This is a genomic window from Chryseobacterium sp. JJR-5R (assembly GCF_034047335.1).
Classification (GTDB): Bacteria; Bacteroidota; Bacteroidia; order Flavobacteriales; family Weeksellaceae; genus Chryseobacterium.
Window position 1 is genome coordinate 634,384 of the sequence record NZ_CP139137.1, and the last position, 57,671, is coordinate 692,054.

55 protein-coding genes (2 of these 55 only partly in view) are annotated in these 57,671 nt (G+C 40.8%); 27 read left to right on the plus strand and 28 right to left on the minus strand.

Features of this window, described 5'->3' with window-relative positions; genetic code table 11:
- Positions 1-70, plus strand: partial view of a PorV/PorQ family protein gene (locus tag SD427_RS02990; RefSeq protein WP_414017701.1) — the end only. The gene continues 1,013 nt to the left of window position 1, outside the view; the window shows 70 of its 1,083 coding nt (coding positions 1,014-1,083); its start codon lies off the left edge, out of view; the stop codon is at positions 68-70.
- Between the two features lie 14 nt (positions 71-84).
- Positions 85-837, plus strand: coding sequence for a hypothetical protein (locus SD427_RS02995; RefSeq protein ID WP_320559822.1), 753 nt, complete (start codon positions 85-87; stop codon positions 835-837).
- 54 nt (positions 838-891) lie between these two features.
- On the opposite strand, the gene uvrC is transcribed toward SD427_RS02995, so the two are convergent.
- The gene (gene uvrC, locus SD427_RS03000; RefSeq protein ID WP_320559823.1) at positions 892-2,685 is read right to left on the minus strand and encodes an excinuclease ABC subunit UvrC; all 1,794 of its coding nucleotides are present in this window, start codon (positions 2,683-2,685) and stop codon (positions 892-894) included.
- 265 nt (positions 2,686-2,950) lie between these two features.
- On the opposite strand from uvrC, the gene hutH reads away from it, so the two are divergent.
- On the plus strand, positions 2,951-4,438 hold the full coding sequence (hutH, locus tag SD427_RS03005) for a histidine ammonia-lyase (RefSeq protein ID WP_320559824.1): 1,488 nt from the start codon (positions 2,951-2,953) through the stop codon (positions 4,436-4,438).
- Between the two features lie 216 nt (positions 4,439-4,654).
- A complete protein-coding gene (locus SD427_RS03010; RefSeq protein WP_320559825.1) occupies positions 4,655-6,151 on the plus strand; it encodes a S8/S53 family peptidase in 1,497 nt (498 codons plus the stop codon).
- A gap of 26 nt (positions 6,152-6,177) precedes the next feature.
- Here SD427_RS03010 and SD427_RS03015 read toward each other — a convergent pair whose 3' ends face one another.
- A complete protein-coding gene (locus SD427_RS03015; RefSeq protein ID WP_320559826.1) occupies positions 6,178-7,347 on the minus strand; it encodes a carboxypeptidase-like regulatory domain-containing protein in 1,170 nt (389 codons plus the stop codon).
- 372 nt (positions 7,348-7,719) lie between these two features.
- Here SD427_RS03015 and SD427_RS03020 point away from each other — a divergent pair, with 372 nt between their 5' ends.
- The gene (locus SD427_RS03020) at positions 7,720-7,989 is read left to right on the plus strand and encodes a hypothetical protein (RefSeq protein ID WP_320559827.1); all 270 of its coding nucleotides are present in this window, start codon (positions 7,720-7,722) and stop codon (positions 7,987-7,989) included.
- Positions 7,990-8,069: 80 nt separating this feature from the next.
- On the opposite strand, the gene ygiD is transcribed toward SD427_RS03020, so the two are convergent.
- A complete protein-coding gene (gene ygiD / locus SD427_RS03025; RefSeq protein ID WP_320559828.1) occupies positions 8,070-8,897 on the minus strand; it encodes a 4,5-DOPA dioxygenase extradiol in 828 nt (275 codons plus the stop codon).
- Between the two features lie 80 nt (positions 8,898-8,977).
- Positions 8,978-9,490, minus strand: a complete 513-nt coding sequence (locus tag SD427_RS03030; protein ID WP_320559829.1) for a YceI family protein — start codon at positions 9,488-9,490, stop codon at positions 8,978-8,980.
- 442 nt (positions 9,491-9,932) lie between these two features.
- Here SD427_RS03030 and SD427_RS03035 point away from each other — a divergent pair, with 442 nt between their 5' ends.
- A complete protein-coding gene (locus tag SD427_RS03035) occupies positions 9,933-12,074 on the plus strand; it encodes a S9 family peptidase (RefSeq protein ID WP_320559830.1) in 2,142 nt (713 codons plus the stop codon).
- Positions 12,075-12,187: 113 nt separating this feature from the next.
- On the plus strand, positions 12,188-13,213 hold the full coding sequence (locus SD427_RS03040; RefSeq protein WP_320559831.1) for an LLM class flavin-dependent oxidoreductase: 1,026 nt from the start codon (positions 12,188-12,190) through the stop codon (positions 13,211-13,213).
- 168 nt (positions 13,214-13,381) lie between these two features.
- Here SD427_RS03040 and SD427_RS03045 read toward each other — a convergent pair whose 3' ends face one another.
- The 6 genes from SD427_RS03045 to SD427_RS03070 all read right to left on the minus strand — a co-directional run bounded on the left by SD427_RS03045 (position 13,382) and on the right by SD427_RS03070 (position 17,923).
- A complete protein-coding gene (locus tag SD427_RS03045; protein ID WP_320559833.1) occupies positions 13,382-13,882 on the minus strand; it encodes a hypothetical protein in 501 nt (166 codons plus the stop codon).
- A gap of 81 nt (positions 13,883-13,963) precedes the next feature.
- On the minus strand, positions 13,964-14,227 hold the full coding sequence (locus SD427_RS03050; RefSeq protein WP_320559834.1) for a hypothetical protein: 264 nt from the start codon (positions 14,225-14,227) through the stop codon (positions 13,964-13,966).
- Between the two features lie 8 nt (positions 14,228-14,235).
- On the minus strand, positions 14,236-14,877 hold the full coding sequence (locus tag SD427_RS03055; protein WP_320559835.1) for a hypothetical protein: 642 nt from the start codon (positions 14,875-14,877) through the stop codon (positions 14,236-14,238).
- 120 nt (positions 14,878-14,997) lie between these two features.
- Complete coding sequence (locus tag SD427_RS03060; protein WP_320559836.1) at positions 14,998-15,759, minus strand: intradiol ring-cleavage dioxygenase; 762 nt, start codon at positions 15,757-15,759, stop codon at positions 14,998-15,000.
- A 371-nt stretch (positions 15,760-16,130) separates the two neighbouring features.
- A complete protein-coding gene (locus tag SD427_RS03065; protein ID WP_320559837.1) occupies positions 16,131-16,805 on the minus strand; it encodes a LytTR family DNA-binding domain-containing protein in 675 nt (224 codons plus the stop codon).
- Positions 16,802-17,923: a histidine kinase gene (locus SD427_RS03070; protein ID WP_320559838.1), complete on the minus strand. Its 1,122-nt coding sequence runs from the start codon at positions 17,921-17,923 to the stop codon at positions 16,802-16,804. The genes SD427_RS03065 and SD427_RS03070 overlap by 4 nt, the downstream gene beginning before the upstream one ends.
- A gap of 158 nt (positions 17,924-18,081) precedes the next feature.
- On the opposite strand from SD427_RS03070, the gene SD427_RS03075 reads away from it, so the two are divergent.
- Entirely contained in the window at positions 18,082-18,333 is a 252-nt protein-coding gene (locus SD427_RS03075; RefSeq protein ID WP_320561007.1) for a VF530 family protein, read from the plus strand.
- Positions 18,334-18,447: 114 nt separating this feature from the next.
- A complete protein-coding gene (locus SD427_RS03080; RefSeq protein WP_320559839.1) occupies positions 18,448-18,948 on the plus strand; it encodes a peptidylprolyl isomerase in 501 nt (166 codons plus the stop codon).
- A 68-nt stretch (positions 18,949-19,016) separates the two neighbouring features.
- Here the strand turns inward: SD427_RS03080 and SD427_RS03085 are convergent, their stop codons facing one another.
- From SD427_RS03085 to SD427_RS03105, 5 genes are all read right to left on the minus strand, one after another.
- Positions 19,017-19,394, minus strand: coding sequence for a YchJ family protein (locus SD427_RS03085; protein WP_320559840.1), 378 nt, complete (start codon positions 19,392-19,394; stop codon positions 19,017-19,019).
- 209 nt (positions 19,395-19,603) lie between these two features.
- Positions 19,604-20,041 carry a hypothetical protein gene (locus tag SD427_RS03090; protein ID WP_320559841.1) on the minus strand — a complete coding sequence of 146 codons (438 nt, stop codon included), beginning with the start codon at positions 20,039-20,041 and terminating at the stop codon, positions 19,604-19,606.
- Between the two features lie 5 nt (positions 20,042-20,046).
- A complete protein-coding gene (locus tag SD427_RS03095; RefSeq protein WP_320559842.1) occupies positions 20,047-20,901 on the minus strand; it encodes a hypothetical protein in 855 nt (284 codons plus the stop codon).
- 4 nt (positions 20,902-20,905) lie between these two features.
- Positions 20,906-23,047: a M3 family metallopeptidase gene (locus tag SD427_RS03100; RefSeq protein WP_320559843.1), complete on the minus strand. Its 2,142-nt coding sequence runs from the start codon at positions 23,045-23,047 to the stop codon at positions 20,906-20,908.
- Positions 23,048-23,189: 142 nt separating this feature from the next.
- Positions 23,190-23,555, minus strand: a complete 366-nt coding sequence (locus tag SD427_RS03105; RefSeq protein WP_320559844.1) for an SPW repeat protein — start codon at positions 23,553-23,555, stop codon at positions 23,190-23,192.
- A gap of 228 nt (positions 23,556-23,783) precedes the next feature.
- Between SD427_RS03105 and SD427_RS03110 the strand changes: the two genes are divergently transcribed.
- Positions 23,784-24,605, plus strand: a complete 822-nt coding sequence (locus SD427_RS03110; RefSeq protein ID WP_320559845.1) for a head GIN domain-containing protein — start codon at positions 23,784-23,786, stop codon at positions 24,603-24,605.
- 6 nt (positions 24,606-24,611) lie between these two features.
- On the opposite strand, the gene SD427_RS03115 is transcribed toward SD427_RS03110, so the two are convergent.
- On the minus strand, positions 24,612-26,501 hold the full coding sequence (locus SD427_RS03115; RefSeq protein WP_320559846.1) for a monovalent cation:proton antiporter-2 (CPA2) family protein: 1,890 nt from the start codon (positions 26,499-26,501) through the stop codon (positions 24,612-24,614).
- A 3-nt stretch (positions 26,502-26,504) separates the two neighbouring features.
- A complete protein-coding gene (locus SD427_RS03120) occupies positions 26,505-27,026 on the minus strand; it encodes an NAD(P)H-dependent oxidoreductase (RefSeq protein WP_320559847.1) in 522 nt (173 codons plus the stop codon).
- 471 nt (positions 27,027-27,497) lie between these two features.
- Between SD427_RS03120 and SD427_RS03125 the strand changes: the two genes are divergently transcribed.
- From SD427_RS03125 to SD427_RS03150, 6 genes are all read left to right on the plus strand, one after another.
- Positions 27,498-29,057: a T9SS type A sorting domain-containing protein gene (locus SD427_RS03125; protein WP_320559848.1), complete on the plus strand. Its 1,560-nt coding sequence runs from the start codon at positions 27,498-27,500 to the stop codon at positions 29,055-29,057.
- 4 nt (positions 29,058-29,061) lie between these two features.
- Complete coding sequence (locus SD427_RS03130; protein ID WP_320559849.1) at positions 29,062-32,964, plus strand: DUF5977 domain-containing protein; 3,903 nt, start codon at positions 29,062-29,064, stop codon at positions 32,962-32,964.
- A gap of 5 nt (positions 32,965-32,969) precedes the next feature.
- Complete coding sequence (locus SD427_RS03135) at positions 32,970-36,509, plus strand: DUF6443 domain-containing protein (protein ID WP_320559850.1); 3,540 nt, start codon at positions 32,970-32,972, stop codon at positions 36,507-36,509.
- A gap of 10 nt (positions 36,510-36,519) precedes the next feature.
- On the plus strand, positions 36,520-36,810 hold the full coding sequence (locus tag SD427_RS03140) for a hypothetical protein (protein WP_320559851.1): 291 nt from the start codon (positions 36,520-36,522) through the stop codon (positions 36,808-36,810).
- A 196-nt stretch (positions 36,811-37,006) separates the two neighbouring features.
- Positions 37,007-38,515, plus strand: a complete 1,509-nt coding sequence (locus tag SD427_RS03145) for an RHS repeat-associated core domain-containing protein (protein WP_320559852.1) — start codon at positions 37,007-37,009, stop codon at positions 38,513-38,515.
- A gap of 3 nt (positions 38,516-38,518) precedes the next feature.
- Positions 38,519-39,004 (plus strand): hypothetical protein, encoded by a 486-nt coding sequence (locus tag SD427_RS03150; protein ID WP_320559853.1) that lies wholly within the window; start codon positions 38,519-38,521, stop codon positions 39,002-39,004.
- 1,127 nt (positions 39,005-40,131) lie between these two features.
- Here the strand turns inward: SD427_RS03150 and SD427_RS03155 are convergent.
- From SD427_RS03155 to SD427_RS03165, 3 genes are read right to left on the minus strand one after another with little or no spacing between them, the layout of a single operon-like run.
- Positions 40,132-40,944 (minus strand): TPM domain-containing protein, encoded by an 813-nt coding sequence (locus SD427_RS03155; RefSeq protein ID WP_320559854.1) that lies wholly within the window; start codon positions 40,942-40,944, stop codon positions 40,132-40,134.
- On the minus strand, positions 40,925-41,356 hold the full coding sequence (locus tag SD427_RS03160) for a TPM domain-containing protein (RefSeq protein ID WP_320559855.1): 432 nt from the start codon (positions 41,354-41,356) through the stop codon (positions 40,925-40,927). Before SD427_RS03160 ends, SD427_RS03155 begins: the two co-directional genes overlap by 20 nt.
- Positions 41,357-41,361: 5 nt before the next feature.
- Positions 41,362-41,970 (minus strand): LemA family protein, encoded by a 609-nt coding sequence (locus SD427_RS03165; protein ID WP_320559856.1) that lies wholly within the window; start codon positions 41,968-41,970, stop codon positions 41,362-41,364.
- Between the two features lie 73 nt (positions 41,971-42,043).
- On the opposite strand from SD427_RS03165, the gene SD427_RS03170 reads away from it, so the two are divergent.
- Positions 42,044-42,574 carry a dihydrofolate reductase gene (locus tag SD427_RS03170; protein ID WP_320559857.1) on the plus strand — a complete coding sequence of 177 codons (531 nt, stop codon included), beginning with the start codon at positions 42,044-42,046 and terminating at the stop codon, positions 42,572-42,574.
- 60 nt (positions 42,575-42,634) lie between these two features.
- On the plus strand, positions 42,635-43,204 hold the full coding sequence (locus SD427_RS03175; protein ID WP_320559858.1) for a DUF2892 domain-containing protein: 570 nt from the start codon (positions 42,635-42,637) through the stop codon (positions 43,202-43,204).
- A gap of 180 nt (positions 43,205-43,384) precedes the next feature.
- Here the strand turns inward: SD427_RS03175 and SD427_RS03180 are convergent, their stop codons facing one another.
- The 3 genes from SD427_RS03180 to SD427_RS03190 all read right to left on the minus strand — a co-directional run bounded on the left by SD427_RS03180 (position 43,385) and on the right by SD427_RS03190 (position 45,671).
- Complete coding sequence (locus SD427_RS03180; protein ID WP_320559859.1) at positions 43,385-44,017, minus strand: trimeric intracellular cation channel family protein; 633 nt, start codon at positions 44,015-44,017, stop codon at positions 43,385-43,387.
- Positions 44,018-44,085: 68 nt separating this feature from the next.
- Positions 44,086-44,553: a pantetheine-phosphate adenylyltransferase gene (coaD, locus tag SD427_RS03185; protein ID WP_320559860.1), complete on the minus strand. Its 468-nt coding sequence runs from the start codon at positions 44,551-44,553 to the stop codon at positions 44,086-44,088.
- A 125-nt stretch (positions 44,554-44,678) separates the two neighbouring features.
- The gene (locus SD427_RS03190) at positions 44,679-45,671 is read right to left on the minus strand and encodes a D-alanine--D-alanine ligase (protein WP_320559861.1); all 993 of its coding nucleotides are present in this window, start codon (positions 45,669-45,671) and stop codon (positions 44,679-44,681) included.
- A gap of 153 nt (positions 45,672-45,824) precedes the next feature.
- Between SD427_RS03190 and SD427_RS03195 the strand changes: the two genes are divergently transcribed.
- The 5 genes from SD427_RS03195 (at position 45,825) to murI (ending at position 51,173) form a co-directional block, all read left to right on the plus strand.
- A complete protein-coding gene (locus SD427_RS03195; protein ID WP_320559862.1) occupies positions 45,825-46,952 on the plus strand; it encodes a PASTA domain-containing protein in 1,128 nt (375 codons plus the stop codon).
- Positions 46,953-47,024: 72 nt separating this feature from the next.
- Positions 47,025-48,098 carry an RluA family pseudouridine synthase gene (locus SD427_RS03200; protein ID WP_320559863.1) on the plus strand — a complete coding sequence of 358 codons (1,074 nt, stop codon included), beginning with the start codon at positions 47,025-47,027 and terminating at the stop codon, positions 48,096-48,098.
- 51 nt (positions 48,099-48,149) lie between these two features.
- Positions 48,150-49,100 (plus strand): type IX secretion system membrane protein PorP/SprF, encoded by a 951-nt coding sequence (locus SD427_RS03205; RefSeq protein WP_320559864.1) that lies wholly within the window; start codon positions 48,150-48,152, stop codon positions 49,098-49,100.
- Between the two features lie 49 nt (positions 49,101-49,149).
- Entirely contained in the window at positions 49,150-50,274 is a 1,125-nt protein-coding gene (hemW, locus tag SD427_RS03210) for a radical SAM family heme chaperone HemW (protein WP_320559865.1), read from the plus strand.
- Positions 50,275-50,342: 68 nt separating this feature from the next.
- Positions 50,343-51,173: a glutamate racemase gene (murI, locus tag SD427_RS03215; RefSeq protein ID WP_320559866.1), complete on the plus strand. Its 831-nt coding sequence runs from the start codon at positions 50,343-50,345 to the stop codon at positions 51,171-51,173.
- A gap of 96 nt (positions 51,174-51,269) precedes the next feature.
- Here murI and SD427_RS03220 read toward each other — a convergent pair whose 3' ends face one another.
- From SD427_RS03220 to SD427_RS03235, 4 genes are all read right to left on the minus strand, one after another.
- Positions 51,270-51,854: an RsmD family RNA methyltransferase gene (locus SD427_RS03220; protein WP_320559867.1), complete on the minus strand. Its 585-nt coding sequence runs from the start codon at positions 51,852-51,854 to the stop codon at positions 51,270-51,272.
- Positions 51,855-51,927: 73 nt separating this feature from the next.
- Positions 51,928-52,644 carry a DUF3822 family protein gene (locus tag SD427_RS03225; RefSeq protein ID WP_320561008.1) on the minus strand — a complete coding sequence of 239 codons (717 nt, stop codon included), beginning with the start codon at positions 52,642-52,644 and terminating at the stop codon, positions 51,928-51,930.
- An 18-nt stretch (positions 52,645-52,662) separates the two neighbouring features.
- Entirely contained in the window at positions 52,663-53,157 is a 495-nt protein-coding gene (locus SD427_RS03230) for a Smr/MutS family protein (RefSeq protein WP_320561009.1), read from the minus strand.
- Between the two features lie 225 nt (positions 53,158-53,382).
- Positions 53,383-53,877, minus strand: coding sequence for a metallophosphoesterase family protein (locus SD427_RS03235; protein ID WP_320559868.1), 495 nt, complete (start codon positions 53,875-53,877; stop codon positions 53,383-53,385).
- A gap of 79 nt (positions 53,878-53,956) precedes the next feature.
- Here SD427_RS03235 and SD427_RS03240 point away from each other — a divergent pair, with 79 nt between their 5' ends.
- A complete protein-coding gene (locus SD427_RS03240) occupies positions 53,957-55,501 on the plus strand; it encodes a serine hydrolase (RefSeq protein ID WP_320559869.1) in 1,545 nt (514 codons plus the stop codon).
- 234 nt (positions 55,502-55,735) lie between these two features.
- On the opposite strand, the gene SD427_RS03245 is transcribed toward SD427_RS03240, so the two are convergent.
- Positions 55,736-56,215 (minus strand): phosphoglycerate mutase family protein, encoded by a 480-nt coding sequence (locus SD427_RS03245; protein ID WP_320559870.1) that lies wholly within the window; start codon positions 56,213-56,215, stop codon positions 55,736-55,738.
- A 112-nt stretch (positions 56,216-56,327) separates the two neighbouring features.
- Here SD427_RS03245 and ruvX point away from each other — a divergent pair, with 112 nt between their 5' ends.
- The 3 genes from ruvX to SD427_RS03260 form a co-directional block, all read left to right on the plus strand.
- The gene (ruvX, locus tag SD427_RS03250) at positions 56,328-56,744 is read left to right on the plus strand and encodes a Holliday junction resolvase RuvX (RefSeq protein WP_320559871.1); all 417 of its coding nucleotides are present in this window, start codon (positions 56,328-56,330) and stop codon (positions 56,742-56,744) included.
- On the plus strand, positions 56,741-57,313 hold the full coding sequence (gene def, locus SD427_RS03255; protein WP_320559872.1) for a peptide deformylase: 573 nt from the start codon (positions 56,741-56,743) through the stop codon (positions 57,311-57,313). Before ruvX ends, def begins: the two co-directional genes overlap by 4 nt.
- 86 nt (positions 57,314-57,399) lie before the next feature.
- Positions 57,400-57,671, plus strand: partial view of a DUF5606 domain-containing protein gene (locus tag SD427_RS03260; protein ID WP_320559873.1) — the beginning only. The gene runs 289 nt beyond the window's last position; 272 of the gene's 561 nt are visible here — the first part of the coding sequence; its start codon is at positions 57,400-57,402; its stop codon lies beyond the right edge, outside the window.

Sequence of the window (57,671 nt, forward strand, 5' to 3'; positions counted from 1 at the left end):
CGGTGGATCAAACTTCTATTCCAATTTCTTTTCCCTGAAACTGGATATGGGACAATTCAGAAACGATTAAATTAATTTCATTCAATGAAAAAGATTTCACTTATTATAGCAACGGCCTGTTCAATGGCTGCTTTCGGGCAAAAGGTTTCAGATTATAAATATATTTCACTTCCTTCTAAATTTACAACATTTAAAGAAGATTTCGGTTTAGCAGAGCTGCTGACCAAAACATTAAGAGGAAAGAATTACACCGTTATTCCGGCAGATAAGCTGCAGTGGCCTTCAGAGGCAAAAGATAACCCATGCAGTGTTGCAGAAGCGGATATTATCAATGACAGCGGTTTTCTGCGCAATAAAGTATTGGTTCAGTTTAAAGACTGTAATGACAAGGTGATTACATCGGTTAAAGGCGCATCAAATATCAAGGATTATAAAGAAGGCTATCAGGATGCCCTGAAACAGACCTATGTTTCTATTTCACCTGCCAGTCCGGTAGCGCAGGCACAGCAGCCAGTCCGTGTACAGGAACCCGTAGCAACAGTATCAGAGATACCTTCCGGAACCAATACAGTCACAGCGGATACCGGAGCTGTGAAATTCAGCAACGGGAAAACCGATTTCCAGAAAATACAGATCGATAACAGCCAGTTTATTTTGGTGGGTGCTGACAGTTCATCTCCTTTTGCCACATTTAAGGCGACCACAAAGAATGATACTTTCAGGGTAAAGCTGCAAAACGGCAGTGCTACCATGGGATATTATGAAAACGGGAATATTGTGATAGAAATGCCGCAGGCCAACGGGGAATATACCCGGGAAATATTTTTGAAGAAATAATTTATCTATAAGTTAAATAAAATGAAAAAGGTTGGAAATTTTCCAACCTTTTTTCTATGCATTATTAAAAAAATCATAAACGACCTTCGCTTTGTTTTTCCCGAGAATTTCTTCCAGGGTTTCAAGACTGGATTCTTTAACTCTTTTTACCGATTTTAACCTGGACAAAAGCATTTCAATGGTTTTGTCGCCTACACCGGGAATGCCTTCCAGTTCAGATTTTATCGTTGAATTGGATCTACGCGTCCTGTGATGCTTTACCCCGAAGCGGTGGGCTTCATCCCTTACCCGCTGTAAAATTTTCAGCGTTTCGGATTTTTTATCCAGATACAGGGGAATCGGATCTTCCGGAAAGAAGATTTCTTCCAGCCTTTTGGCAATCCCCACAATCGTAATCTTTCCATACAGTCCCAGTAAGCGTAAACTTTTCACGGCAGAAGACAACTGTCCCTTTCCTCCGTCAATCAGGATCAGCTGCGGCAGGCTGTCCCCTTCTTCCAGTAATCTTTTGTACCGGCGGTAAATAACTTCCTCCATGGTGGCAAAGTCATTCGGGCCTTCCACCGTTTTGGGATGAAAGATCCTGTAGTCGGCTTTGCTTGGTTTTCCGTCTTTAAAAACCACACAGGCGGAAACCGGGTTGGTTCCCTGGATATTCGAGTTATCGAAGCCTTCAATATGCCTGGGTTCAACGGGCATCCTGAGCAGTTTCTGCATTTCTGCCATGATCCGGGTGGTATGCCTCTCAGGATCAATGATCTGAACCTGCTTCAATTTTTCCAGGCGGTATTCCCTGGCATTTTTTTCAGAAAGCTCCACAATCCGTTTTTTGTCGCCTACTTTAGGAACAATCAGTTTCACATTCGGGATTTCGATCGGCAGATGGAAGGGAAGCAGGACTTCTTTTGAATCCGAATCAAATTTCTGCCGGATTTCAATCAGGGCTTCCTCCATAATATCCTCATCACTTTCTTCAAGGATCTTCTTGATTTCAGTGGTAAAGCTCTGTATGATATTTCCGTTTCTGATTTTAAAGAAATTCACATAGGCGGCCGTTTCATCACTTGTCATCCCGAAAACATCCACATCATCGATATTCGGGTTCACTACGGTATTCCTGGATTGGTAATCATCAAGGATATCAAGCCGTTCTTTGATGATCTGGGCATCTTCAAACCGGAGGCCGGAAGCATAGGCCGTCATTCGATCAATCAGGTACTCTTTTGCTTTCCGGAAGTCTCCTTTGATAATACCGCGGATCGCGTCAATCTTTTCATCATACTCCGCTTTGCTTTCCAGGGCTTCGCAGGGCCCGTTGCAGTTTTTGATATGGTATTCCAGGCAGACTTTATATTTTCCTTCCTCTATTTTGGCAGGTGCCAGATTAAGATTGCAGGTCCTGAGTTTATAAATATGTTTGATGGTATCCAGTAAAATTTTTGCCGGGCGTACTTTCGCATATGGCCCGTAATATTCAGAGCCGTCCCGGATTTTGGTTCTGGTCAGGAAAATCCTGGGGAATTCTTCATTCTTAATGCAGATCCACGGGTATGTTTTGTCATCTTTCAGCATGACATTGTAGAAAGGCTGATGCTCTTTGATCAGGTTGTTTTCCAGTAAAAGGGCATCATACTCGCTGTTAACGATGGTTGTTTCCAGCCGCTGGATTTTTCCTACCATAATTCTTGTCCGGTATCCGGGAAGGTTTTTATTGAAATAGGAAAGCACCCTTTTCTTCAGATTTTTTGCCTTTCCCACATACAGAAGCTGATCATTTTTATCATAATAACGATAAACGCCGGGTTCAGAGGGTAAAGTTTTAAGCTGTAATTCTAAAGAAGGATTCATATAACAAAATTACATAATTTAAAAGCAAGAAAAAAGCCACAGAATCCCTGTGCACTTACAATTTATGTTAAATTAAAATTTATCTCCGGCCCATATCAGTATATTGAGATACCAAGAAGCTGAAATAATCCCATTCCACAGAGTTTTTAGGATATTTCGGCAGGAAAATATAAATTAATCAGTTTATTTAGGGAAAAAATAAGTACTGAAAATTAGTTTTTCCCAGTTATCACTAAATGCTTAATTTTAAGACAAAATTTAGAGCATGATATACGGTGTAGATGTTTTCAGTTTCCATGATGTATTGGAGATCTGTAAAGACCCAAACAAAGCGAAGCTGAACAAAACGGCAAAAGAGCAGATCTTAAACTCCCAGAAAAATGTGCAGCAGATTGTGGAGTCAGACCGTTGTGTGTATGGGATCAATACAGGTTTCGGGCCGCTTTGCGATACTAAGATTTCGGCAGATGAAACGGAGCTTTTGCAGTACAATTTAATTATTTCCCATGCCGTAGGCGTAGGGAAGCCCATTGATAAGGAACTTTCAAAGGTCATGATGATTGCCAAGGTACATGCCCTGTCCAAGGGGTTTTCAGGGGTATCGCTGGAAGTAATCGAACGGCTGATCGTGATGCTGGAAAAAGATATTATTCCTGCAGTTCCGGAACAGGGTTCCGTGGGGGCTTCGGGAGATCTGGCTCCACTGGCTCACCTGGTTTTACCGCTCTTGGGATTGGGAAAAGTATGGGTAGGAAATGAGATTTTCAAAACGGAGGAAATTTTAGAGAAAAACGGTCTTGAACCTTTGGTTTTAGGTCCGAAAGAAGGGTTGGGATTAATTAACGGCACCCAGTTTATCCTTGCCCATGCCATTAAAGGCCTGGAAAAGTTTGAATATCTGCTGGACCTTGCAGATATGACGGCGGCAATGAGCATTGAAGCGTACAGAGGCTCAGCCAGCCCGTTCAGAAAAGAGCTCCATGAGATCAGGCCTTTTGAAGGAAGCCGGAAAGTGGCGGCAAGAATGCTGAAGTTCTTAAAAAATTCTGAAAACTTAAAATCCCATGAATACTGCGACAGGGTTCAGGACCCTTATTCCATGCGTTGCGTTCCGCAGGTGCACGGTGCCAGCAGGAATGCCTTTGAACATTTAAAAATCATGGCCGAAACGGAGCTGAATTCCGTAACGGATAACCCAATTGTATTAAGTGCCGAGGAATCAATTTCAGGAGGGAACTTCCACGGGCAGCTGATGGCCATGCCACTGGATTATGCGACATTGGCAGCGGCTGAACTGGGAAACATTTCAGACCGCAGGAGTTATCTGTTACTGGAAGGAAAATACGGTTTACCAAGACTGTTAACGGAAAGTTCAGGACTGAACTCCGGGTTTATGATTCCGCAGTATACGTCTGCAGCATTGGTAACGGAAAATAAAACCCTGTGCTTTCCGGCTTCCGCAGATTCGATCCCGACAAGTTTAGGACAGGAAGACCACGTATCCATGGGCAGCATTTCCGGAAGGAAATTCAATCAGGTCCTTGGGAATCTGGTAAATATCCTGGCTGTTGAACTGATGTTTGCGGCTCAGGGCCTTGAATTCAGGAGACCTGCCACCTGTTCAAAACTCATTGAGGAAAACTTTGCCGTTATCCGTTCCCGGGTTGCCAAGCTTGAAGATGACCGCCTGATCGGCGAAGACATGCTGGCCATTGCAGAATTGATTAATGAGAGACAGTTTATCGTAAACTAAATTAATAATTTATTGTACTGGATATATTTATAAAACGGACTTCTGTCCGTTTTTTTATTTTATAACTGATTGAGCAGATTCAGCCGAAAATTTTTATGCAATATTTGATTTTCTACTGTTTGGTATTTCTGGCATAACAAATTAAAGATAATTTGCATTTCATGTATCAGTAGTTCAGGGTAAAGTGATATATTAGAGTGATCCAAATTAAAGTATATGAAAAGAAATGTGTTTTACCTACTCATGCTGTTTTCAGTTTTTACGGCATGTAACAGAGACGATCTTCAAAGCATTGCAGACTCCCTTGAAGTTGTACAGAAAGATCCTTTGACGGCAAAAGAGATCAATGAAAAAATCAATGAAACCATCAGAACCAAAGGAAGGTTCTCATGGAATGCCTCTTCCGACCATTTTGTATGGAGTGCCGTTTTCCAGGGAAATAAAGTAGCTTCCATCGGATTCGGATCTTCTTTTGACAGAAGCCTGAGCCCTGATCATGATGCCGTTGAACAGGAAATTTTAGACCTGATTAAAAAATATGAAGTAAAAACCGACCGCATTCTGCTGTCTTCAGATCCGTATCTGAATCAGATGGATGTAGCCATTGAAAAACAGGAAACCGTTATTGCCCTCCGTAAAATGAAGAATATCCGGTATGTTGAACCTGCAGATTACCGTTATTTTGAAAATGAAAGGAAATTCGGAGGAACGGCAAAATCCGGCAGTTCATCATCGGGATGTGGTTTGGAATCAACGGCTTTAAATGCGGCAGATTATACAACTGTAGCCCCGAATGCGAAAGCACCGTGGTCTTTCTCAAAACATAATATCATAAGCGCTTGGAGCTATAGTAGCGGTGCAGGAATCACCATCGGGGTTATCGACAGCGGAATCTCCCCGGAACAGACTTTACTGGGAAGCAGTTTCAATAACGGGCTTTCATCCGGAAGGACCGTTACCAAAAACGGTGTTTATGTAGATTCGGTATGGCCCTGGAGCAGCGGGTACGACGGTCCGAATGACCAGTGCGGGCACGGAACAAGCATGGCTTCTGCTGCCACTGCGCCAAGAAATAATATGGGGCAGCCGGTGGGCGTGGCTTACAACGCAAGCCTTGTAACCTATAGGGCAGCTTCAAATGTAGTATTGGATGGATATCACGAACAAAACGGAGTGAAAACCGCTTTCACGGAATTGGGGAATAACACCAAAGTTAAAATTATCTCAATGTCCATGGGGCACATTTTCTCAGTCGGCAAAATTGAAGACGGTGTAAAATATGCCTATTCCAAAGGCAAGCTGATTTTCTGCGCAGGCGGTACTTCCACAAGCTTCACTAATTTTGCCGGCGTGATTTTTCCGGCGTGGATGCCTGAAGCCCAGGCTGTAACCGGAGTAAAAGAAAATACCTCCAACCAGAAATGCGACGTCTGTCATTCGGGATCTGAAATTGATTTCACGTATCAGATGGAAAGGGCGTCAGGAAGCAGCATCCCGGTACTGAGCTATTATAACGGGCAGACAGATTACGTTGGCGGCTCCTCTGTGGCTACGGCTTCTACTGCAGGAATTGCAGCCCTGGTCTGGTCTAAAAACCCGTCATGGACACGCGATCAGGTATTGAATAAAATGAGGCAGGCTTCAACGTATTATCCCAATCCGAATTCAGATTACGGTTACGGAAATATCAATGTCCTGCAGGCCGTTCAGTAAATATGGCATAAAGTCGGAAGATTTCTTTAATCTCCCAGCTGATAATCCAAGGGAAGCATATTCTCAATTTTATTTTTTGTGAAATCCCCTTCAGTCAGCAGCAGGTCCGTATGGGAAATACTTCCGTCTTTTGATACTTCGAAAGTTTCACCATCAGGATGAAGGAATGAAGATAAAACGACCGGGTTTTTACTTTTTATGAATTCTTTCCCTTTAAGTTCATAATTATATTTCTTATAATTTACCTGAAGTATATCTTTAAAACTGAAAAGAACGCTGCTTCCTTCTCTTTTAACATAATCAGAATCCGGAATCATGGTCTTTATAATGGCCAGCGCATATGGGTTCTGGTTATTTTTTCTCCGGGAAATATCAAGCAGGTCTGCAGGAAGGTCAAATTTTCCCATCAGCTTTGCAGCATCCATGAAATCTTTTAACGTTTCCAATTCTTTTTCAGTCGGGTATTTCGGGTTGGGAACCCTTATGACATGGTTGACAATAAACTGGTCGGCAGAAACCGTATTGCCATGTATGCTTCTGAAGAAATGGAGCAGGCTCCCTTCATAGGCATTCATGCGGTTCAGTTTTATTTTAGGGTTGCTTTTTACTTCTTTAAAAAGGCTGGTCCCGGGACTGCTGACTATTTTAGAATTAAAATCAGCATAAAAATTCATCAGGTTGTATTCTATTTCATAGCCGAGGTTCTTGTTTTCAATCAGTAAGGTTTTGGGAGCCTTTACCTTCAGTGTGTTGTTCTTTTTATCATAGGCGAACTTTAATGTCCTTTGATTTTTAATTCTTACATGCTCACGGTCCTGCCCGATAAACTGGTCCAGAAAATAACTGATAAAATTTCTGTAGGCTTCTTCCGTATAGGGAACAATCGTGACTTCTTCAATGTCATTGCTTTTCAGCAGTACCACTTTTAATACCCTGCCTGCAACTTCAGAAACAGGCTTGGTAAAACTTTCATAATTTTCTTTCTGGAAGACAACATTGCCGGAATTTTTTGCAGCCAGTGGTAATGTGAAACTCCCGTCTTCCTTCGAAACGGTTCCGGTTCCGGTGCCGTCGATATAGATATTTACATCGCTGATTTTCTGTCCGGCATCATTGATTACGGTTCCCATGACAGCCTGAGCCAATGAAACATACAGCGGAAATAAAAATAAGAAAAGGAATACTGTTTTTTTCATGATCAGCAATATTACTAAATTTTTAGTGATAAAAATAATCGGTTTCAAATGAAAGCCATGTATTATATTACTGTTTGGTAATGAGTAGGATATGGAGTGCAATATGATGGTATTATATTTAAATCACCGGTTAGGTACTTATACTGATTGTAAAAAATAAGTAGATGTACGCTAAAATATATACGGGGGCCGCAGTAAATTTGTCATGTGATCACAACAATACATTTTGAAAGTAACCTCATTAATAATCAGTAACTGATTTTAAAACGGTCATTGTCATATGTAAAAAACTTTAACTGTGGAGGCCAGAAACCATTAAACGGGGCGTAATCCGAAAAGCCAGAAGAGTAGGAAACCCAAAAAATATTAATCATGTCAGAACAAGAACAATTACCTGGAGGATGGACAAATTATCACCCTCTTACTGCAGAAGATCAGAAAGTATTCGATGAAGCAATGCATGGCTTCGTAGGCGTAAAATATACCCCTACAGAAGTATCTACACAAGTGGTAAACGGAACCAATTACCGTTTCAGGTGCAACGCATCAATGCCGCCTTCAGAGGTGGTATGGCAAGCGATTGTAGAAATCTACAGCCCGATCGACGGCCAGCCGCATGTAATGTCCATTACAAGAATATAGTACATATTTTTGCTTATCATAAGCCGGAGGAGCAGTCTTCCGGTTTTTTAGTTTCCAGGATCTTTTACAGCACGGTTTTATCAACCGATTCTTACGCTGGTCATGCTCAGCGAGCCGCCGATTAATTCATCATTGAATAAAACAAGGCTTTCAGGCTTGTCTTTCAGTCCTAATGAGTAAACCAAAGGTAAATAATGGTCAGGGCTCGGGACAGCATATTGCAGGTAAGTTCCCTGTTTATGGTAGTCGATTATGTTCTGGAAGTTGCCGTCCAGAAGCCAGCCGTTGGTCTTTTCCCGGGCTTCAACGGCCCAGTCCCATCCGGCGCCTATAGTATTGATATTTCTCCAGTCGATCAGCCGGAGGTTATGGATAATATTGCCGCTCCCGATAATTAAAATTCCCTTTTCCCGGAGCTTATGCAGTTTTTTTGCCAGGTCAAAATGATACTGTGGAGACTTCGTGTAATCAATACTCATCTGAATGACAGGAATATCAGCTCCAGGATACATATGCCTGATCACCGACCATGCACCGTGATCCAGTCCCCAGTGATGATCTTTCTCAACCGGAACGGGCGATAAAAGACCTGCTATATCTTGCGCCAGCTCAGGGCTTCCGGGCGCAGGATATTCAATATCATGCAAAGCCTGCGGGAAACCTCCGAAGTCATGAATGGTTTTGGGCATATCCATGGCAGTGACTTTGGTCCCGTCCGTAAACCAGTGCGCAGAAATACACAAAATAGCATTGGGCTTCGGTATTTCATCCGCTGCCTTCCGGAATCCCTGGACAAACTGGTTTTCTTCAATAGCATTCATCGGGGAACCGTGTCCCAGAAATAAGACGGGCATTTTTCCGGTATTCGGAAAACAGGCACTGATATTTTGTAAATAGTTGAGATTCACGACAGATTGGGCTTTGATGAATAAAAAAACTCAGTAATTTAGCGGGTAAATTACTGAGTCCTGGAAATTATAATAATTTACTATGCCTGTTTTACAAACTGAAGCTCGCCGGCAATTTTTACCTCTTCGCTTACCATGACACCGCCTGCTTCCAGGGCGGCATTCCAGTTCAGTCCGAAATCTTTTCTGTTGATTTTTCCTTCAAAAGAAAAACCTGCTTTTGTATTTCCCCAGGGATCTACGTTGATACCGCCGAATTCCACATCCAGAACCACAGGTTTTGTGACGCCGTTAAGCGTAAGGTTTCCGGTTACTTCATTATTTAATGCAGAAGATTCAAAAGTGATGACAGGGTTTGCCTCAGCATTGAAAAATTCTGCAGATTTCAGGTGGTTATCCCGGTCTGTGTTGTTTGTAGAAATAGAATCAGTCTGAATCGTAGCGGTTGTTTTCGCGTTGGCAAAAGTATCGTCTTCAGCATCGATTTCTGCCGTGAAATCGGTGAAGTTTCCTTTGATGTTGGAAATCATCATGTGTTTTACTTTGAACGTAATTTCACTGTGCGCCGGGTCTAAAGTCCATTTTGTAGCCATTGTATTGTATTTTTATTGTTATGTATAATGCAAATGTAGATCAAAACAGAGGTGCAACTCATTGACGTAGGATAAGAAAAAGGTTTTAACTCCAAATTAGCCTTAAGTTAATATTTGAAAGGAGAATCTATCGTCCATTATCAATTACTCATTATTTATTCTCAGGAGCTTTTTCCAGCTATCCACTCATACTCCTCACGCCCGGCCTTTCCCGACGTTTGCTGCGGGGTAACCGTTACTATCTGGGCTAGAGCCGCTGCCGTTATTTTAAATATTCGGTATTTAATTCAAACATAAAACAACATTCATCAGCTAAAATATCATCATGAATTTAAGAAATAAATCACACAGTTCATGACCCTGGATTTTACAAATCTTTTATTTTAACACTTATTAACGGTTGGCTTTTATTTCTTATTTTTGGTGCATTCAATTTTATACAATGAAATTACATACGTTTTCTTTGATGATGCTGGTTTTGGGCAGTTCAGCGATGGCACAGACCCAAAAATTTACGATGGCGGAAGCTGTTAACGGGTTGAGAAGCAACCTTGCCGTGAAAAATATTTCGCAGTTTTCATGGTCTGATGACGGGAAATCATACATTCAGGCAGTAAAAGGAGGCTACCTGATCACCAATTTGAAAACGAATAAGCAGGATACTCTGGTATCTTTGTCCCAGTTGAATAAAAACCTGGGAGACCATAAACTCAAGGCAGTCCCGCAGATTAAATTTACCGGAAATTCCAGAGGGTACTTCAGTGCCGATGGCCGGATGATGTGGGTGGAAAAATCAGGAAACGACTGGAAGGTGAAAAATTCCGTTGATGTGGATAAAGAAGCTTCCGATATGAAAGTTTTCGGTGACGGCCAGACGTTTGCCTTTACGGTAAAAAATAATCTGTTTATCAGTAAAAACGGAAAAAAAATCGCAGTAACCAATGATTCTGATGAAAATATACTGAACGGTACTTCCAATGTCCACAGAAATGAATTCGGAATCGATACGGGAATTTTTCCTGCGCCCAATGCTGAAAGTGTAGCCTTTTACAGGATGGACCAGACGATGGTAGCCGATTATCCGATCATCGACTGGTCCGTAACCCCGGCCGTGAATCATAATATTAAATATCCGATGGCAGGCAAGGCCTCTCATCAGGTTACATTAGGTGTTTTCAACATTAAGACACAGTCAACAAAGTTTTTAAACATCGAAGGGGAAAAAGACCAGTATTTAACGGCGGTGACCTGGAGCCCGGATTCAAAATATATTTTTGTAGGCGTACTGAACAGAGGGCAGAACCATTTGAAAATGAACCAGTATGATGCCGCGACGGGAAATCTGGTAAAAACATTATTTGAAGAAACCAGTGAGAAATATGTTGAGCCCCAGCATCCGCTGACGTTCTTCCCGAATTCAAATACGGATTTCATCTGGCAGAGCCAGAGAACCGGTTATAATCACCTGTTCCATTACAGCCTGGAAAAAGGCCTTGTGGCACAGATTACAAAAGGGGATTGGCTGGTATCCGATATTTTAGGCTTTAACGAAAAGAAAAAGGAAATTTATTTCACTTCCACCAAAGAAACCCCGTTAGAAAAACACCTGTACAGGATCAATTGGGCAAACTTTAAAATGCAGCGTCTGGATAATGCGGCAGGAATGCATACCGGCATTTTAAGCAGTGACGGAAATTATCTCTATGATGTCTACAGCAATGAGAATATGCCAAGGGTAGTCGATATTATCAATACCAATACCCTGAAGACCGGCAACCTTCTTACCGCTGAAAATCCGCTGAAAAATTATCAGAGGCCTGAAATTAAAAATGTTAACCTGAAAGCAGACGACGGTACGCTTTTATACGGAAAAATCATTCTTCCGACAAACTTTGACCCGAATAAAAAGTATCCTGTCATTGTTTATTTATACAACGGACCTCATCTGCAGTTGGTTACCAACACGTTTCCGGCTTCAGGAAATCTATGGTATGAATATATGGCCCAAAACGGATACATCATTTTCACGATGGACGGAAGAGGTTCTTCCAACCGCGGACTGAAGTTCGAGCAGGCAGTATTCAGAAACCTGGGAACTGTAGAGATGAGCGACCAGATGAAGGGGGTAGACTATTTAAAATCCCTTCCGTACGTTGATGCGGAAAGAATGGGAATCCACGGATGGAGCTTCGGAGGATTCATGACCACCAGTTTTATGCTTCGCCATCCTGAAGTGTTTAAAGTAGGGGTTGCCGGAGGCCCTGTGATCGACTGGAGCATGTACGAAATCATGTACGGCGAAAGATATATGGATACGCCGCAGGAAAATCCTAAGGGATATGCCACTGCCAATCTTTTAAATAAGGTTCAGAACCTGAAGGGGAAACTGCTGATGATCCATGGGGCACAGGATGATGTGGTGGTCTGGCAGCATTCGGTTAAATTTATTAAATCCGCCGTTGACAATGGCGTGCAGCTGGACTATTTCGTATATCCGGGACATCCGCATAATGTAATAGGGAAAGACAGGGTGCATTTAATGCAGAAAGTAACAGATTATTTTGACCAGTACCTGAAGAAATAATCCTGAGCATGTCATTTTCATTTAATGCCCGCCGTTTTATCCTGTCGATCTTATCATTCATCAATGCTTTTTAAAGCGGATTGCTGTAATTTTGTATGCATAAAATCAACAATATGGAATTAGGAATTGGAATGTTCGGCGACCTGTCATTCGACCGTGCTACCGGTAAGTACAGTGATGCCGGTGTAAAGATGCGTGAGATTCTGGAACAGGTAAAATTTATGGATGAGGTGGGAATTGATGTTTTTGCCCTAGGGGAACACCACCGTCCCGACTATGCGGTTTCATCACCGGAAATTGTTCTGGCAGCAGCGGCAAGCATCACGAAAAATATCAGGCTGGCAAGCGGTGTTACGGTTTTAAGCTCATCAGAACCGGTAAAGGTATACGAAGATTTTTCAACACTGGATCTGATTTCTGACGGCCGCGCCGAGATCTTTGTCGGCCGCGGAAGCTTCATTGAATCTTTTCCTTTATACGGCTATTCTTTAAATGACTATGAACAGCTTTTTGATGAAAAATTAGAACTGCTGTTAAAAATCAATTCAGAAGAAAATGTTACCTGGTCCGGAAAGCTCCGTGCGCCGATGCAGAACCAGACGGTTTATCCGAGAGCGAAAAATAACGGGCAGCTTCCGATATGGCGAGCTGTGGGCGGAACCCCTCAGTCCGTTTTAAGCGCTGCACAGTTGGGGATGCCTCTGATGGTAGCCATCATCGGCGGTATGCCGGTTCAGTTTAAAAACTTAATCGAGTTTTATAAGCAGGAATATAAAAAGGCAGGCCACGATATGGATGAGATGCAGATCGGGATCCACTCCCACACCTTTGTAAGCGATGACCCGACAGTTATTGACGGCTACTTTAATAATTATAAATCCCAGATGGACAGGATCGGTTCTGCCAGAGGCTGGGCTCCGTTCACAAAAATGCAGTATGAAGGCGGAAGAAGCAAAGACGGGGCTTTATTTATCGGAAACCCTGAAGAAGTTGCCGGTAAAATTAATTACATGAAAGAAATCTTCGGAATTACAAGATTTATTGGGCATATGGATGTCGGAAATCCTTCTCATGAAACCATGATGAAATCCATAGAACTGTTCGGTAAAGAAGTAAAGCCCCTGATCCGAAATTTGTAAAAGCCGCAGGATAAAAGCTTCTCCTCATCAAAGATATTGAACCAAAAGCCTCCACAGGTTACCTGCGGAGGCGCTCTTTAAAAAATCATCTATAGTAAGCCCGTAAAGGCCGGGTTTATAAATTAACAGATGCTGTTAAAAACAATAATCAGATCAAATCAGATTAAATCAAATTACCTTATAATAAGCAATCGCAACCTGCGGATGAAAGCTGAACATAAAAGTTTCAAATGCTTTTTTATCAGCAGTATCTTTACTTAAAAGATAAGTGTTGTTAATAATATCAATCAATACCAGTTCCGGAGTATAAAATGTCAGTCCGATTTTATGTTTTGAAGGATCTTCAACATTCGAGCTGATGAGGTCCAGCTTAAAATGCTCTACCGGGAAAAAATTATTTCCTAGAACATCCGGAAGGCTTCTGATTTCTCCCTTCAACTGGGAAACGTAATTGGTAACCGAGGAACTTAGTAAAAAAGGAATTCTTTCTGCATTCGGATTTTTGGCTAAAAGCTCCCAGTAATTTTTTACAGGGCGGTCTTTTCCATCAAAAACCTGATGCTGGATCCTGTATTCAAAATAAGTGTCATTGAAAACATATTGATCCCAGGCCATTGTGGAATTTTGATCGATGACGATCCGGAATGCCAGTTGTACAATAGCTTTCATAATTTAATTTTAAAAAAGGCTGCTTCTTAATTTTTGCCCGATGTTAATGTATGATGAATAATATTTTGCTTACAATCGTTGTCAATTGACCTTTACAGGGTAATTTTCCTTCTGGGTGTCTGTACAATATTCAATAGTGATTCTAGCCATATACATTCCGGGAACCAATTGGTTGCCGCTGAATTTAATTTCCTGTTTTCCCTGTGCAAGTTGCTGCTTCTTCAGAACCGTAAAGATTTTTCCGTGTCTTTCATCGGATATTTCAATCGTTACCGCTGCTTTTTCCTGTAAATCAACGGAAACGGTGCTTTCTTTCCGGAAAAAACCGGAAGGGTTTGTTTTCACTTCGTTTTTCAGACTTCCAGTAATACCATAAGCGCATTTTCGCTCAACGCTTCAAATTCCAGCATGTCCATCTCAGAGATGATGATGGCGTCCCTGTTTTCCATCAGCCGGTTCTGGAATTCAAAAGCCCCGTTGATGACCATTCCGAAAATAGATCCTCCTTTTTTATACAAAGCGTATCGTTCTTCTTTTCTCCCGTCATACAAGCCCATAAAATTAGGGTAACCGATGTTTTCAGATATCTGGATTAATGTATTCTTTGCACTTACATTTAATTCTTCAACAGCGAAAAAATCCCCTTCGGTTTTGCTTTTTAATTCAAAAACCAGGACATCGGACTTTTCATCCGGAAGATTGTTTTTCATCATTAAAGCACTGCTTTCACCCGATCTTAAAGTAAAAACCTGTTCCGCTGAAATCGGTTTTTCAAAATCATTGATCGTAATTTCGCCATACAGCACAACAATCAGGATAACAGAGCCTGCCTGGTAACAAAAATCGTAACAGCCGTTTTTGTCAAAGATGATTTCAGCGGTTTTTCTCAGGCTGCTGTCCTGTCCGCCTATTATTTCGGTCAGGATGCACGCCGGTTCTTTCTGCCATACCGCAAGGTCCGAAGTAAATATTTTTGAAGGGTTTTGAACTAACATTATTACTTGATTTTAAAATTCCACCCGGCACAGATCAACTCATTGTCATTCACTTCATCACCATTTAAATCTGTGCAAGCTGTGGAAAACTAACAAACTATCTAAACAACCTTTCTTTATTCAAGCTGAGACTTTTATAGTGTGCGACAGAGAAAAACCTCCGCTTACGCTTCCTGTAACGGCAGACATTTCATTGGCCGTTCCGTCGCTGAATACATTGTCATTTGCATTGTAAGTATACCCATTCATGCCTTTGTAGCCGGTACTTGCCGCCACCTGAGCGACTGCGCTGTCGCTGCCTTCCGGAAATGCGATCTGGGTGACCAAAAGCGATTGTCCTGAGGCATTATAGATATGAACATGAATGTGAGTGGCCCTTCCGTTGTACCAGCCCGGAAAAACGGAAGTGAAGTTTACCTTCCCGTTAGCATCCGTAGTCTGCCTTCCGCGCAGAAAATGAACGGCGGTATAATTGGCAGCCTGCATGCCTGTCCCTCCATATTCAGAATAGTTGCCGTCTTTATCACAGTGCCAGATGTCTACGATGGCGCCCTGCAGATTTGCACAGGCGGCATTTGTATTCTGAACGGTAATTCCTATGGTGAAAGGAACCCCGGTTCTGTCACTCACAATATTTGTCTGCACCAGCGAGGAAGGCGACTTGGTAGGAAATGGGCCTTCGGTTTCAGAATTGGTAACGGAACAGCCTGTTGCAGAAGATCCGGATCCTGAAGCAGAACCTGAGCCTGAACTTGAAGCATCCGTGGAAGAAAGATCTGTCATATCACCGCTTCCGCAGCGGATCAGGATCGGTGAGGCCACAGCAGCTACCCCGGCCAAACCCAGGCTTTTCAGAAAGCCCATTCTATTCATTGTTTTCATAATACAGGATTTTTAGGTGAACTGTTTAAGAAGAAAGAGATAAACGGATATTCCTTTTCCTTAATTTCTTCATCAAAGGTATTCTGAAAAGAAAAGCTGATAAAATTTATGAGGTAAACGATTTGAATCTGCCGGTAAATATGGTTTTTTTAAGAAATGTGAAGACTTTCGGAGTATGCAGATCAATGAAATTTGTTCATGTAAAAGAAAGTAGGCAAATAAGATTCATAAAAACAGGGATGCTGGTGATGAGGCTCTCAGGGTTATGTATTTATTTTATTTCATTTTATTTGCTTTTATTTTTCAGCGTAAAGCGTAATATCCTACGCTGAATATTTGATTTCAGGGCGAAAAGGAGAAGAATTATTCATTCATCCATTTACGATTTTCATCACCACATCTTTGTATGTTTCCCCGATTGGAATGATAAAATCCCCGATGTGGATATTGCGGTTGACGATTGTCCTGATGGTATTGACGGGAACAATATAAGAACGGTGAACCCGGGCAAAATCCTTTTCAGAAAGCTTCTCCAGGATATTTTTCATAGATGAGCGGGCCGTTATCTTAGAATGGTCTTTCAAATGGATCCGGATATAATCATCCAGGCCTTCAATAAGGACAATATCCTCAAAATTGATTTTATGAAGCTTGTAGTCTGCGCGTATGGAAAGGTATTTTACCTCGTCTTTTTCAGGGCTGATTTTTACTTTTTCTACCGCCGCCCTGAACCTTTCAAAAGAAAACGGCTTCAGCAGATAATCTGCCGCATTGATGCTGAAAGCATCCACCGCATATTCGGAATACGCAGTGGTAAAAATAACTTTTGTATGCTGGGAGATACTTCTGTAGAAATCCATGCCGTTTTTAGAAGGCATCTCAATATCTAAAAAGATGAGATCAACGGGAAACTTATTAAGGTACTTTTGGGCATCGCTTGTGATATTGAACGTTTTTTCAAGGGAAAGATGCTCTATTTTCCCGGCATAGTTCTCAATAATTTTAAGGGCCAGCATTTCATCATCCAGGGCGATCGCTTTTATCATGTGTTTTTTATTAAGTTAATTTTTAAATCTGCCTCGTAAGTCTTTCCGTTATTGTTGATTTCCAAAGTATGCTTTACGGGATATACCTGATGGAGATGCTCGATGGTATTCCTTAAACCGATTTTCAGGCTGTCCTCATCAGTAATATTCCTGTTAACAATATAATTAAAGACATTCAGGTGCAAAAAACCTTCCTGAACAACGATCCTTACCGTTATTTTTGAATGTTTTTCCGCATTGAAGCCGTATTTAAAAGCATTTTCAATGAAATTGACCAGCATAAAAGGAGCGATCTGCAGCCCCTTGGCTTCACCTGCTTCAGTGTAGGAAAAGTCCAGGCTGTCATCTGTCCTCAGCAGCTGAAGCGCCATGTAATCTTTCAGGTATTCTATTTCCCTGCCCAGTTCCACAACATCTTTGCTGCTTTCCTGCACAACGTACCGCATTACATTAGACAGCTTGAGGATACCGTCCGGCGCATCATCAGATTTTAACAAGGCCAGAGAATAGATGGAGTTGAGGATATTAAATAAAAAATGCGGCTGCAGCTGGTACTTGATGTTTAACAATTCCGCTTTTGCTTTGGAGCGTTCCAGCTCTTTTTTCTCGTTATTCCTGAAGATAAAAAGGGATGACAAAAATGAAAAGAGAAAAGGAATAACAGAGGAGAAGATCATCTGATGGAAAGACCCGTCATTTCTCGGGCCGGGGGCCCGGAACGGACCGCCGTGACCGCTGCCGGGCATCTGTGGCGGGGGAAACATATTTGCGTCGGGCGGCGGCATATTCTGGGGATTCATATCCACAGGCGTAACTCCTGACCGTTCGCTGAGGAAAAAATGTTCAGAAGACAGATAATAAGGCAGAAAAACCATGATCCCGAAAGCAAACAGGATACAGGCCGAAAACAGGCTGAATCTCTTTTGGCCGTAAAGTCGGGGAAGGAAAATATTTAAGTTGACATAAAAGAAAATAATGACCAGGACAAAACGCACAAATTCCCTCTGAAAAGGCGAGACGCTGAAAACAGACAGCGTGCCGTCAAAATCCGGTGATGAAACCACAGGGATGGTAAGCAACAGGGGAATCAGGATAATATGCGGCCACAGCTTTTTCATGATGCTAAAATATAAAAAGTTCCGATACAAAATGATTCTCCCGTTTGTTTTAAATAATTCACCCGGAACTGATGAACCGTATCTCTTCCGGGATTCTTCGGCTCAACGGAACCCAACCAGCCAGGAAGTCAGGCAAAATCCTTACTTTTACAAAAAAAATGCAGCAACAATCCAAAGACCCGCTTCACGGAAAAAGGCTTGATGCCATCCTTGAGGAGCTTGTGGAATATTACAACGGCTTTGAAAAGCTGGGCGAACAGATCAACATCAAATGTTTTACAGACAACCCGAGCATCAGCTCTTCGCTGAAATTTTTAAGGAAAACAGACTGGGCAAGAACAAAAGTTGAAAGCCTGTATCTATACGTTTTAAGACAAAAAAAACGTAACGAAATGGACGGCGGAAAGTAAAAGCATGATATTTTTTTAAGATTCTTTTAGCGATTATTCTTAAATCAATGGTTTCAAAAACAGTATATTTGTGCCGGTAATCGTGAAAAAAACTTCACGATAAAAAGATAAAATATGACAATTGAAAACAACCATGTTGTAGCTTTACGTTACATACTTCACACAATCGAAGAGGATGGAAGTAAGATTCTTGTAGAAGAAACAACAGCAGAAAATCCATTTACATTTTTGTATGGTGTGGGAATGATGATTCCTAAGTTTGAACAGAATATCCTTGGTTTAAAGGCTGGCGATAAAGCGGCTTTTACCATTCAGTCAGAAGAAGCGTACGGTGAAAAGCAGCCTGATGCCATCGCGCAGTTGCCGATCGATATGTTTAACGAATCCGGAATTCCGCCTGTGGGTGCTGTTTTGCCTTTATCCGACAATGAAGGTAATAATTTCCAGGCATTTGTAGTGGAAGTTACGCCGGAAGCTGTAGTGGCAGACCTTAACCATCCAATGGCAGGGAAAACCTTGGATTTTGAAGTGGAAGTTTTAAGCACACGCCCGGCGACGGAAGAAGAACTCGCTCATGGCCACGCTCACGGAGCTGACGGAAACGAAGCCCATTAAAAAATAATATCAATCAATGTCCGGTTTTGCCGGACATTTTTTTTAATTATCAGTCAGGCGGTGCTTATTCAGCCTAAGAATTTTCCCGAAACATAATACCATTTTTCATGCATTTTCTGAAATAAGGAAAGCTCATGATGAATCTGATGATTGCCGTCCTGATCGGTGTAATACGCCTTAAATTCAACCTGATTCAAAGCAGGAAGCTTTATAATTTCCAGTTTTGTCCATGTATTGATCTCGCCCCATTCCTGCAGGTCACTCTTATTATGGTATTTTCTTTTGCCGGGCAGCGTAGTTTCCATTAAATATTCACCGTTCGGGATTGCGAAGGCAGAAAACCTTGAGCGCATTAAAGCTTCCGCCGTCGGCGCATTTTTCTCTCCGGTGTGGTAAGGTCGGCAGCATTCGCCGTAGGGTTTTCCTGAGCAGCAGGGACAGTTCATTTCTTGATTATATTTTAAAATACAAATTTACGCGAATATTCTTTCATACATTCAAAGCCGGTTCCTTTATTGACTCTCGTATAAGAAGCAGGCTGGTTAAAGTTTAAAGCCGGACATTTTCTTCATTTCTGTAACTTTTGCTACTATCAGCAAATAAATATTCTTGGAATTAAATAAAAAAGCATCCAAAACTGAATGCTTTTCTGTTTTTACTGATCTTCCTCTTCAATCCTTGTATCTATAAAGGTATAATTATCAGTTGACATTTCCATAGACTGTTCTTTGGATTTAAATCTGATATGAGAAGGATCAAGAACCTGATAACTGTAAATGTCGGTCTGTCCGGAACTGTAATGCAGCTCATGGAATTCACCATTTTCAATCCACCATTGTCCTTTTTCTACTTGCTGGTCAACCTCACAATCCTGAACTGTGGTAAAAAGGAGCATAAAAGTGCCATCCGCTTTTCTTTCCATGATCCAAAGCTTTTCCATGCCCTTAACCTGCTGGTCTTTTTCACTGCCTTTCCATAATCCGACCAGGTTTTTGTCGATTTTATTGGTTTCGATTTTAGAGTTTGAAGCTGCTTTCTGAGCGTTCACTGCTCCGAAAGTGACTATTAATGCGGCCAGAATAATTTTTTTCATAGTTATTATTTAAAAAATAAAGTTAATGGAACCTTACTGTTGACGTTTATTCCCATACTTTTTGCAGGAATCCATTTTGTATTGTTTATAAAATTTTTAAGATGCGTAATAAAATAAGAGGAATATTTATAATTTTTTTTATTCTGAAATTTTAAATCGATTTTTATCTCTGAAACCTTTCCTGCTTTGGATAATATAAAATCAGCTGAAATGTGGGAGTAATAATCTCCTTCTTTCCGGCTCTCAAAATCATCGGGATATGCTGTCTCTTTCCAGAAATCCCTTTCGTAACTTTTAAAAAAATCTTCATAGGTTGTATCTCCCGGATATCTGGGTATCTGGTCACACTCATCAAAATTATAGATTTTATCAGGATTTTTCTTCACATATTGTATTTCTGCAATATTTCTTAAGGAATCAATGAATTTGCGGCCAAATTTTTTGTCGATTTCTTTACCCATTAATGTGGCGTAGCAATTCTGAAGCTCGGCGGGAACGGTACAGAGATACGCCGTGGAATCGATCTGGATATTGTTTTTTCTTAAAAGTATATTCATTTCTTCATTACTCCGGTATTGCTTTACCATTCCGAAATAATGGAAATAAACTAATTTCTTGTTTTTGATATCAAATTTGGCTCTTTTAGTTTCCGCCTGGCAGGTTGAATCCCAGTATTTCTTTTCTTCTTTAATCCACCGGTCCCGATCAGCAAAAGAAGCTGAATCCGGAATCGTATCAGATTTTAATTGATGGAAAGATCCTGACCTGTTTCCGAATCTTTTATTTTTCACCGCAAAACAGGTCAGAATTAATACAGATAATGAGAATAATGCTTTAATACCGATATTCAGCATCATCATATTTTTATTTTATAAAACCTCTGCTTCTCAACAACGGCTTGATATCCGGATCGTGTCCCGTAAAATCCCTGAATGCCTGGTTCAGGTCTACAGAATTCCCTACGGATAAAATATATTTTCTGAAACGGTCTCCGTTTTCACGGGTCAGCCCGCCGTTTTTGCTGATCCATTCCCAGGCATCATTGTCCAGGGTTTCAGACCACAGATAGGCGTAATACCCGGCAGAATAGCCTCCTCCCCAGATATGTGCGAAGTAAGGCGTATGATACCTCGGGGGAACGGTTGCCAAGGTAAATCCGTGTTTGGCCAATGACTGCTTTTCAAAATCCAGTACAGGGATCAGCTGGCTTTCGTTGGTTACCGTATGCCAGTCCATATCCAGTTCGGCAGCAGAAACCAGTTCAGTAGTCATGTATCCCTGGTTAAAAGTGGCCGCCTTTTTAATTTTATCCACCAAAGCCTGCGGAATCGGCTGCTTTGTTTCGTAGTGAAGCGCATAATTTTTAAGCACAACAGGGTCTAAGGCCCAGTGCTCATTGATCTGTGAAGGAAATTCCACGAAATCCCTCGGCACATTGGTTCCTGAAAGCGATGGGTATTTCTGGTTTGCAAACATCCCGTGAATGGAGTGCCCGAATTCATGGAACATCGTAGAAACATCGTCATAGCTGATCAGGGAAGGTTTCCCCGGAGCCGGCTTCTGGTAGTTGTAACAGTTGACAATCACAGGTTTTGTCCCCAGAAGGTAAGACTGCTCCACAAAGTTACTCATCCATGCACCGCCATTTTTAGAATCCCGGGTATAGAAGTCCAGATAATAGATGGCAATTGATTTTCCGTCATGGTCAAAAACTTCATACGTTACCACATCCGGATGGTATACCGGAAGATCAGTCCTCTTTTTAAAAGTTAATCCGTAAAATTTTTCAGCAGCATAAAAGACACCTTTTTCGAGTACGGTTGTGACTTCAAAATAAGGTTTAATCTGGTTTTCATCTAAATCGAACTTTGCCTTTCTTACCTGTTCAGCATAGAAATTCCAGTCCCACGGTTCTACTTTGAAACCGCCTTTCTGCTGGTCGATCAGATCCTGGATGTCTTTTGCTTCACGTCTTGCCGTTTCTACCGCGGGTGCAGCAATCTGGTTCATCAGTTTGGCAGCTGCTTCCGGGGTTTTTGCCATTTGGTCCTGCAGCTTCCATTCCGCAAAACTCTTTTTGCCTAAGACCTGAGCCTTTTTAAGCCTTAAAGCCGCCAGTTTTTCAATGGTTTCGCGGGTATCGCTTCCATCGCCTTTCTCAGCCCTCATCCAGGATGCTTTGAACAGCTTCTCCCGTGAAGCCCTGTTTTTAAGGTTCTGCAGAAGAGGCTGCTGTGTGGTGTTTTGTAATGCCAGAAGGTACTGGCCTTCTTTTCCTGCATTTTTAGCATCAATTGCTGCTGCTGCAATCTCATCGGCAGAAAGTCCGTCCAGTTCTTTTGCATCCGTAAAGAATACGCCGCCCTGTTTCCTGGCTTCAAGCAGCTTATTTGAATACTGTGTGGAAAGCGATGCCAGTTCCTGGTTAATCTGCTTTAATTTTTCTTTATCTGCCGCTGAAAGGTTAGCACCCGCAATCTCGAAATTCTGCCTGTAAAACTGCAGCAGTTTCCGGCTTTCGGCATCCAGACCGTTATCCGTGATGGATTTTATTCTCTGGTACAGGTTGTCATTCAGGTACATTTTATCCGAATGAGCTGCAAAAACAGGAGCGTATTCCTCGTCCAGGGCCTGAAGGGAAGGATTGGTATCGGCACTCGTAAGATTGGAAAATACAATCATGGCCCTTTTCAGTACTTCCCCGCTTTTTTCCAAGGCTACGATCGTGTTTTCAAAAGTCGGCTTTTCAGGGTTATCTGCAATCTTTAAGATCTCGGCGTCATGCTGCTTTAATCCGAAATCAAATGCCGGCTTGAAATGTTCATTCTTGATCTTATCAAATTCGGGGGCTTCATACTGAAGTTTGCTTTTCTTCAGGAAAGGGTTTGATGACAGGGAAGCATCCGGTGTAGGAACTTCCTGTTTTGTATCAGTGTTTTTCATGGTAGTACAGGATTGATTAAGTGCTAACGCAGAGAGTAATAATACCGACGAAATCTTCTTCATAAAAATATGTATTAGAGCATAAAGATATTAAAACTTACGTTACGAATACAGGTGGGCAGCTCTTTACGGGCAATAAAAAAATAAGATCCCCCTGAATTTCAGAAGAACCTCATCTATCACATTGAAAAATTAAAGGTTTGCTTTAAATCTGTTCCGCCTGACGGACGGTACTGGTTGCTTTTCTGGACATCATGACAACCACTATTTCAAATGCTCCCAAAATAACATGGGGTAGATAAATCCTGTCACTGAAGCCGAAAAGCCACGGTGAACCTAATAACACGATACCGGCTACCAGATCAATGGCAAGATGAATTTTGTAAGGCAGCATGCGGGCTATGGAATATTCATAATTGGTGAAAAGGCTGTATAGTAATGTGGAAGCTCCCAGGATAACGGGAACCATCGTAGCAGTGCTGTTATCCGTAAATCCTAAAAGCCATGGTGCGGCAATCAGCAGAATGCCTACCAGATAATCCAATACGGCGTGTATTTTTGATGAAATCATAATGTATATTTTTTTGTGTACACCGTATCAAGTTCAACTTCTGTACCATTGAAAATAAAAATGTGGTATAAGTTATTGGTTTTCAGAATTTTTGGTATGGTTTTAAAAGAAAAAATGATTTGAAATATGCTCTATGATAATCAGGGGAAGATAATTTCTTTAGCAGATGTAATATTTTTTATAAATTAGTTGTCATTAAATAACAGTAACCTGTAATTCAATCAGAATATGAAACCAACACCTCTTCTTATTTTTTCAGCATGTATCGTATTAGCTTCATGCGAAGGCAAATATGACAGGAGTCACCGTGAAAACGGAAAAGACAGCTGGGTAGAAAATGTCGTTACCAATGACCATGGGCTGGCAAAACAGAAACAGATCACCGGGAATTTTGACGAGATAGAGGTTTCCCAGGCTATTGATGCCGAAATTATAAAATCGGATGTTGAAAAAGTGGTCATCTATGCACCGGAAAATATCATTGATGAGGTTTTGGCGAAGATCAGCGGCGGAAAGCTTCATGTTCATTATAAAGCCGGCATCAGGGTAATGGACAGCCATAACGTTTCAGCAAAGATTTATGCAAAAGACTTCAATAAGCTCAATGCCAATTCGGCGGCAAAAATTACCGTTAAAGATAAATTTGTTCAGGAAAAGACTGATATTGAAGTTTCCAGTTCGGCATCCATTTCCGGTAATCTTGAAGCCAATGACTTTGAAATTTCAGCAGGAAGCAGCAGCAGCTTCAGCGGGAAAATCTGGGCGGTAGACCTGGATATCGAAGCTTCTTCAGGAGCCAGCATTGATATTTCCGGAAAAGCCAGGAATGCAGAGATTTCTTCGTCTTCGGGCAGCAGTATCTCCGCAAAAGATGTCATGGTGCAGAACCTGAAAGCTGATGCTTCAAGCGGGGCCAGCGTAGATATCAGTGCAATATCATCCGTCAATGCGGAAGCGTCTTCAGGCGGAAGCATCAATGTCTATAAAAAAGGTAATATCACCTCAATAAATAAAGAAGAAACCAGCGGCGGAAGCGTAAATATCCAGTAAGCTAAGCTACTTTTCAGTCTCAGTTTCCTGTTGCTGTTCCTCATCGTTTGAAGAGTCTTCCCATTGCTGATTGTCAAAATTAAGATTGTCATAAGCCAAAAGGTCCTCCTCCCGCTGGAGGAGTTCTTTCGTGGTAAACAGATGGATGTCGTCGTCGTCGTCAGATTTGGCGAGCTTGCGGATCGATCCTTTGTCGATGGCCATAAACCTCTGCCCGAGCCGCCTTGCGGAGTATTTCCGCATGCCGGTTTCATGAAGGACATCAACCGCCATATCAACCGCTGTTCCCAGAGTTTCGCGATAAATATTGTCAATCCCGTTGTTTAAATAATCATAGGCGTCAATCCTGTTTTTGGCCCGTACGAAAATTTTTACCTCAGGGTAATGTTCCCGTACGATATCCGCAACAAACTTATTATCATCAGGGTCATCCAGGCAGAGTACCAGGATTTCGGCATCTTCAATTCCGGCAGCACGCAATGTAGGGATTTTTGTGGCATCGCCGTAATATACTTTAAACCCATAACTTCTCAGCAGTTTCACCCGGTCTGAATCCCGGTCCAGTACGGTGGCTGGTATTTTATTGGCTTTCAGCAGCCGCCCTACCGTGCTCCCGAAATGCCCGAAACCGACAATGATGATTTTCTTCTGGCGGATCTGTCCGTCCAGGATATTAAAGCCGTTGTCTGCATCCGGGATCTCTTTGATAAACCTGGGGTTGATCAGCTTATCGTTGATAATCAAAAGGAAAGGGGTAATACACATGGTAATCGCAGTTACCGCCATCATCTGGGCATTGAGTTCGTCATTTAAAAGATAAAGGCTTGAGGCATAATTAATCAGGACAAATGCAAATTCCCCGACCTGCGAAAGGGCAAATGCATAAAACAGGCTCTGCGGCGTGTCCATTTTGAAAAATTTACCGATTACATAAAGCACGATAAATTTGATCCCCAAAACAGCGAAAACCATACTGAAAATAAATACCGGATCTTCCTGGATGATATTGAAATTCATGGTAGATCCTACACTTACAAAAAATACGGCAAGCAGAAGGCCTTTGAACGGGTCAATGTGTGCCTCCAGCTCATGGCGGAATTCACTATTGGCCAGCATAACGCCTGCAAGGAAAGCGCCCAGTGCGGGAGAAAGCCCGATGGCTACCATTAATTCTGACACCCCGATGACCAGGAACAGCGAAGAAGCGGTTAAAAGTTCGGTCATCCCGGACTTTGAAACATACCGTAAAAACGGTACAAATACATACCTTCCCAGTAAAATTAAAACGGCAACCCCCAGAATTACGGTGGCAAACTGCATCCACTGCGGCAGGTTCTGGATGATCACCTGGATTTCGTTGTCACTGTTCGTTACCTTATGGTGGGCAATCAGAGGAAGTATGGCCAGGATCGGGATAACGGCGATATCCTGGAACAGCAGTGTGGAAAATGAGGCTTCCCCGGCCAGTGTTTTCAGGTTCTTCTTTTCCTGCAGCGTCTGCAGCACGATGGCTGTAGAAGACAAGGCAAAGCACATGGCAACCGCAACGGCTTTATCAATTTGCCATCCGGCCCACATAAAAACAACAAAGAGCAATGAAATGGTAAGAAGCATCTGCGTCATGCCGAGACCGATGATCTTTTTCCGCATCTCCCAGAATTTCCGGGGCTCCAGTTCCAGCCCTACCAGAAAAAGCAGCATAATCACCCCGAATTCACTGGCGTGCATAATGTCATTTACATCTTTTCCTGTCAGCCTTAACGCATAAGGCCCGATAATGATCCCACCCGCAATATATCCTATCACAGAGCTGAGTCCGAATTTCCTCGCCAGCGGAACCATGATAATGGCAACGCCCAGAAAAAGAAGGGTATTCATTGCTAAGCTGGTTTCCATGCTTTATTTTTTTAAAAGTTCTGTGAATTTCTGCTTATGCATGATAATTTCTTTTTTTGATAATTTATTGGCTTCGTAAACAACCTTGATGCCTTTGACATCGGCTTTAAAAACATTCAGGGAAACAATGAGCCCGCTGATCAGTTCTTCCACTGTATAGCCGTAAGTACCTTCTTTACTGAACGACCTTTCCTTGCCGCCTGTCGTTACCAGGATATAAACTTCTTTACCTTCCAGCGGATTGGTATGTTCCTCTTTGAGCCAATCGCGGTCAAATACTTCATCAACCCAGAGTTTCAGCAGGGGAGGAGTCCCGAACCAAATCAGGGGGAACTGAAAAATAAAACGGTCGTAATACTTTAGTCTCTTCCTTTCCCTGAATGCCGCAATGTGAAAGTCCGGATATTCTTCATAAAGATCCCGAAGGGTAAAATGCTGGTGGCGGACATAGAAATTAATAAGCTCTGCATTTGAATTGGAGTGCTCTAAATAAGGATGTGCAAAAACGACCAGCGTCTTTTTCATAAGGCTGTTTTAGTAAATATAATGAAAAAACTTTGGATTAATGGCGTGCTTTAAGAGAGTTTAATGATTTTTAATTGTTAAAAATTAGAGTTTGCATACTAATACATTATTATAACAGCAATATATTTCTTTTTTCTATATTGAAATCACGGAAATTAAATCCTGCTGTGCCTGTCTGCAGTTTCATTTATTTAAAAGCTGATTTATTCGGAGTAAAAACAGAAATCGGTGGTTCAGTTGAATGATTTGATTTGTATTCAATAATCAATAATAAATTTTAATACGACACGTTTTGTCGCATTGCAGGAATATCTTTGCTTCAGAAAGTTTACAGGGAAATGAAGCAGAAGTAGGGCACGGTTAAATATGATCATATTCACATAAAATTGATATGTATCATCTTTTTACGGTGAATTAAAAAACATATTTTTGCAGGAATTATAAAAAAATAATAATTAAAATACTAAGGACATGAAAAAACTCTACATGAGTGCACTATCCGTGTGTACGGTTCTGGGCATTTCAGCCCAGGAAGTACTCTGGCAGAAGGACATCAAATCCTCAACGCAGGATTTCCTTTCTCAGGTGACCACTACCATCGACGGGCAATATCTAATTTCCGGAAGCAGCATCCGGTCCAATAAAATTTCTTCAGACAGCAAACAAAACCAAGGGTATGATTATCATTTGGTTAAACTGAACCAACAGGGCGAAGAAGTCTGGGAAAAATACTTCTCCGGGAAGAACCATGATTTCTTATCGGCTACGGTAAATACCCAGGAGGGCGGTTTCCTTCTGGCAGGTACTTCCTACAGCCCGAAAGGCCTTGATAAAAAAGACGATTCCAAAGGCGGATCTGATATCTGGCTGATCCGGATTAATGAATTCGGGGATGAATTATGGCAGAAAACCATTAGCGGATCCTCCGATGAAGAGGCCAGAGCGGTGATCCAGACTACCGATTTCGGATTCTTCGTAGCCGGGAATGTACAGAATGCTGCCAAAGGTTACGGTTCCAAAGATGTTTTGATCATCAGGCTGGATAAAAACGGAAAGGAAATCTCGCAGCTTATTTTAGGCGGGAAAGGCCTGGATGAAGTGGAGAAAATGGTTCCGACCAAAGACGGCGGTGCTTTACTGGGAGTCTATTCAAGAAGCGCAGCAGGAGGATCAAAGAAAACAGAGAACTATGGCGAAGGGGATTACTGGATCATTAAGCTTAATAAAGACGGCAGGGTAGAATGGGAAAAGAATTTCGGTGGCAAGGGCGATGACCACCCAAGGACTCTGGCCCTGACTTCAACCGGTTTTCTGATCGGCGGGGAATCGAGATCGGAAAGATCCGGGAATAAAACGACGGGCATCGAAGAAGGCACGGATCTGTGGCTCATTTCACTAGATGAAAGAGGCGAAGACCTGTGGCAGAAGTCGTACAGCTTTAGAAACCGTGATGTGCTGATGGGGATGAGTGTGATGACGAAGACACAAGACACAAGAATTAAAAGCCAAGACATTACGACCGGGATTTTACTGGGCGGCTATACCCAATCCGAGGAAAGGATCGAAACGGATGATGAAACGTTCTGGATGCTGTATGTGGATCAGAACGGGAATGAACAGTGGCGGAAGCATGTGAAGGGAGAAAAGAGACAGCGAGAAGAGCGACTGTCAGATATTAGGCTGAACCACGACGGCTCGATTATCCTGGCCGGCACCAGTGCTGAGGAACTCGGGAAAGAGAACTGGAAGATTGTAAAGCTTGGCGACAAACAGATTGACCAGCTGATCGAGAAGCAGGATATTAAGATCTACCCGAACCCGGTGAGTGATTATGCCTATGTGGAGATCGGGTTTGACTTTAAGGAAGCGGAGATTACGGTGTATGATATGGGCGGAAGGCAGCTGCAGAGTATGAAAACGAAGAATAAGGTGACCAAGATTAACACGCAGAATCTTATTCAGGGAGCATACCTAATTACTTTAAAAACAGACAGCGAGAAAACTGCAAACGCTAAAATTATTAAGAAATAAAAATATGTTAAGAAAGATATACATTTTCATCATCGTGATGTTGCACCAATTTTATTTTTGCCAAATCGAAGATTTAGTGGTTGACCCAAACAATATTGAAAGAAGAACTACATTTAACAGAATGGTTTCATCTCCCGAGGTGGCCTCATTTCAAAAAGTAAATTTTTTGCCATTAAATCTATATACTGGTAAGCCAGATATTGAAATTCCCTTATATATAATTAAAACAGGCGACATTGAAGTCCCAATAACTTTAAAATACGACATTGGTGGAAATAAAGTGGATGATATTGCTTCAAATGTTGGATGGGGATGGCTTTTAAATGCAGGAGGCAATATTACACGAGTAGTCAGAGATATTGATGATCACGAATATGAGACTGGAAGACAGATTACAACACCATGTATTCTCACTAGTGGCGGTGGATGTGATGATTTTGATCTACAATATAATGGATATAAACTCCTTAGATTAGGTAGTCTTAGAAAAGTCGCAGATCAACCTATCACACCAATTGCTGCAGAATCATATACTTCAAATTTAACAGAAGATGCTCTTCCAGATCTGTTTTTAGCAAATGCTCCCGGGCTTTCAACTAAGTTTTTTTTAGAAAGAAATTTCAGTAATTATGATAGTTCTCAAACTTACGGAGCTAAAGTATTAGATGGAAAAAAAATAAAGTTTGGACAAATATTTTATGGAGACTTTGAAACTGAACAAATAAAAAATTATGCTGGATTTAATTATCAAGATGCTGCTCCAAATCTAAGTTCGAGCTATGCTGGCGGTATTGATCAAGATAATCCCCTTTATCAAATTAGAGGGTTTCAACAGTCTTCCAATTATAGTGCTGGCTTAATAAAGTCTAAAAATAACGATTACAGAGGTTTTGATCTAACAAATGAGGATGGAACATTTTATAGCTTTAAAACTTTTGACATAAGTGAATCAACCCCAGTATTTTATGAAAATGAAAGCACTTATTGGAGACTTGACAGCCATATTCTTTTTCCAAATCTCACTCACTTTGCGACAGCGTATAAAATTAATAAAGGAGCATGGCATCTTGACAAAATTAAAGATCTAAATAATAAAGAGGTCAAATTTCAATATATTCCGAGTTACAGATTTGAGTATGACATTTCTGAAAACTATACAGGCTTATCATCAGTTCCAATCTCAGAAGTGAACAAGATAAGTTCCCTATTAGAATCGGGCATATTTTTTAATTGGATATTTAACATGGGAATGAGCTACGGGAATGGTAATATTGCACCGATTAATCAACCAATACGACCTATAAATAAATCAAGTTTTTTATCTAAAATTACGCAACAACAATTAATTGATAAAATCTCTTGGGATCAAGGGGATATTCTTTTCCATTATGATATAGTGAGAGAAGATAGATTAAACTCGAAAGCGTTATCTGAAATTAAAATAGTTAATAAGTCAGGTCAAATTGTAAAGCATTACAAATTTGTTTATTCGTATTTCAAAAGTTCTGAAGTGGAATGCTCACTTAATAATTCTGCTAATTGTTTCAGATTAAAACTTGATCAAATTTACGAAGTAGATACGAACAACGAAAAAATATCAAACTACTTTTTTAAATACAACAGCGAAAATGCTATACCAACACTTAATTCAAAAAGTAAGGATTATTTAGGATATTACAATGCTGAACCTAATAATGTAGATATTACATATTCTTCCCCATATCCATTAATTACAGAATATTTTTTTTCACCTAATTTTACTTTTACTCCAAATAAAGGAAGGTTTTCAATTTTACCTTTTCAAACGAACTTAATTAATTCAAATACATCTATCAAAATTGATGGACAGGCAAATATAAACCCTAATAGCTTTTCGCAAGCAGGGCTACTTAACGAAATTATTTATCCTACCCAAGGTAGCAATAAAATTATTTATGAAAATAATAAGTTTAATTTAGACGGTATTGACTTTATAGCACCTGGCAACAGAGTTAAAAACCAAATTATTGATGATGGAAATGGAAATGTTATAAGCAAACATTATGAATATTTAGAAGCAGATGGAAAATCTTCGGGTACAATGATAAATTTTCCAAAGATTGCAGACTTGCTATTTTGGAATTCAGGAACAAAAAATCTTGTTTTTTCAACCTACAGTTACAATAAGTCGAATATTGAATTGACACAAGGGGCATATATTGGGTATAGCAGGGTTACTGAAAAAATTGCGAACAAAGGTAGAACTGAATACTATTTTAGTTCTGCGAAAGAGTATCCAAATGAATATGAATTACCTCAAACATCTTTTTTTGCTAAACATTCTTTTTATCCAGCCACTAGTTTTAATGATAATGATAATAGACGAGGAAACTTGAAACAAAAAATTATTTATGATAATAACACCAAATTAATTGAAGAAACTTATAATTATGCTTCATACAAGATACTTAATATATATAACAGAAATCACTCAATTTCAACGACGGCCAGAACGTTTACTGGTTGGTTTGAAAATCATAAAGAAAATTATAATATAAAACTGCTGAATTCAATAAATAGATTATCTACAAAAGAAACAATTGAATATCTTAACGGAAAGCTTCTAAAAAAGAGATTGGATTATACTTATGGAAGCAATTTTCATCCATATGCAACTGAAGTTAAAAATACTGATAGTGACGGTAATGTGTATTCTAAACTCATTGGTCGTGTCCAAGATTTACCGAATCAAGGAATATTTGAGACAACAATGATTGCAAAAAACATGGTCAAGGTTCCTATCAGCAATATTTCTCTTAAGAACTTTATTAAATATTCTGAGAATAGAAGTACTTATGCTCCTGTAGACTCTGCTCCAGAAGAGACCAATACAAGATATCTGCCTAAATATTATTTCTCCAATATAGGACCTTCGGTTTTAGATATTTCTCCAAATTCATTAGATAAAGAAAGCAGTATCGATGTTTATGATGAAAAAAGCAATGTTGTTCAATATACCATGAAAAATGGGATACCAGTAACAATAATTTGGGGTTATAACAAAACTCTACCATTAGCTGAAGTAAATGGAGCTAAGCTTTCTGATATAAGTTCAAATTTAATTAATAATATTGTTACAAAATCTAACGAAGATAATATTGTAGGAACAAGCCTATCGGAACAAGCTTTAATAAATGAATTAAATATTTTCAGAAATCATTCTTCAATGCTTAATTATAAAGTTATTACATATACCTATGATCCACTTATCGGTTTGAAATCAAAAACAAATTCATCAGGATTATCTGAATTTTATTATTATGACGATGCAAATCAACTAAAAGAAATTCGAGATACCGATCATAGTATAATCAAAGAATATGAATACAATTATGTGTTACCTACATTTTATAATGCAGCTAAGAATCAATCATTTGTTAAAAATAATTGTGGTAGTGGGCAACTGCCTGGTAATTCTATAAACTATTCAGTTCCAGCAAACATATATACCTCAAATATAAGCCAGGCTGATGCTGATCAAAAAGCTCGGAACGACATCAACATTAATGGGCAGGCTTACGCAAATGCAAATGGCAGCTGTTATGATGCTTTTTGTCAGTTCAATGCTCAGATTTCCAGTAATTTTTTTATGCTACAATATGCACCTTTTGAAAAGGTCAATAATACTGTTAATGCACAAATTTATTTTCAGATTACAGCAAACCCGGGATTAAATTGGTCTGGTGGTGTATTAATAGGATATATTCCTTCACCTTGCTGGCCTACTGCAACAATTTCAAAGACTTCAGGAAATTGGCAAGTTACCATTTATCAAGGATCTGGTCAAACTGTATTGAGATGGACAGGAAGCGGAAATCCTTCTACAGGTATTCCATATAATATTGCCTTTAATTATAATGTAAACTAATACCAATGAAAAAAATATTAATCCCAATAGGCACCATTTTTTTATCAGGATGGTCCCAGGCACAGCTTAGCAGTACAGAAAATTATATCCAGAGCCGGACTTATTTAGAGCCTGTTACGGCTTCAAGCTCAACAGCGCGGCAGGTAGAAACGGTCCAGTACTTTGATGGATTGGGCCGGCCCAAGCAGATGGTGAATGTCAAGGCATCCCCAAGCGGAAAAGATGTGGTGACCCATATCGAATACGATGGCTTTGGCAGACAGGCCAAAGACTTCTTGCCCGTCCCCCAACAGGGGACGCAGAACGGGGCTATTTATACTTCTCCCTTAAGCAACGCCACGCAGCCTGCATTGTATGGCTCCGAAAAGATTTATGCTGAAAAGGTATTGGAAAGCTCACCTTTGGACCGTATCCTTCAGCAGAAGCAGGTAGGAACTGCGTGGAGTGACAAGCCTGTGCAGTTTGGCTATGACGCCAATATGACCGGTGATGCCGTTAAGAAATACACTACGGTTACCACCTGGGTTGATGGGGCTACCAGCTCTATTATGAGCCAGTCAGCTAATTACGGGAATGCGCAGCTGTATAAAAATACAGTCACGGATGAAGATAATAATGTAACTGTTGAGTTTAAAAACGGGCAGGGGCAGGTTGTACTGGTCAGAAAAGTTTTAAGTGCCAGTGAAAATGCCGATACGTATTATGTCTATAATGAATACAACCAGCTGGCTTTTGTCATTCCTCCCAAAGCAGCTGTTGCTGCAGACCCCAATACGGTGCTCACTGATCTCTGCTACCAGTACAAATATGACGGCAGGGGCAGATTGGTGGAGAAGAAACTTCCCGGGAAAGGCTGGGAATATATGATCTATGATACAGCGGATAGATTAGTTATGAGCCAGGATGCTAATCTGAGAGCGCAAAATAAATGGTTATTTAGCAAACACGATAAATTCAGCAGAGTATTATATATGGGAATTGTTATTGACGGAGGTGCCAGAAATGCGATACAAGGCTATCTTGAAGCTGTATTCGGAAGCAATACTGAGACAGAAGGGTCATTTCAGCACAGCGGCATCACAATATATCATGGCAAAACGGCTGCGCCAACTGTTTTTGACAAGATCCTTACTGTAAACTATTATGATAAGTATCCTCCATATGACTTCAGTCCCACTTTCCCGGCGGATATTATCGGTCAGCCGACCTTAACGGACAATCCGGCAGCAGACGGGAGAAGCACCAAAGGCCTTCCGGTGATGAGTCTGGTAAAAAATATCGAAGATGACAACTGGACGAAGAACTATACGTATTACGATAAAAAAGGACGTTCTATAGGATCTTATTCCATTAACCATTTAGGCGGCCGCACTAAGATTGATTCTAAGCTGGATTTTGCAGGCGTGGTCCAGCAGAGCATTACCCGTCACAAGAGGCTGGATACGGATACCAACAGGGTAATTACGGAAAACTTTACGTATGACCATCAGAACAGGCTGCTTACCCATACACATCAGGTAGACAGCAACCCGATGGAATATTTAGCCCAGAATAGCTATAATGAACTGTCCCAGCTACAGAGCAAGAAAGTAGGAGGCATATCGCCTTCTGTTCCGCTTCAGAGTATAGATTATGCCTACAACATCCGGGGCTGGATGACCAAAATCAACGATCCGGCAAATCTTAACGGGAAACTTTTTGGATATGAGATCAGGTATAATAACCCGGTATCCTCAAATATTGCACCGAGCAGATTCAACGGTAATATTGCAGAAGTAGACTGGAACAACGGTTCAGAAAACCTGATGAAAAGGTATAATTATGAATATGATAAACTGAGCAGGCTGATAAATGCTTTTTACAGTGAGCCGAGCACGGGAGTAAGCGGAAGTTTCAATGAATATCTTACCTATGACCTGAACGGGAACATCAATACCTTAAAACGGTCCGCTCCGCAGGTATTTTCTCCTACGGAAACTTTGGTTGATGACCTGGAATATCAGTATGCAGGAAACCGCCTTACAAAAGTGATTGAGAATATCCCCAACAGTACCGGCTATGAAGGAGGGAACAATGTAATTGATTATGATTTGAACGGGAGCATGACCAATATGAAGGATAAAGGCATCGATGGGATAGGATACAACCATCTGAATTTACCTGATGCTTTTGGGATTACTCAGGAGAATCCTTTCGGCGGCACCTTTACAAGCTTTAGTTTAAATTATTTATATCGTGCGGATGGCACTAAGGTCCGCAAAACCTATTATAGTGGCGGTGGCAGGGGAAATCCTACGATCACCACTAATGTTACGGATTACCTGGATGGTTTCCAATACAGGTATTCTGAGATTACCCAATGCCTGTGGTGCAGGACTAGTGTTGCCTATGAGCAGGAAGCTTTTAAAGATCCTGTTGTTCTTGATCCAACCAACCCCGGCACATTAACCCCAACCTGGATCCTTGATTTTGTTCCAACTGCGGAAGGGTTTTACAGTTTCACAAAAAACCATTATATTTACCAGTACAGGGACCATTTGGGAAATGCGAGGGTGAATTATGAGAAGAATAGTGAAGGAGTCCTGGAAATTACGGATACCAATAACTATTATGCATTCGGAATGAACCATATCGGAGGGATGAAAAGTATGCTTGGAGGCTATCAGAATTATAAGTATAACGGAAAGGAGATCCAGGAAAGCGGGATGTATGATTACGGAGCCAGGTTTTATATGCCGGATATCGGTAGATGGGGTACTCAGGATGATTTAAGTGAATTACAATTCCATTATAGTCCTTATTCTTATGTATATAATAATCCTATTTTCTTTAATGATCCGACTGGGATGATTGGGGAAGCTTGTGAAGGCTGTCCAGATAAGAGTAAAAATCCAGAAATCAATCCAAATGCAAAAGGAGGAGCGAATAACCCTGCTGATATTCAGGAAGTAATAGTCACAGGTGTTAAAAAATTCACTTCTAAAGCTGCTGATATTATTTCTAGAATTGATATTAAAGAAACATTATCACTCTTAGCACCAATTAGACCCAATACTCCAGAAGAACAAGCATGGCTTGAATCTAAATATGGTTATGGAAAAAGTCCACTAGGAGACATAAAAGGAGTAGGAAAATTTGTTATGGATCTCCCGAATCTTATATCTGAATCTTTTAGTTCTATTGGAGAAAGTGATGATACTGAAGAAATAATCATTGCCACAGCTATATCCTTGATAAATATTAAGAAAGGGAAGTTCGGCAATGTTGCTAGAATGGGAATTGGCAAAAGTACTTCAGGTTGGGTACTAAGTAAGGTTTTTAACTCATTAGATCCTGCAATACAAACAAAAGTTAAAAATGCTATTAGTAAAGGTATAGTTGGTGCTCAAGGACAACAAGGAATAATAAAATTAACCGCAACAGAGGCTGCTCAAACAGGATTCCAATATAAAGTTAAAATTTTAGGTAAGGGTGGAGATATTAGGATTTATGGTAATCCAAATGCAAATGGTCATATTGTTTTTGAAAAAGTAATGGGACATTAATAGTAAGCTTATGAATAATAATATAGATACAGAAAATTTATTCGAAATTTCTTCTGAGTATTTAAATAATATTTTAAAAGATGAAGAATTATTGCATGAGCTAAAAAGCTCTTGCGAGAATGAAAAACCAGAGCTAATAAACAAAAGTGTCTCTTATGTTTTATACGATCAAAATGAACTATTTAAAAATAGCTATAGGGTTAAAATAAACATACAATGTAGGAGCAAAAATATTGCTTATTATGTTTTATATTTAGATAAAGATAAAAACTTTATTGATGAATTTTTTGTCATAAATTAAATAAAACTCCCCTCGCTACCGCAACATTTTATCGTGTGGCAGATAAATAAAGAAACCCATCGCAATTGCGATGGGTTTTTGTGTTATAATGTAATAGTAATTTTCTACGAGTACGCTTTTCTAGCTTTATAACCTGAACGGGAACATCAATACCTTAAAACGGTCCGCTCCGCAGGTATTTTCTCCTACGGAAACTTTGGTTGATGACCTGGAGTATCAGTATGCAGGCAACCGCCTTACAAAAGTGATTGAGAATATCCCCAACAGTACCGGCTATGAAGGGGGGAATAATATAATTGATTATGACCTGAACGGGAGCATGATTAATATGAAGGATAAAGGCATACAGGGTATTGCTTACAATCATTTAAACCTACCGGATAATTTTTCAATTACCCAGGTTGATCCGCTGAGCGGAAACTCTACCAGCTTCGGTTTAGGCTATTTATACAGGGCAGACGGTGTGAAGGTGCGTAAGACCTATAGTACCGGAGGAGGAAGAATGCCGTCAACTTATAAATATACGGATTACTTAGATGGTTTCCAGTACATTTTTTCAGAGACAGTGCAGCCTTGTCCATGGTGCCGGACCAGTGTAGCCTATGAGCAGGAAGCCTTTAGGGATCCTGTTCTTATTGATCCGACCCCTGTTGCTTTGGGCTGGCAGCTGGATTTCGTTCCCACTGCAGAAGGATTTTACAGTTTCACGGAAAACCGCTATATTTACCAGTACAGGGACTATCTGGGAAATGCAAGGGTAAATTATGCAAAGGACAGCCAGGGTAACCTTCAGATCAAGGATACGAATAACTATTATGCCTTTGGGATGAACCATATCGGAGGGATGAAAAGTATGCTGGGAGGCTACAAAAGCTATAAGTATAATGGAAAGGAGATTCAGGAGTCTGGGATGTATGATTACGGAGCCAGGTTCTATATGCCCGATATTGGGAGATGGGGCGTGGTTGATCCTTTGGCGGAATTGCAATTTAAGTATAGTCCTTATTCTTATGTTTATAATAATCCTATAAGATATGCAGATCCAACAGGGATGATCGGAGAAGATCCGGATCCCAAGAAAGTATATGGTCCTAAAGGAGGGCAGCCTATAGAAGAGGTTGTAATGACTTATACAAGACCAAGTTCGCTTTCATTTATGGGTATTAATAATTTGGCTGCATATCATGCTTCAGAAGATAGATTAGCAGCAGGAATTAGAGGCAGTAACGCCGCTCTTGCTACTGAAAAGTTTGAAAGAAACCTTGCTTTTGCAATGGGTACTTTTATAATGGGTGGAAGTAATATTGTGGCTTCTGCTGGTTGGGCTACTCTTGACACAATAATTGATTATCAAGATGCCGAAGATCAAGAAGCAATTCAGGCCGTACAATTAGCAGCAATTGCCATTCAAGTGAAGCATGGAAATGTTAAAGGATTGCAAAATTTAGCCAGTGAAGCTGAAGAAATTGCAACTAAATTACCTTCCTTAGACGCCACTGGAAAAGTACATGGAACTTTACCTAAAGTAAAAGATCTTATAAATTATTCGAAAGAAGATTTAAAAATATTACTTAAAGAGCTAAAAAACAGTGTGCAAAAGAGAATTGAGGTAACATCACAACTTGGTAGAGATCGTCCTCATGGCCAAAGACAAGGAGCGGAACAAGATTTAATAAAGTCAATAGAAAAACATTTAGGAAAATAAGAAATGAAATCATTAGCAGAATTACAAAATTTGTTATTATTTGAAATTCAGAATAATTTGAATAATAAAGTGATCTCTGAAAGTCACGATTACTATAACGAGTATACAGGATATATTTCAGTTTTATTGGCTTCCATTCTTGAAAAAGTATTATTAAAAAATACTGATTGGAATTCTAATAGATGGATAGATGATTCTTTATTAACGAAACTACAATTATCTGATGAAAAATTATCTGTTTGGGGAATAATGATTTGGGGCGTTCAAAATTCAAATGAACAATGGACAGATCCATTTTATTTTGAAATTAAATTCAGAAAAGAAAGTGGAAAATTTAATAATTATACTTTTCTTTTTGGTGATTTAGATAATCCTAAAATTTCTTATGAAGATTTTGCTAATAACCGTAATTATTGGGATATAGATTATTATAATACAAAAGATTGGAATCCTTCTGATAGGAATTGGAATTATATAATTGTAAAATAATGAAATAACATTCTTCCATTAGTGTAAGCGTATAGCTTAAGTATTTAAGACGGTGGCAATTCCAGCATGAAATATTACAAAGAAAAGATAAGAACAAAATAGGGGATCAGAGTATAAGTTCTTCGGGAAATAAGCTATGACAGGAATATTATCTTATAAGAATAAGATGGGACAGTTATGTAGAACAATCGCAGGTTATAATAGAACGGTAAAATTAGAAACTTAAAGACAGTAAATCATTAGAAGTCTATTACAAAAGCTATCAGAATTTCAAAAATAAACCCCCAAAAGAAACTTCTTTTGGGGGTTAAAATAATAGTAGGCTAACGTTAAAAAGTATTAGATATTGATTTTAATTCTAATTCATTGAATTTACCAGTAAAAACTACTTCTTTGATAGGGCCGTCCAATTCTTCATATACAGAAGTATCATAAGATTTACTCGAAGAGACATAGATGTGATCAAAATCTATATGTCCACTCGTATTGTTGGAAAGTGATTTTGCAGCGCTTCCTCCGCCGCCAAATGATTTTCTTGTTCTTACCGTTGTCGTTTTACTTCCATTTGGATGTGTTACTACGGTTGTCTCTTTTTCATAATCGATCGCACTTACGATTGCAGTCCCAATCGTTACAACTACTCCCTGCTGGTGCGAGCGTCACGCTCGTATCTGTAATAACAAAGAACCGGAATAGGATATAATTATTTGAAACTGCCTGATGCTTTTGGAATTACACAGAATGACCCATGGGGAGGCGTTGCGATAAATTTGGTTTAAGCTATTTATACCGCGCAGACGGTGTGAAGGTGCGTAATATCTACAGCGGCGGCGGAAGAGGTCAGTCTACTTAATATAAACACACGGATTATCTGGATGGCTTCCAGTACAGCTTTTCAGAAACAGTACAGCCCATGCCTGTAGTGCAGGACCAGCGTAGCCTACTAACAGGAGGCCTTTAAAGATCCGGTTCTTATTGACCCTACTCCTGTTTCTATGGAATCATGGCTGCCAATTACACATCCAGTGATTAAGAGAAGTGCTGAATGTTTGGAAAATTATGCAGTAGAGTTAATTTGCAGAAAGAAAATAATATTTAATAAATATTAAATATTTCATATTCTAATCCTACCAGCCTCCGGACGCACCGCCTCCGCCGAAGCTTCCGCCTCCGCCAAAACCGCCGAATCCACCACCGCCGCCTCCTGAACTTCCGCCGCCAAATCCGCCGCCTCCGAAACTGCCGGGGAAAGGGAAAAATCCGCCAGGATAATTTCTGCGCCCTCTTCTTGAAATGATGACATCGTCATCATCATCGTCACCACCTCTGCCGCCGCCTCTGTTTCTGAAAACAATGACAATGATGATAAAAATAACAATGGCAATAAACACAAAATTGCCGGCTCCTTTTTTACTTCCGGTTTTTGGATTGTTCAATGGTTTGAATTTCCCCTGAACGGCTTCCATAATGGCAGAGGTGCCCCGGTTGATCCCTTCATACCACTGGCCTTTTTTGAAATGAGGCGTAACGATATAGTCTAGGATCTGCCCGGCTACGGATGCCGTAAGGTATTGTTCAACCGCTCTTCCCTGCTGGATGGACATCGTATGGTCTTCAGTGGCAATTAAAAAAACAACGCCGTTATCCACATCTTTTTTACCGATCCCCCATTTTTCCCCGAACATGGTTGCAAGGAAATTTATATCTTCCCCTTTGGTGGAAGGGATGATAACCACTTCAATTTCGGTAGAGGTAGAATCTGCAAAAGCAATCAGTTTTTTATTAAGTCCGTCTTTTTCCTGCGGGCTCAGTAAATTGGCTTCATCATATACCGGATAAAGCACGCCGGGTTTTGCAGGAACCGTATATTGTGCCGATACCAAAGTGTAGAGGCAGAACAGTACGAATGAAAAAACAATTTTAAGAGAAGGTAATTTCATTAGAAAGCTCGTTGTGGTTTTCCCCTTTTACAGGAAAATATTTTTTTAGTTCAAGGCCTGTTTCCAGGATTCCGCTTTTTAAAGCCTTGTAATAATTCCCTTTGGCAAACTCAGCCGTGATATAGTCATGCAGATGATCCCAATAAGCTTGGTGTACTTTTTCATGAATAGCGGTATCTCCGATAATCGTAAGATACCGCTGTTCAAAATTCACATGGAACAATACGGCATTTCTTTCAGCTGTTTTATCCATACACAGTTCCCTGAAAACTTCAAATGCGGTTTTGGCACTGTCCTGATCCGTTGAAGAATCAATATGCACCCTGATCTCGCCAGTAGAATGCTCCTCTGCTGATTGAATCGCTTCCACAAGGGAAGCGATCTGCTGACTGGTTAAGAAATTACTGCTCATTTATATTATTCTGAGAATACATCAGGGGCTTTCTGTGCTCCTGCCTCCGCTTTGAAATAAGGTTTTTCCTTAAAATTGGTAAAGTTGGCCAGAATATTATTCGGGAAGGTTTTAATTGAGGTATTGTAATCCTGGGCAGCTGCATTATAGTAAACGGTTTCCGTTCTTACGCTGTTCTCAATAGCCGTGTATTCTCTCTGGAAATTGATATACTGCTGGTCTGCCTTTAAGTTCGGGTAAGATTCCACCACGGCCATCAACCTGCTTAAAGCTCCTGAAAGTTCACCCTGTGCAGCCTGGAACTTGGCAAGATCCTGCTCGGTCATATTGGTAGGGTCGATATTGATAGATGTTGCTTTTGAACGTGCCTCCACGACTTTGGTTAACGTTTCCTGCTCAAATTTCGAATAGGATTTTACGGTTCTCTCCAGGTTCGGGATCAGGTTGGCTCTTTTTTGGTAAACGGTTTCTACGTTAGACCATTTGGTATTGACGTTCTGTTCTTTTGTAACGAAATTATTATACCCGCTTTTACCCCAGAAGAATAATACGGCAACAATAATCAGCAGAGCAATACCGATGGTTCCGGCGCTCAGACAGCCTCTGTTTTTCATAGTTTATTTATTTTAACTTTCTTGTGCTGACCAAATATACAAATTATGTGCTAATTTTGTAAAAAATTATTTAATGGTTACAATCGTTGTTGCGATGGGGGAAAACAGAGGAATCGGTTCCAATAATCAGATGCTCTGGCACCTCCCGAAAGATTTAAAACATTTTAAAGATATCACATCGGGCCATCCTGTGGTTATGGGAAGAAAAACCTTTGAAAGTATCGGGAAACCGCTGCCTAACCGTACGAATATTGTAATTTCGAGAAAAAACGACTGGTTTGAAGAAGGGGTTTTGATCGTGGGAAGCATAAAAGAAGCGATAAAGTTTGCCAAGAAGATTGATGAGGATATTTTCATTATCGGAGGAGGAAATATCTATACACAGACCATGGATATTGCTGATAGGATAGAGCTTACCACGGTAAAGGCCGATATTGAAGCGGATACTTTTTTCCCGGAGATTGATAAAAAAGCATGGACGAAAGTACAGGAAACCTGCCATGAAAAAGATGAGAAAAATCCTTATGATTTCTGTTTTGAAGCCTATGAAAGGATTAACATTCCAGCTGTTGGGGCTCAGGGTAACAATAACGTTAAACTTTAGGCCCCGGACCGCAAAGTCTGAACCTTAAATTTATTATCTTTGCAATTCTAAAATTTAATAATGAATAAATACATAAAAATTGCTGCTGCAGCCGTTCTTATACTTTTAGGGCTTTACATGATGTTCTTCACCAGGAATCTGGGCTGGGGGATTGTAATTTTCCTTTTGGCAGCAGCTCCGATCCTCCTTTTCTTTAAAAATGAGTATATCCTGCTCGCATTCTGGCAGTTAAGAAAACAGAATATGGAGAAGGCAGCGGTTTGGTTACAGAATATCACCAATTACCAGGCGCAGCTTCATAAATCACAGTATGGGTATTTCCATTACCTTACAGGATTAACACAGGCGCAGGCCCAGCCGGCAAAAGTAGAACCTTTTATGAAAAAAGCCCTGGAATACGGACTGAACATGAAACATGACAGAGCCATGGCCACATTGAACCTGGCAGCAGCCGCTATTTCCAAAGGAAGAAGGCAGGAAGGGCAGAAGCTGTTGGAAGAAGCGAAGAGGCTTGACAGTGCGGGAATGATGACGGATCAGATCAAAATGATGAAGGACCAGCTGAAAATGCCGACCATGCAAAAGCATATGCACAATCCCAATATGAGAAACAGAGGGAAGTTCAGTTAATCAAAACACGGATTCTAAAAATAAACAGGCATCTGGATTTTATTTCAGGTGTTTTTTTATGCAGAATACTGGAATAATACTGATCTTTTAAAGTATTTAGATGATGCCCTGCCTTGTTTTAAAGGCATTGTGTAAAGCTGATTTATTCAATGCAAAGGTAAACAGCGAAGATTTTTTCTCTTACATTTCAGAATTATTCTCATACCCGTAGAATTTCGGGATCTGCCACTGGTATTTTACGGCTAATGTTCTTATGGCAACAATGAGGATAATAGTAAAAACCTGGACCACCGTATAGGTCAGGGTGGTAAATTTTGTCAGCACTAAAAATGCGGAGCCTCCCACAATACAGGCGGTAGCATAAATTTCCTTCCTGAAAATCAGCGGGATGCGGTTGAGCAGGATGTCCCGGATAATCCCGCCGAAGCAGCCGGTAATGGTTCCCAACCCGATACAGATCAGAGGATGGATGTCGGCATGCAGTCCTTTCTGCACCCCGATAATCGTAAACAGCCCCAATCCGAAACTGTCGAAAATAAATAAAGTGACCCGGAAGTTCTTTTCAAAAGACTTAAAAATCATGGTGAAAATACTGGTCATGATAATCAGTGCACAGGTGAGCAGGTCATGCATCCAGAACACCGGGATATCCAGGAGCAGGTCTCTCACCGTTCCGCCGCCTACTGAAGTTACGAATGCTATGATCAATACGCCGAACGGATCAAGCCGCCTCTGCATTGCAGCAAAGCTCCCGGACATCGAAAAAGAAATCGTCCCGAGAACCTCTATGGCAAAATTGAACTGTTCATGCATATTTTATAATGATAAAAGATTTTATAGACTGCGGTCTTGACCATTTATCATGTATGGTTCATCAATTATTATTTTTTCTCAACCCGTACGGAATCAGGAACCAAAAGTCCGTATTCCCCGTTATGGTTAATGATTTCCCGTACGATGCTGCTGCTGATAAACGATTTTCCGGATGAAGTCAATAAAAATACGGTTTCAAGCTTTTTGTGGGCCAGCGTCCTGTTGGTATGCGCAATAGCTTTTTCAAATTCAAAGTCGGCAGGGTTTCTCAGCCCTCTTATAATGTACTGGGCATCTTTTTCAAAGCAGTAATCCACCGTCAGGCCTTCAAAATAATCCACTTCCACATTAGGGAACTCGGCAACGGAATTCTGGATGAATTCCATCCTCTTTTCCAGCGGGAACATGTATTTTTTCTGGGAATTCTGCCCGATCGCAATGATTAACTTATCAAAAAGCGGAGCGGCACGTTCTATAATATCATAGTGCCCCAAAGTAATAGGATCAAACGATCCCGGAAAAACAGCAATTTTCATGCGTATAAAGTTATGAGTTATGAGTTGTAAATTATAAGCCGTAAATGTAAATGGTGAATCTTCAGCCGTACATTTCAGATCCTGCCATTATCAGTTATACTAACCTAATTTTTAACTTCCAATTACTAATTTCTAAATTTATTCAAAGCTTTTTCAACTTCGTTTCCACAAAGGTCTGCAATGGAAATCCCGTAAATTTTTGCCTGTTGCGGAAGGATGCTTGCCGGGGAGAATCCCGGGTTGGTATTCATTTCCAGCATATAGGGAATGCCGTCCATCAAAATGAATTCACTTCTTGAAAAACCGCTCATTCCTAAGGAATTATAGGCGCGCTTGGCGATTTCCTCTACCTTGATTCTGGTTTCGTCATCAATTCTTGCCGGGGTAATTTCTTCCGAAGCCCCTTCATATTTGGCCTCATAATCGAAAAATTCGTTGGTAGGGACAATTTCCGTAATACCCAGAACAATGGTTTCCCCTTTATAATCAATCACGCCTACGGAAACTTCCATTCCGTCCAGGAAGCTTTCTATTAAAATTTCATCATCTTCCTTAAAGGCTACTTCTGCAGCTGCCAGTAATGCTGATTTTTCTTTTACTTTAGAAATCCCCAGTGACGAACCGGACTGGTTAGGCTTTACGAAAACAGGAAGGCCCAGCTGATCTGTGATGTTGTCAGCATCAATGGCTTCCCCTTTTCTTAAATAAACGCTTTTTGCAGAAGGTATTCCGTATTTTGAGAGTACGGCTAAAGTATCTTTTTTATTGAAAGTTAAAGCACTCTGGTAAAAATCACAGCCGGTATATTTTTGCCCGATTGCATCCCAGTAAGCCTGGAGGATTCCGTTTTCACCCGGTGTACCGTGGATGATGTTGAAGCATACATCAAATGTAAGGATGTCATTATTTTCTAATGGTACAGAAAAGTCACCTTTGCGGATCTCGTGTTTCTGGCCTTCTTCATCTAAAAGATACCACTCGTCTTTAAGGATCACTACTTTATACACATCATAAAGATCCCTGTCCAAAGAATCATAAATTAACTGCCCGCTTTTTAATGATACAACGTATTCATCAGAATAGCCTCCCATTACTACGGCAACACTTTTTTTGCTCATAACCATATAGTATCAAGTAAGGCAAATGTAATGATTTTATATCATGGATAAAGCATGCACGGAAATTTTCAGTACGAAAATGAAATGTGTTAAATAAAAAGCACATTCTAAAATTATTAATTATATTTGCTGTCTAATTATAGTATTTTAAGTATGCTTAAATCACTTTTCAATTGGAAAGTTTTACTGAACTTAGTCATAGCCGTCGGTGTTTTTGTGGGGTTGGTTTGGCTTACGTTCCGTTGGTTGGAGTACCATACCAACCACGGGCAGGAAATTCCTGTTCCTAATATCGTGAATAAATCCGTATATGAGGCCATTAAGATCCTGGATGATTCCGGATTGGAATATGAAGTGGACAGTCCTCAGTACAATCCTAAATACAGGCCGTTCCAGGTGTTACAGGTATATCCTACGCCGGGTTCCCGCGTAAAAGACGGAAGGGCTATTTTATTAAAAGTAAACCCGAGGACCTGGGCAAAAGTGGAGATTCCGGATGTCATCAATAAATATTCCGGGCTTGCGTTCCAAAGGCTGGAACAGGTAGGACTGAAAGTGGGGGATACTATCTATGAGCCAAGTATCCAGAAAGATGCGGTATTGAGGATTTTATTTAAAGGGAATCCGGTAAATCCCAAAACAAAAGTTCCGAGGTTTTCTGTGGTGGATGTCGTGATAGGCTCAGGGCCTATGCGGAATATTTCCATCCCGAATGTGGTGGGACTGACCGTAAAAGAAGCAAAAGCGATTATTGCAAGGAATATGTTTGAAGTGGGGATCGTAGACCATGAAAACGGAGGCAAGGACGAGTCTGATATCATTTATTACCAGGATCCTGCTGCAGGAGATGTCCGTGATCAGGGGATGCAGATTGACCTCTGGGCCAGTGAAAGGACGCCTGCCGAACTGAGGGATAAAATTGAGCAGCTGAATTCTGTATACCGGATGAAAGTAGATACCGGCCTGCCGCCCGTGCAGTACCAGGAAGTGCCCGCCCGTCAGGAAGAACCTGTTTACCAGACGCCGCCGCCGGCAGTGCCTGAAACAAGAAGGGAAAATACGAAATCAACAACAGACGGTGTAAAAAGAGATGCCGTTAAAACAACAACGGTTCAGCCAACGGCTTCGGGAAACCAGTCCGGTAACAGGCCTAAACCAGTTGCTTCAGGTTCAGGAAGCGGTTCCAATACGGCTGCCGGTTCCAATTCAGCCAGGCCCGCGGCTTCAGCACAGCAGAAACCGGCAGAAAAGCCCAAAGCTAAAAAAGTAGTTGTAGAATAACAATCAATTATGATAAAAGATACAGGCTTCAACTTCTTATGTTGAAGCTTTTTGTATAAAATAAAGTGAATAATGACAGAAGATAACGAAGATTTTTTAGAAGAAGGGATGCCGGAGCAGGACAGCATCGATGCGATTGATATTGATGAGGAAAACAAAGGCCTGTATGAGCATCTCAATATGGTTGTTGATAAAAATCAGGAACCTCTGAGGATCGATAAGTTTTTAATGATTTACCGTCAGAATTCTTCCAGAAATAAAATTTCACAAACCTGCAGGGCCGGAAATGTTATTGTAAACGGCGCTGTAGTAAAACAGAACTACCGGGTAAAACCGGGAGACCATGTTTCCGTGCTGCTGGCACACCCGCCGAGGGAAAATGTCATTGTTCCGCAGGATATTCCCATTACCATTGTTTATGAAGATGATGACCTGATTGTTGTGGACAAGGATCCGGGGATGGTGGTGCATCCTGGATTCGGGAACTGGGACGGTACCCTGGTGAACGCCCTCGCTTATCATTTTGAGAAGAACGGAGCGAAATCCGATCTCGACAGGGTAGGGCTGGTTCACAGGATTGATAAAGACACGTCCGGACTCTTGGTCATTGCCAAAAACGAATATGCAATGAGCTTTCTGGCCAAGCAGTTCTTTGAACGGAAAACCAAAAGGCTGTACTGGGCTTTTGTCTGGGGCAATGTACAGGAGGATGAAGGCACCATACAGGGGCATATAGGCCGTCACCCTAAGAACAGGATGCAGATGTATACCTATGCAGACGGAAGCCAGGGAAAGCATGCGGTAACCCATTATAAAGTCCTGGAAAGATTCAGGTACATGACCTGGGTGGAATGTAAACTGGAAACCGGCAGGACGCATCAGATCAGAGCGCATTTCAAACACATCGGGCATACTTTGTTTAATGATGAAAGATACGAAGGCCATACACCTCTGCGTGGCGTGAATCTTCCTAAGTACAAGCAGTTTATAAAAAACGTTTTCGAAATCCTCCCGAGGCATGCGCTTCATGCCCATACTTTGGGATTCATACATCCGGCCACAAAGAAGGAATTATATTTTGAGAGCCCAATGCCGAAAGATATGGCGGATGCTGTAAAAAAATGGAGAAATTATTTAGAAAACTAAAAATATATTGAGAATTTTTTTATATTTGTTGAATTGAAATCAAGATTTGTTATGAGAAAACTATATGCTATCGTATGTTTAGCTCTTTTGTCAAATGCATACAAAGCACAGGAAACATTACCCTACTATCAGCAATATCTTTTAGATGGTGAGTTTCTGTTCAACCCAGCACAGTACGGAAAGACAGACTATGTGCAACTCAATCTTAACTATCAGCAGCAATTTTCGAAGTTCAGTGAATCTCCCAATGTACAATCGGTTGGGTTTAACGCGAACGTCTTTGATAGAGTAGGAGCAGGTATCTCTGTGTTCAGGGACAGCAACGGTCCCATTTCCGCAGGCGGAATTACAGCTGGGGCATCATATTTTATTCCTCTTAGCAGCGAAGGAGACAGAAAAGACCAGTTCTCTTTCGGTACCAGTGTGAATTTCTATAACATGAATTTTGATTATTCACAAATTAATACGCAGGATGCTTCAGACCCTTTATTGCAGGGAAGTGAAAGCAACATCTTCATGGCATATGCCAACTTCGGGGTAGCGGCTACCTATAAAGATATTTTTGCCGGGGTTTCCGTTAACGATATTGCCCTTACCAATGATGAAGCGATTGTGAACGGACGCGAGCCTTCTCCGATTAAATTCTTCTTGAACCTTGGATACGACTGGCATGTAGGTGATAACATCTATTTCACGCCTTCCGCTTTAATCAACCTTAATACCAACTCTACAAGAACCATCGATTACAACTTAATGGGTACGTTCTTTAATGATATCAATTCATTCTCTTTCGGGGTAAGCTACAGATCTGTTCAGAACAGATTTGACAGCCAGCAGTTGCAGATTGCACCGGTAGTGAAGGTAAGATTCAACAAATTTATGATCGGGGCTACCTATAATCTCGGGTTGTCTGATATCCAGGAATACGGAGGGAACAGCTTCATGATCGGATTGGGATATAACTTTGATAACTTCATTAATCACAGAGGATATAGATATTAATCAATTTAAATTAAATACATTTGAGCTCTGAATTTTCAGGGCTTTTTTTATGATCTATATTCACATCCCGTTCTGTAAGCAAAAGTGCAGCTACTGTAATTTCCATTTTTCAACATCTTTAAATTTTAAGGATGAGATGCTGGCTGCCATGAGAAAGGAAATCTTCCTGCGGAAGGATGAGCTGCAGAACAAAAATTTACAGTCTTTATACTTCGGGGGCGGAACCCCGTCTATCCTTTCAGCAGATGAAATTAAACATCTGATTGATGAGGTGCTGCACCATTTCAGTTTTGATAAAGATATCGAAATTACCTTGGAAGCAAACCCGGATGATCTGGACAGTCACTTTCTGAAAGGGCTGGCAGATTCTCCTGTGAACCGGCTTTCCATCGGTACGCAGAGCTTTTTTGACCGGGACCTGAAATTCATGAACCGTGCCCACAATGCTTCCGAAGCGGAAGGATCTATCAAAAGGGCCCAGGATTTTGGCTTTGAAAATATAAGTATTGACCTGATTTACGGTTCCCCGACTTCCAATATGGAAATGTGGAAAGAAAACCTGAATACAACCATTGCCCTTGAAGTACCGCACATTTCTTCGTATGCCCTGACGGTGGAGCCCAAAACCGCCCTGGAAAACTGGATCTCAAAAGGAACAGTAATGAGCCCGAAAGAAGAGGAGCAGAATGACGAATTCTATTACCTGTCAGGCTTCCTGAAAGACAACGGGTTTGAGCACTACGAAGTTTCAAATTTTGCGCTCCCCGGTTTCCATTCAAGGCACAATGCTTCTTATTGGAAATACAGGGAATACTTGGGCATCGGCCCGTCTGCACATTCGTATAATGGTTTTGATGTCAGAAGCTGGAATGTGGCACACAACCAGCAGTACATAAAGAAAATAAGTTCCGGTGTTCTAGCCAAAGAAGAGGAAATTCTTTCCGCGGAAGACCAGTTCAATGAAATGATGATGATCGGACTGAGGACAACCTGGGGCATGGATCTGGACAATCTGAAAAATAAGTTCGATGAGCGGATTACTGAGCATTTCCAAAATGAAATAAAACACAAGCTGGAAGAAGGGATCCTGATCACGGAAAACAACCATCTTAAAATTCCTGAAAAGCACTGGTTTATGGCAGACGGCATTGCTTCGGACCTTTTTATTGTCTGACCGATCCTTGCAGATATGCAGCATTGTATCATAAATTCCTTATTTTTGCATAAAATTTCAGCTTCATTTTGAAAACTAAAAAACAGAATTATTCGCATCTTTCTCCCAAACAGCCGATTGGGATTTTTGACAGCGGGGTGGGAGGCTTAACGGTAGCCAAAGAAATCAAAAGGCTGCTTCCGAACGAAGACCTTATTTATTTCGGGGATACCAAACACCTGCCTTACGGGGAAAAATCCAAAGAAGCCATCATAGAATATTCTACAAAAATCACCAATTTTCTGCTGAACCAGAACTGTAAAGCCATTGTCATTGCCTGCAACACGGCCACGGCCAACGCCCTGAATGAAGTCATGGAATCCGTAGCAGGGAAAGTCCCGGTGATTGATGTCATCAATCCTGTTGCAGAAAAGGTATCTTATGAAATCCACAACAACGTGGGCGTAATCGCCACCAAAGCAACGGTAAATTCCGGGCTGTATAAAAAAAGCATCAAAAAGCATAATAAATGGATCAGGGTAGATGAACTGGCAACACCGCTGTTGGTTCCTGCCATTGAAGAAGGTTTTAAAAACCATCCGATTACCCATGCAATTATTTACAATTACCTCAGCAACAGCAAACTGAAAAATATTGAAACGCTGATCCTGGGATGCACCCACTATCCGCTGTTAATCGAAGAAATAAAACAGTATTACGGAAACCGGGTCAGGGTCATTGATTCCCCGAATATTGTGGCCAACCACCTGCAGATCATCCTGGATAAATACCATCTGCTGCAAACGGCTAACCCAAAGCCGAATTATCATTTCTACCTTTCCGATATCACAAAGAATTTTGAAAAAATATCAAAGAAATTCTTCGGGAAAACCATTGACCTGGAACTGAAGGTTTTATAAGTAAACATTCAGAGTAATCCAGAGTATCTTTTGTTTTTCCTAAAATACAGAGAAATTTAAAATAAAGAACCAAAAAAATAATCAGGAAATTCCTGATTATTCTTCTGTTGTTTCTATGCTGCCCTCTTCTTCATAGGGCCTGTAAAAGCTGAAGCTTACATTGCCGTATTTCCGGGTATCCGTTAAGTTAGGATGGTCAAGCTTCATACGGCTCTGATGTTCTATAATCAGGACTCCGTTTTCCTTCAGGTATTTATTTTTCAGAACCAGAGAAATCAGTTCCTGGTACTTTTTCTCTTCCGTTTCAAAAGGCGCGTCTGAAAATACAATTTCAAAGGATTTCTTATTCCTGAATTTTTTAAGCCAGTCGAATACGTCACCCCGCTGTACACTCACCTGTAAACTGAACCCGAGCTCAGCAGCGGTAGAATTCAGGAATGAGGTATGTTTCGGGTTCATTTCAACGGAAGTAATGTCCTGGGTGCCCCGGGAAGCAAATTCAAAGCTGATCGAACCGATACCTGCAAACAGATCCAGCACGGCAACCGACTGCATGTCATACGTATTCTCAAGAATACTGAATAGGGCTTCTTTGGCAAAATCCGTGGTAGGCCTTACATCAAAATGTCTCGGGGCGGCTATTTTTTTGGCTTTCCATTTGCCTGATATAATTCTGTACATATTGGTTAAATTTTAAGTATAGGTAACGCTGGGCAGCCGGAAAGGAGAAATAAACCCTGTCTGCACCTGTAACCTAATTAAGGATAAAGTTTTTGGTGGGAATATTATCCGATACAATTTTCAGGGTCTTCACAAATTTCTGAAGCTCTGAAATAAAAGTTTCGTTCTCCGTGGTTTCCCCGTATACAAAGAAATGGGTTTCATTAATCCCGAAACCGATCTTGCTTAAGGTGAACATCACGAAATACAGAAAATCTACCTCCGAACTCACATCCAGGTTATTGTAGAGAATGATCTTTTTATGGTCTATCGCAAAAAACTCGCATTGGTTATGGTAAAGATTGATGTGGATTTCCTTATTGTTTTTATAGCTGATCGAATTCAAAAACTTCTCACCCGAAAAATTAAAATTCACAGGCAGGGCCAGGTCCTTGATTTTCTTATACAGGCTTTTCGGGAAAGTATAATAAAACTGGACTTTAAATTTTTCATTGATCGAAAGCATCAGTTCCTCTTTTTCCCTGTTCACGGGCGCATTGTAGGCAATAAGCTCAAAACCCGTTTCATGCTGCGGGAATCCTTCAGGCATCAGGGTAAAATGGTTCAGTGCGGAAACCACATAAATTTCATCGAATCTCTGTCTGATCAGCATTTCGTCAAGCCGGTCTGCAATAAAGTTCTCCGGAGAATCTTCATCTACGAAATAGGATTTCTCTTCCACAATGCTTTTGTTTTTCGCAATCTGGCAGATCAATCCGTCTTTGATAAAAAGTAAATTAAGTACGTTCATATTCCAATTCATGCAAATTTAGTGAAATTCTACCATTACTGCACCGGATTGGTGGTGAAGTATTTCCTTATTGTAAAAATCCAGATTCGACTGGCTTTCCAGGACGTCCCAAACCATCCGCTGTAAAACGCCGTCTCCGATTCCGTGGACAATTTCCAGTCTTTTCAGATGGTTTTTCCGGCAGAACGAAATGACTTCCAGCAGCTTTTCTTTCTGAATAAAAAGCCTTTCAAAACCATCATAATCGTGTGGATTTTTAACCAGGTGATTGAAATGGAGGTCCAGCACCATAGGGTTTTTATGATGTTTTTTAGAAACGGCTTTTTTCGGTTCTGCTTTTTTTATGACTTGAATATTTTCATATAAATCAGCATTTTTAGGAACCAGTTTCTCTTTTGGATATGGATAGGTAAATCCATATTCATCTTTAAAAACTATAATATTTCCGTTCACAGAAGTAACCACTCCGCTCAAATCCTCATCTATTACAGAAACGGTGTCCCCGATTTTCATCATTTTATCAATTCTTTTTTTAGAAGCTGTTTCCCGCTATCCACTTTTACTCCTCGCTCCCGGGCAATTCCTGCTGCCTGCTGCGGGGTAGCCGTTTCTATCGGGGCTAGGGTTTCAGGTATAAATCCAAACCTTGGCAAAACTCAACGCTGCATCAGTAGCTGTCCTGGTCATCCTTAAAAAGGCAGACATATCAGACTGCCAAAAGGTGGGCTTTTTGATCTGTTATTTTGGGCCCAGTTCAATGACTTCAAGATCTCTAATCTCCGTATCGTCAATTACAAACCGCATCATCGTCCTCATTTTGTGCCATCCCTGTTTCCCGCAGGCTCCCGGGTTCAGGTGAAGCAGGTTGTTTTTTTGGTCAAACATCACTTTCAGGATATGCGAATGCCCGGAAATAAACAGTTTCGGAGCTTTTCCCGCAATCTCTTCTTTGGCCAGCGGAGTGTATTTCCCCGGATAACCTCCGATATGGATCATCAATACTTCTACATTTTCGCAGGAAAAACGGTTTACTTCAGGAAACTCAGACCGGATTTTTGCATTGTCAATATTGCCGTAAACCCCTTTCAGGGGCTTTATCTTTTCAAGCTGCTCAATCACTTCCATGCTTCCGAAATCCCCGCCGTGCCAGATCTCGTCTGCCTGACGTGCATAGTCAGTAATGCGGTCATCCATATAAGAATGCGTATCGGAAAGAAGCAGGATTTTGGTCATGGTAACTTTTTTTGGCTTTGCAAATATAAACAAGCTTTATTAAATAGGTTATTTATTACATTTGAAGAAAATTAAAAAAATGAGGCAGAAATTTTCTTTTTTCCTTTTACTTCTGGCGGCAGGGATCTTCAATGCGCAGGTAGAGGAAAAAAAGCTCGACGAATTAATCCGGAATACTTTAAAAACTTTTGATGTTCCGGGAATGTCTGTCGGAGTAATCAAAGACGGAAAAGTTATTTATTCAAAAGGTTTCGGGGTACGTTCCCTGACAACCAACCAGCCGATGGATGATCAGACCCTGGTAGGGATCGCCTCCAATTCAAAAGGGTTTACCTGCACCGCACTGGCCATCCTGGCCGATGAAGGGAAAGTGAACTGGGATGACCGGGTTTCAAAATACATCCCGGAATTCCAGATGTACGATCCGTATATTTCCCAGAATGTGACCGTTAAAGATTTGGTGACGCACCGTGCCGGATTGGGATTAGGGCAGGGAGACCTGATGTTCTTTCCCGAAGGCGGCAACTTAACCGTTAATGAAATTGTCCACAATGTCCGGTATCTGAAGCCTGAAAATCCGTTCAGGACAACGCTGGATTACAATAACATCATGTTTATCGTAGCCGGTGAAGTCATCCACCGGGTTTCCGGGTTAAGCTGGGCAGAATTTATCGAGCAGAGAATTATGAAGCCTGTCGGGATGAATTCAAGTTTCGGAAGCTACAGCAGAGCGAAAGCAGCAGCCAATAAAATTGATGCCCACGCGCCGGTAAACGGCAAATCCGTTGCCGTTCCCCACGACTGGAACGAGACGGCCAATGCAGCCGGAGGCATTATGAGCAACATCAGAGACATGACGCGCTGGGCGGAATGTCTGTTAAATAATTTTACCACAAAAGACGGTAAAAAATTAGTTTCAGATAAAAATGTCCAGCAGCTGTGGAGCTTGCAGATCCCAAGCGGGGTAGCGGCAAAGAATCCTTACGACACCAGCTTCTACGGATATGGCATGGGCTGGTTTCTAAGCGATGTGAAAGGGCATAAGCAGGTTCAGCATACCGGAGGTCTGATCGGGACGGTAACCCAGTTCACGCTGATTCCTGACATGAAGCTGGGAATCATAGTTCTGACCAATCAGCAGTCGGGGGCCGCTTTTAATACAGTAACCAATACCGTAAAAGATTCTTATCTGGGCGTGGCAGACAGAAACTGGCTGAAAACCTATGGTGACAGAATGAAAAAAACGGAAGAGGTTTTTGATAAGCAGAAGAAAGAAGCGTTTGCAAAATCTGAGGCATTCAAAAAAGAGAAAAACCTTCAGCCCAAAGCAGAACAGTTCGCAGGAACCTATAACGACAGGTGGTTCGGTGATGTGGAAATTATGCAGCAGGGAAATACATACCGGATTTCATGCAAAAGCTCTCCGAGATTAAAAGGTGAACTGCTGCCGTTTTCCGGCAATTCATTTATTATCAGATGGGACGACAGGAGCTATGATGCCGATGCCTATATCATTTTTGACTATGATGAAACAGGAAAAGCACAGTCGGCCAGGCTAAAGCCTATTTCCGATATCACGGATTTCAGTTTTGATTTTGAGGACCTTGATTTAAGAAGGAAATAATTTCTGAAACTGAAGCGAACAAATAGAATACAGTAAAATCACTGGATTCAGTGATTAATAAAACGGATGGGCGAAAGCCCATCTTTTTGTTTTGTTTTGTTTTGAAACGCTTTAACCTGAATTTACAGCCTGTTGAAAATTAATATTGAAAAGCTCCAGTTTAAGATCCATGTTGATCAACCGTCCCGTTAAAAATCCTTTCGGGTTTCGCCATTCTTACAGAAAAGAGGAATTTTACTGAATTTTCTTAGGCTCATAAAAGAACAGCAGCTTTTTATTGGCTCCGCTAAACTCAGACCAGGAATGGCAGTCGATTTCAAAGCCGGCAACGCCGCAGGTGGGGAAGTGGAAAATATCTTCAGACATGGAATTCGCAAAATTTGAGATCCCGTTATTGTGGGAAAACAAGGCAACAGAATGATGGCTGTCATCAAGATCGTAAATCACAGACTCGAAATTACGCTCTAAAGGATTGTACAGTTTCTCATCCGTTTTCACATTAATCCGGTAAGACTCGTTAAAAATTTTACACGTATTAAGGGCGCGCACGGCAGGGCTTGATACGAAACAGTCAATGGCCACATTATTGTTTTTTATAAATGAAGACATGTATTTTGCTTCTTCTAACCCTTTGTCTGCCAGGGGCCTGTCAAAGTCGTCCGTTTCTTCCGGCCAGTCGCTTTTTGCATGTCTTACGAGGATGAGCTTCTTCATAGAATTGGTTTATTTAATTAAAATTATAAAAAAATAGCGTAATAAAACCATGATTTAGAAAAAAAACTGTGTTTGGAATAAAATCATTAAAATTTACTAAATTTGCAGACTTATGGGACAGATCCTTGCAATAGACTATGGAAAGGCCCGTTGCGGCATTGCGGCGACGGATGATATGCGGATTATTGCCAGCGGGCTGGATACCGTTCAGACACCCGGGCTGATTGAATTTTTGAAAAAATATTTCAATGACAACAGGGTAGACGAACTGGTGGTCGGGCTGCCTGTGGATCTGAAAGGAAATGTTTCAGAAGTGGAAACTGATATTTTGAAGTTTATAGCGGTGTTTCAGAAAGAATTTCCCGCTGTACCGGTTCACCGCCTTGATGAAAGATTTACGTCTAAAATGGCTTCGTTTTTTATTTCCCAGAGCGGGAAAAGCAAAAAGCAGAGACAGGAGAAAGGATTGATAGATAAAGTAAGCGCAACCATCATATTGCAGAATTTTTTAGAACAAAGAACAAGATGATTTTACCGATAAGAGCCTTTGGGGATCCGGTTTTGAGAAAAGTAGCAAAGGATATTGAACAAGATTATCCGGAGCTGCAGAACCTGGTCGATAATATGTTTGAAACCATGTACAGTGCAAACGGCATAGGGCTGGCCGCACCGCAGGTCGGCCTGGACATCCGCCTGTTTGTCATTGATGTTTCTCCCCTTGCGGAAGATGAAGATTATGACGATATTAAGGACGAGCTGGCCCAATTCAAAAAAGTGTTCATTAACGCCAGGATTCTTGAAGAGTCCGGTGAAGAGTGGAAATTCAACGAAGGGTGCCTTTCAATTCCTGATGTGAGGGAAGATGTAAAGAGAAAGGATACCATCGTTATAGAATATTATGACGAAAATTTTGTAAAACATACAGAAACTTTTTCCGATATTAGAGCCCGCGTAATCCAGCATGAATATGACCATATCGAAGGGATCCTGTTTACCGATCATCTGAGTTCCCTGAAAAAGAAGCTTGTGAAAGGGAAACTGAGTAAAATCACCCAGGGCGAAGTCAGCATCAGTTACAAGATGAGGTTCCCGAAGTAAATAAATAACAATTAAAGGATAAAAAAAATAAACAATAAAGCGCAAAAAGCCCAAAGCCGATTGTAGAATTTACAAAAAATAAAATTATGCTGTTAGAAAAAATAATTTCAATCTCTGGCAAGCCAGGACTTTTCAAATTAGTTTCTCAACTTAAAAACGGATTTATTATTGAAGACGTTACAACCAAGAAAAAAGTAAGCATCGGGAACTCCAGCCAGGTGAGCCTTCTGGATAACATCGCTATGTTTACCGTGGATAAAGAAGTCCCTTTGTTCGAGGTGTTTGAGAATATTGCTAAAAACTACGATTATAAGGAAGCCATCAGCCATAAATCAAACGATGCCGAGCTGAAAGAATT

Coding starts and splice junctions, on each gene's coding strand:
- SD427_RS02995 (WP_320559822.1), top strand. CDS start 85: ATGAAAAAGATTTCACTTATTATAGCAACGGCCTGTTCAATGGCTGCT.
- uvrC (WP_320559823.1), bottom strand. CDS start 2,685: ATGAATCCTTCTTTAGAATTACAGCTTAAAACTTTACCCTCTGAACCC.
- hutH (WP_320559824.1), top strand. CDS start 2,951: ATGATATACGGTGTAGATGTTTTCAGTTTCCATGATGTATTGGAGATC.
- SD427_RS03010 (WP_320559825.1), top strand. CDS start 4,655: ATGAAAAGAAATGTGTTTTACCTACTCATGCTGTTTTCAGTTTTTACG.
- SD427_RS03015 (WP_320559826.1), bottom strand. CDS start 7,347: ATGAAAAAAACAGTATTCCTTTTCTTATTTTTATTTCCGCTGTATGTT.
- SD427_RS03020 (WP_320559827.1), top strand. CDS start 7,720: ATGTCAGAACAAGAACAATTACCTGGAGGATGGACAAATTATCACCCT.
- SD427_RS03030 (WP_320559829.1), bottom strand. CDS start 9,490: ATGGCTACAAAATGGACTTTAGACCCGGCGCACAGTGAAATTACGTTC.
- SD427_RS03035 (WP_320559830.1), top strand. CDS start 9,933: ATGAAATTACATACGTTTTCTTTGATGATGCTGGTTTTGGGCAGTTCA.
- SD427_RS03040 (WP_320559831.1), top strand. CDS start 12,188: ATGGAATTAGGAATTGGAATGTTCGGCGACCTGTCATTCGACCGTGCT.
- SD427_RS03045 (WP_320559833.1), bottom strand. CDS start 13,882: ATGAAAGCTATTGTACAACTGGCATTCCGGATCGTCATCGATCAAAAT.
- SD427_RS03055 (WP_320559835.1), bottom strand. CDS start 14,877: ATGTTAGTTCAAAACCCTTCAAAAATATTTACTTCGGACCTTGCGGTA.
- SD427_RS03060 (WP_320559836.1), bottom strand. CDS start 15,759: ATGAAAACAATGAATAGAATGGGCTTTCTGAAAAGCCTGGGTTTGGCC.
- SD427_RS03065 (WP_320559837.1), bottom strand. CDS start 16,805: ATGATAAAAGCGATCGCCCTGGATGATGAAATGCTGGCCCTTAAAATT.
- SD427_RS03070 (WP_320559838.1), bottom strand. CDS start 17,923: ATGAAAAAGCTGTGGCCGCATATTATCCTGATTCCCCTGTTGCTTACC.
- SD427_RS03075 (WP_320561007.1), top strand. CDS start 18,082: ATGCAGCAACAATCCAAAGACCCGCTTCACGGAAAAAGGCTTGATGCC.
- SD427_RS03080 (WP_320559839.1), top strand. CDS start 18,448: ATGACAATTGAAAACAACCATGTTGTAGCTTTACGTTACATACTTCAC.
- SD427_RS03085 (WP_320559840.1), bottom strand. CDS start 19,394: ATGAACTGTCCCTGCTGCTCAGGAAAACCCTACGGCGAATGCTGCCGA.
- SD427_RS03090 (WP_320559841.1), bottom strand. CDS start 20,041: ATGAAAAAAATTATTCTGGCCGCATTAATAGTCACTTTCGGAGCAGTG.
- SD427_RS03095 (WP_320559842.1), bottom strand. CDS start 20,901: ATGATGATGCTGAATATCGGTATTAAAGCATTATTCTCATTATCTGTA.
- SD427_RS03100 (WP_320559843.1), bottom strand. CDS start 23,047: ATGAAGAAGATTTCGTCGGTATTATTACTCTCTGCGTTAGCACTTAAT.
- SD427_RS03105 (WP_320559844.1), bottom strand. CDS start 23,555: ATGATTTCATCAAAAATACACGCCGTATTGGATTATCTGGTAGGCATT.
- SD427_RS03110 (WP_320559845.1), top strand. CDS start 23,784: ATGAAACCAACACCTCTTCTTATTTTTTCAGCATGTATCGTATTAGCT.
- SD427_RS03115 (WP_320559846.1), bottom strand. CDS start 26,501: ATGGAAACCAGCTTAGCAATGAATACCCTTCTTTTTCTGGGCGTTGCC.
- SD427_RS03120 (WP_320559847.1), bottom strand. CDS start 27,026: ATGAAAAAGACGCTGGTCGTTTTTGCACATCCTTATTTAGAGCACTCC.
- SD427_RS03125 (WP_320559848.1), top strand. CDS start 27,498: ATGAAAAAACTCTACATGAGTGCACTATCCGTGTGTACGGTTCTGGGC.
- SD427_RS03130 (WP_320559849.1), top strand. CDS start 29,062: ATGTTAAGAAAGATATACATTTTCATCATCGTGATGTTGCACCAATTT.
- SD427_RS03135 (WP_320559850.1), top strand. CDS start 32,970: ATGAAAAAAATATTAATCCCAATAGGCACCATTTTTTTATCAGGATGG.
- SD427_RS03140 (WP_320559851.1), top strand. CDS start 36,520: ATGAATAATAATATAGATACAGAAAATTTATTCGAAATTTCTTCTGAG.
- SD427_RS03150 (WP_320559853.1), top strand. CDS start 38,519: ATGAAATCATTAGCAGAATTACAAAATTTGTTATTATTTGAAATTCAG.
- SD427_RS03155 (WP_320559854.1), bottom strand. CDS start 40,944: ATGAAATTACCTTCTCTTAAAATTGTTTTTTCATTCGTACTGTTCTGC.
- SD427_RS03160 (WP_320559855.1), bottom strand. CDS start 41,356: ATGAGCAGTAATTTCTTAACCAGTCAGCAGATCGCTTCCCTTGTGGAA.
- SD427_RS03165 (WP_320559856.1), bottom strand. CDS start 41,970: ATGAAAAACAGAGGCTGTCTGAGCGCCGGAACCATCGGTATTGCTCTG.
- SD427_RS03170 (WP_320559857.1), top strand. CDS start 42,044: ATGGTTACAATCGTTGTTGCGATGGGGGAAAACAGAGGAATCGGTTCC.
- SD427_RS03175 (WP_320559858.1), top strand. CDS start 42,635: ATGAATAAATACATAAAAATTGCTGCTGCAGCCGTTCTTATACTTTTA.
- SD427_RS03180 (WP_320559859.1), bottom strand. CDS start 44,017: ATGCATGAACAGTTCAATTTTGCCATAGAGGTTCTCGGGACGATTTCT.
- coaD (WP_320559860.1), bottom strand. CDS start 44,553: ATGAAAATTGCTGTTTTTCCGGGATCGTTTGATCCTATTACTTTGGGG.
- SD427_RS03190 (WP_320559861.1), bottom strand. CDS start 45,671: ATGAGCAAAAAAAGTGTTGCCGTAGTAATGGGAGGCTATTCTGATGAA.
- SD427_RS03195 (WP_320559862.1), top strand. CDS start 45,825: ATGCTTAAATCACTTTTCAATTGGAAAGTTTTACTGAACTTAGTCATA.
- SD427_RS03200 (WP_320559863.1), top strand. CDS start 47,025: ATGACAGAAGATAACGAAGATTTTTTAGAAGAAGGGATGCCGGAGCAG.
- SD427_RS03205 (WP_320559864.1), top strand. CDS start 48,150: ATGAGAAAACTATATGCTATCGTATGTTTAGCTCTTTTGTCAAATGCA.
- hemW (WP_320559865.1), top strand. CDS start 49,150: ATGATCTATATTCACATCCCGTTCTGTAAGCAAAAGTGCAGCTACTGT.
- SD427_RS03220 (WP_320559867.1), bottom strand. CDS start 51,854: ATGTACAGAATTATATCAGGCAAATGGAAAGCCAAAAAAATAGCCGCC.
- SD427_RS03225 (WP_320561008.1), bottom strand. CDS start 52,644: ATGAACGTACTTAATTTACTTTTTATCAAAGACGGATTGATCTGCCAG.
- SD427_RS03230 (WP_320561009.1), bottom strand. CDS start 53,157: ATGAAAATCGGGGACACCGTTTCTGTAATAGATGAGGATTTGAGCGGA.
- SD427_RS03235 (WP_320559868.1), bottom strand. CDS start 53,877: ATGACCAAAATCCTGCTTCTTTCCGATACGCATTCTTATATGGATGAC.
- SD427_RS03240 (WP_320559869.1), top strand. CDS start 53,957: ATGAGGCAGAAATTTTCTTTTTTCCTTTTACTTCTGGCGGCAGGGATC.
- SD427_RS03245 (WP_320559870.1), bottom strand. CDS start 56,215: ATGAAGAAGCTCATCCTCGTAAGACATGCAAAAAGCGACTGGCCGGAA.
- ruvX (WP_320559871.1), top strand. CDS start 56,328: ATGGGACAGATCCTTGCAATAGACTATGGAAAGGCCCGTTGCGGCATT.
- def (WP_320559872.1), top strand. CDS start 56,741: ATGATTTTACCGATAAGAGCCTTTGGGGATCCGGTTTTGAGAAAAGTA.